Origin of the sequence: Pseudomonas paraversuta (assembly GCF_904067025.1) — a bacterium.
In the GTDB taxonomy this organism is placed as follows: Bacteria; Pseudomonadota; Gammaproteobacteria; order Pseudomonadales; family Pseudomonadaceae; genus Aquipseudomonas; species Aquipseudomonas paraversuta.
In genome coordinates, this window is record NZ_CAJFDA010000001.1 from 3,088,478 (window position 1) to 3,146,148 (window position 57,671).

Annotated in this window: 48 protein-coding genes (2 of these 48 running past the window's edge); 26 read left to right on the top strand and 22 right to left on the bottom strand. The window is 60.3% G+C overall.

Annotated features, from left to right (window positions below):
- The 7 genes from JQ848_RS13860 to JQ848_RS13890 all read left to right on the top strand — a co-directional run.
- Positions 1–685, top strand: partial view of a vWA domain-containing protein gene (locus JQ848_RS13860; protein ID WP_127196397.1) — the 3' portion only. Its footprint begins 308 nt before the window's first position; the window shows 685 of its 993 coding nt (coding positions 309–993); the start codon falls outside the window, past its left edge; the stop codon is at positions 683–685.
- 1 nt (position 686) lies between these two features.
- Entirely contained in the window at positions 687–2,279 is a 1,593-nt protein-coding gene (locus tag JQ848_RS13865) for a VWA domain-containing protein (protein ID WP_202210853.1), read from the top strand.
- On the top strand, positions 2,276–3,325 hold the full coding sequence (locus JQ848_RS13870) for a BatD family protein (protein WP_202210854.1): 1,050 nt from the start codon (positions 2,276–2,278) through the stop codon (positions 3,323–3,325). Before JQ848_RS13865 ends, JQ848_RS13870 begins: the two co-directional genes overlap by 4 nt.
- Positions 3,322–4,410, top strand: coding sequence for an HAD family hydrolase (locus JQ848_RS13875; RefSeq protein WP_235972476.1), 1,089 nt, complete (start codon positions 3,322–3,324; stop codon positions 4,408–4,410). The genes JQ848_RS13870 and JQ848_RS13875 overlap by 4 nt, the downstream gene beginning before the upstream one ends.
- A 65-nt stretch (positions 4,411–4,475) precedes the next feature.
- A complete protein-coding gene (locus JQ848_RS13880) occupies positions 4,476–6,062 on the top strand; it encodes an arylsulfatase (RefSeq protein WP_127196394.1) in 1,587 nt (528 codons plus the stop codon).
- Between the two features lie 99 nt (positions 6,063–6,161).
- Positions 6,162–8,663 (top strand): fused MFS/spermidine synthase, encoded by a 2,502-nt coding sequence (locus JQ848_RS13885; RefSeq protein WP_202210855.1) that lies wholly within the window; start codon positions 6,162–6,164, stop codon positions 8,661–8,663.
- Positions 8,664–8,678: 15 nt separating this feature from the next.
- Positions 8,679–11,018 carry a tetratricopeptide repeat protein gene (locus JQ848_RS13890; protein WP_202210856.1) on the top strand — a complete coding sequence of 780 codons (2,340 nt, stop codon included), beginning with the start codon at positions 8,679–8,681 and terminating at the stop codon, positions 11,016–11,018.
- An 8-nt stretch (positions 11,019–11,026) separates the two neighbouring features.
- Here the strand turns inward: JQ848_RS13890 and JQ848_RS13895 are convergent, their stop codons facing one another.
- On the bottom strand, positions 11,027–11,725 hold the full coding sequence (locus JQ848_RS13895) for a FadR/GntR family transcriptional regulator (protein WP_003444979.1): 699 nt from the start codon (positions 11,723–11,725) through the stop codon (positions 11,027–11,029).
- A 327-nt stretch (positions 11,726–12,052) separates the two neighbouring features.
- Between JQ848_RS13895 and JQ848_RS13900 the strand changes: the two genes are divergently transcribed.
- The 3 genes from JQ848_RS13900 to JQ848_RS13910 are packed head-to-tail and all read left to right on the top strand — an operon-like array spanning position 12,053 to position 16,398.
- Positions 12,053–13,393, top strand: a complete 1,341-nt coding sequence (locus JQ848_RS13900) for an MFS transporter (RefSeq protein WP_029612923.1) — start codon at positions 12,053–12,055, stop codon at positions 13,391–13,393.
- A 28-nt stretch (positions 13,394–13,421) separates the two neighbouring features.
- Complete coding sequence (gene gudD / locus JQ848_RS13905) at positions 13,422–14,771, top strand: glucarate dehydratase (RefSeq protein WP_003444981.1); 1,350 nt, start codon at positions 13,422–13,424, stop codon at positions 14,769–14,771.
- A 43-nt stretch (positions 14,772–14,814) separates the two neighbouring features.
- Positions 14,815–16,398, top strand: a complete 1,584-nt coding sequence (locus tag JQ848_RS13910) for an aldehyde dehydrogenase (NADP(+)) (RefSeq protein ID WP_160627910.1) — start codon at positions 14,815–14,817, stop codon at positions 16,396–16,398.
- 478 nt (positions 16,399–16,876) lie between these two features.
- Here the strand turns inward: JQ848_RS13910 and JQ848_RS13915 are convergent, their stop codons facing one another.
- The 10 genes from JQ848_RS13915 to JQ848_RS13960 form a co-directional block, all read right to left on the bottom strand.
- The gene (locus JQ848_RS13915; protein ID WP_010657207.1) at positions 16,877–17,287 is read right to left on the bottom strand and encodes an SRPBCC family protein; all 411 of its coding nucleotides are present in this window, start codon (positions 17,285–17,287) and stop codon (positions 16,877–16,879) included.
- Positions 17,288–17,410: 123 nt separating this feature from the next.
- Complete coding sequence (locus JQ848_RS13920) at positions 17,411–18,241, bottom strand: amidohydrolase family protein (RefSeq protein WP_202210857.1); 831 nt, start codon at positions 18,239–18,241, stop codon at positions 17,411–17,413.
- A gap of 27 nt (positions 18,242–18,268) precedes the next feature.
- Complete coding sequence (locus tag JQ848_RS13925) at positions 18,269–19,558, bottom strand: MFS transporter (RefSeq protein ID WP_003444993.1); 1,290 nt, start codon at positions 19,556–19,558, stop codon at positions 18,269–18,271.
- Positions 19,559–19,681: 123 nt separating this feature from the next.
- Positions 19,682–20,413, bottom strand: coding sequence for a GntR family transcriptional regulator (locus JQ848_RS13930; protein ID WP_202210858.1), 732 nt, complete (start codon positions 20,411–20,413; stop codon positions 19,682–19,684).
- Between the two features lie 123 nt (positions 20,414–20,536).
- Positions 20,537–20,842 (bottom strand): NIPSNAP family protein, encoded by a 306-nt coding sequence (locus JQ848_RS13935; RefSeq protein WP_010657209.1) that lies wholly within the window; start codon positions 20,840–20,842, stop codon positions 20,537–20,539.
- Positions 20,843–21,008: 166 nt separating this feature from the next.
- A complete protein-coding gene (locus JQ848_RS13940; protein ID WP_160627914.1) occupies positions 21,009–21,968 on the bottom strand; it encodes an isoaspartyl peptidase/L-asparaginase family protein in 960 nt (319 codons plus the stop codon).
- The gene (locus tag JQ848_RS13945; RefSeq protein ID WP_003445001.1) at positions 21,965–22,741 is read right to left on the bottom strand and encodes an amino acid ABC transporter ATP-binding protein; all 777 of its coding nucleotides are present in this window, start codon (positions 22,739–22,741) and stop codon (positions 21,965–21,967) included. The genes JQ848_RS13940 and JQ848_RS13945 overlap by 4 nt, the downstream gene beginning before the upstream one ends.
- A complete protein-coding gene (locus tag JQ848_RS13950) occupies positions 22,738–23,835 on the bottom strand; it encodes an amino acid ABC transporter permease (RefSeq protein WP_003445003.1) in 1,098 nt (365 codons plus the stop codon). Before JQ848_RS13950 ends, JQ848_RS13945 begins: the two co-directional genes overlap by 4 nt.
- A 2-nt stretch (positions 23,836–23,837) precedes the next feature.
- A complete protein-coding gene (locus tag JQ848_RS13955) occupies positions 23,838–24,992 on the bottom strand; it encodes an amino acid ABC transporter permease (protein ID WP_003445004.1) in 1,155 nt (384 codons plus the stop codon).
- A gap of 13 nt (positions 24,993–25,005) precedes the next feature.
- Positions 25,006–26,043 (bottom strand): amino acid ABC transporter substrate-binding protein, encoded by a 1,038-nt coding sequence (locus JQ848_RS13960; RefSeq protein ID WP_003445005.1) that lies wholly within the window; start codon positions 26,041–26,043, stop codon positions 25,006–25,008.
- A gap of 155 nt (positions 26,044–26,198) precedes the next feature.
- Between JQ848_RS13960 and JQ848_RS13965 the strand changes: the two genes are divergently transcribed.
- Entirely contained in the window at positions 26,199–27,068 is an 870-nt protein-coding gene (locus JQ848_RS13965; protein ID WP_003445006.1) for a LysR family transcriptional regulator, read from the top strand.
- 170 nt (positions 27,069–27,238) lie between these two features.
- Positions 27,239–28,942 (top strand): amidase, encoded by a 1,704-nt coding sequence (locus JQ848_RS13970; protein ID WP_202210859.1) that lies wholly within the window; start codon positions 27,239–27,241, stop codon positions 28,940–28,942.
- Between the two features lie 1,126 nt (positions 28,943–30,068).
- Here the strand turns inward: JQ848_RS13970 and JQ848_RS13975 are convergent.
- Positions 30,069–31,343 (bottom strand): Zn-dependent hydrolase, encoded by a 1,275-nt coding sequence (locus JQ848_RS13975; RefSeq protein WP_003442402.1) that lies wholly within the window; start codon positions 31,341–31,343, stop codon positions 30,069–30,071.
- A 48-nt stretch (positions 31,344–31,391) separates the two neighbouring features.
- Positions 31,392–32,879 (bottom strand): NCS1 family nucleobase:cation symporter-1, encoded by a 1,488-nt coding sequence (locus tag JQ848_RS13980; RefSeq protein ID WP_003442400.1) that lies wholly within the window; start codon positions 32,877–32,879, stop codon positions 31,392–31,394.
- A 599-nt stretch (positions 32,880–33,478) separates the two neighbouring features.
- Here JQ848_RS13980 and hydA point away from each other — a divergent pair.
- From hydA to preA, 3 genes are read left to right on the top strand one after another with little or no spacing between them, the layout of a single operon-like run.
- On the top strand, positions 33,479–34,918 hold the full coding sequence (gene hydA / locus JQ848_RS13985) for a dihydropyrimidinase (RefSeq protein WP_003442398.1): 1,440 nt from the start codon (positions 33,479–33,481) through the stop codon (positions 34,916–34,918).
- 58 nt (positions 34,919–34,976) lie between these two features.
- Positions 34,977–36,344 (top strand): NAD(P)-dependent oxidoreductase, encoded by a 1,368-nt coding sequence (locus tag JQ848_RS13990; RefSeq protein WP_003442396.1) that lies wholly within the window; start codon positions 34,977–34,979, stop codon positions 36,342–36,344.
- Positions 36,345–37,619 (top strand): NAD-dependent dihydropyrimidine dehydrogenase subunit PreA, encoded by a 1,275-nt coding sequence (gene preA / locus JQ848_RS13995; RefSeq protein WP_003442393.1) that lies wholly within the window; start codon positions 36,345–36,347, stop codon positions 37,617–37,619.
- A gap of 77 nt (positions 37,620–37,696) precedes the next feature.
- Here preA and JQ848_RS14000 read toward each other — a convergent pair whose 3' ends face one another.
- Positions 37,697–38,317 carry a TetR family transcriptional regulator C-terminal domain-containing protein gene (locus JQ848_RS14000; RefSeq protein WP_003442391.1) on the bottom strand — a complete coding sequence of 207 codons (621 nt, stop codon included), beginning with the start codon at positions 38,315–38,317 and terminating at the stop codon, positions 37,697–37,699.
- Positions 38,318–38,460: 143 nt separating this feature from the next.
- Entirely contained in the window at positions 38,461–38,817 is a 357-nt protein-coding gene (locus JQ848_RS14005; protein WP_003442389.1) for a hypothetical protein, read from the bottom strand.
- Positions 38,818–39,069: 252 nt separating this feature from the next.
- Between JQ848_RS14005 and csrA the strand changes: the two genes are divergently transcribed.
- Together csrA and JQ848_RS14015 are read left to right on the top strand one after the other, a co-directional pair.
- The gene (csrA, locus tag JQ848_RS14010) at positions 39,070–39,264 is read left to right on the top strand and encodes a carbon storage regulator CsrA (protein WP_003442387.1); all 195 of its coding nucleotides are present in this window, start codon (positions 39,070–39,072) and stop codon (positions 39,262–39,264) included.
- A 284-nt stretch (positions 39,265–39,548) separates the two neighbouring features.
- Complete coding sequence (locus tag JQ848_RS14015; RefSeq protein WP_003442386.1) at positions 39,549–40,088, top strand: DUF1269 domain-containing protein; 540 nt, start codon at positions 39,549–39,551, stop codon at positions 40,086–40,088.
- 52 nt (positions 40,089–40,140) lie between these two features.
- Here the strand turns inward: JQ848_RS14015 and JQ848_RS14020 are convergent, their stop codons facing one another.
- On the bottom strand, positions 40,141–40,461 hold the full coding sequence (locus JQ848_RS14020) for a YbjQ family protein (RefSeq protein WP_003442385.1): 321 nt from the start codon (positions 40,459–40,461) through the stop codon (positions 40,141–40,143).
- A gap of 297 nt (positions 40,462–40,758) precedes the next feature.
- On the opposite strand from JQ848_RS14020, the gene ppnN reads away from it, so the two are divergent.
- Positions 40,759–42,132 carry a nucleotide 5'-monophosphate nucleosidase PpnN gene (gene ppnN, locus JQ848_RS14025; protein WP_003442384.1) on the top strand — a complete coding sequence of 458 codons (1,374 nt, stop codon included), beginning with the start codon at positions 40,759–40,761 and terminating at the stop codon, positions 42,130–42,132.
- A gap of 64 nt (positions 42,133–42,196) precedes the next feature.
- Here ppnN and JQ848_RS14030 read toward each other — a convergent pair whose 3' ends face one another.
- Both JQ848_RS14030 and JQ848_RS14035 read right to left on the bottom strand, forming a co-directional pair.
- Complete coding sequence (locus tag JQ848_RS14030; RefSeq protein WP_003442383.1) at positions 42,197–42,730, bottom strand: DUF3087 family protein; 534 nt, start codon at positions 42,728–42,730, stop codon at positions 42,197–42,199.
- A 112-nt stretch (positions 42,731–42,842) separates the two neighbouring features.
- A complete protein-coding gene (locus JQ848_RS14035) occupies positions 42,843–43,313 on the bottom strand; it encodes an Lrp/AsnC family transcriptional regulator (protein WP_127196381.1) in 471 nt (156 codons plus the stop codon).
- A 124-nt stretch (positions 43,314–43,437) separates the two neighbouring features.
- Here JQ848_RS14035 and JQ848_RS14040 point away from each other — a divergent pair, with 124 nt between their 5' ends.
- Positions 43,438–44,631 (top strand): methionine gamma-lyase, encoded by a 1,194-nt coding sequence (locus JQ848_RS14040; RefSeq protein WP_010657419.1) that lies wholly within the window; start codon positions 43,438–43,440, stop codon positions 44,629–44,631.
- Positions 44,632–44,705: 74 nt separating this feature from the next.
- On the opposite strand, the gene JQ848_RS14045 is transcribed toward JQ848_RS14040, so the two are convergent.
- A complete protein-coding gene (locus JQ848_RS14045; RefSeq protein ID WP_156428478.1) occupies positions 44,706–44,846 on the bottom strand; it encodes a hypothetical protein in 141 nt (46 codons plus the stop codon).
- A gap of 108 nt (positions 44,847–44,954) precedes the next feature.
- Positions 44,955–45,875: a LysR family transcriptional regulator gene (locus JQ848_RS14050; RefSeq protein WP_003442380.1), complete on the bottom strand. Its 921-nt coding sequence runs from the start codon at positions 45,873–45,875 to the stop codon at positions 44,955–44,957.
- 310 nt (positions 45,876–46,185) lie between these two features.
- Here JQ848_RS14050 and JQ848_RS14055 point away from each other — a divergent pair, with 310 nt between their 5' ends.
- The 4 genes from JQ848_RS14055 (at position 46,186) to metC (ending at position 50,007) form a co-directional block, all read left to right on the top strand.
- The gene (locus tag JQ848_RS14055) at positions 46,186–46,917 is read left to right on the top strand and encodes a DUF969 domain-containing protein (protein WP_003442379.1); all 732 of its coding nucleotides are present in this window, start codon (positions 46,186–46,188) and stop codon (positions 46,915–46,917) included.
- Positions 46,914–47,864, top strand: coding sequence for a DUF979 domain-containing protein (locus JQ848_RS14060; protein WP_003442378.1), 951 nt, complete (start codon positions 46,914–46,916; stop codon positions 47,862–47,864). The genes JQ848_RS14055 and JQ848_RS14060 overlap by 4 nt, the downstream gene beginning before the upstream one ends.
- A gap of 8 nt (positions 47,865–47,872) precedes the next feature.
- Positions 47,873–48,514 (top strand): pyroglutamyl-peptidase I, encoded by a 642-nt coding sequence (gene pcp, locus JQ848_RS14065; RefSeq protein WP_160627924.1) that lies wholly within the window; start codon positions 47,873–47,875, stop codon positions 48,512–48,514.
- 323 nt (positions 48,515–48,837) lie between these two features.
- Complete coding sequence (gene metC, locus JQ848_RS14070) at positions 48,838–50,007, top strand: cystathionine beta-lyase (protein WP_235972478.1); 1,170 nt, start codon at positions 48,838–48,840, stop codon at positions 50,005–50,007.
- A gap of 54 nt (positions 50,008–50,061) precedes the next feature.
- On the opposite strand, the gene JQ848_RS14075 is transcribed toward metC, so the two are convergent.
- Positions 50,062–50,523, bottom strand: coding sequence for an Lrp/AsnC family transcriptional regulator (locus tag JQ848_RS14075; RefSeq protein WP_003442375.1), 462 nt, complete (start codon positions 50,521–50,523; stop codon positions 50,062–50,064).
- A 34-nt stretch (positions 50,524–50,557) separates the two neighbouring features.
- Positions 50,558–50,938, bottom strand: coding sequence for a RidA family protein (locus JQ848_RS14080; RefSeq protein WP_003442374.1), 381 nt, complete (start codon positions 50,936–50,938; stop codon positions 50,558–50,560).
- A gap of 269 nt (positions 50,939–51,207) precedes the next feature.
- Between JQ848_RS14080 and JQ848_RS14085 the strand changes: the two genes are divergently transcribed.
- The 3 genes from JQ848_RS14085 to JQ848_RS14095 all read left to right on the top strand — a co-directional run.
- Positions 51,208–56,280: an RHS repeat domain-containing protein gene (locus JQ848_RS14085; protein ID WP_202210860.1), complete on the top strand. Its 5,073-nt coding sequence runs from the start codon at positions 51,208–51,210 to the stop codon at positions 56,278–56,280.
- 389 nt (positions 56,281–56,669) lie between these two features.
- Positions 56,670–57,479: a helix-turn-helix transcriptional regulator gene (locus JQ848_RS14090; protein ID WP_010656326.1), complete on the top strand. Its 810-nt coding sequence runs from the start codon at positions 56,670–56,672 to the stop codon at positions 57,477–57,479.
- 104 nt (positions 57,480–57,583) lie between these two features.
- Positions 57,584–57,671: the 5' portion of an ABC transporter ATP-binding protein gene (locus JQ848_RS14095; protein WP_003442368.1), read on the top strand. 1,028 nt of this gene lie beyond the right edge of the window; 88 of the gene's 1,116 nt are visible here — the first part of the coding sequence; the start codon lies at positions 57,584–57,586; its stop codon lies beyond the right edge, outside the window.

Here is a 57,671-nt window from a genome sequence, read left to right on the forward strand (position 1 = left end):
GATGCAAACCACCGATTTTACCGATGCCGGCGGACAGAAAATCAACCGGCTGGCAGCCGTCAAACAGGTGGTTCAAGACTTTATCCAGCGGCGCAAGGACGACCGCATCGGCCTGATCGTGTTCGGCAGCGGCGCCTACCCGCAAGCGCCGCTGACCCTGGATCACGCCAGCCTGTCACTGCTGCTGGAGGACACCGGCATCGGCATGGCGGGGCCCAACACGGCCATCGGTGATGCGATCGGCCTCAGCCTGAAATTGCTCGATCAGGCCCACGAGCAAGAAAAGGTACTGATTCTGCTCACCGACGGCAATGACACTAACAGTGCGATCCCCCCGGCCCGGGCCGCCGCCATGGCTGCCGCCAAGGGCGTGCTGATTCACACCATCGGCATTGGCAATCCGAGTGCCGATGGCGAAGCCAAGGTCGATCTCGGCGCGCTGCAAAAAATCGCCAGGGCCACGGGTGGCCAGTACTTTCGCGCCGAAGACCGCGACAGCCTGAATCAGGTGTACGCCACCCTCGACCGGATCACCCCGCATCAGGTCAAGACCCTCAGCCATCAACCCAGGCGCGATCTGTTCTGGTTGCCGCTGGCCACCGCCATCAGCCTGCTGGCGCTCTATCATCTGCTGGCACTGCTGGCTGCGCGCCTCGGCCAGCGTGCGCAACACGAGGAGGCTTGAAATGGAGATCAACCTCAATGACTTGCACTTTCTGCGCCCGGCCTGGTTGCTGCTGATTGTGTTCGGCGCACTGCTGCCGTGGCTATGGCGCCGCAGCCATGACCAGCAACGCCGGTTGCGGGCGATCATTGCCCCGCACCTGCTGGCGCACTTGCTGATTACCCCGCAGGACAAGCATCGCCTGCGCCCGGTGCATCTGACCGCCGCCCTGCTGATCCTCGGCGCCATCGCGGCGGCGGGCCCGACCTGGGAACAGGACCGCCCGGGGTTTGTGCAAAACCGTGCCCCGCTGATCATCGCCCTCGACCTGTCGCCCTCCATGGATGCCACCGATATCCAGCCCTCGCGCCTCGAAGCCGGCAAGCACAAACTCCACGAGTTGATCGCCCGCCGCAGTGGCGCCCGCAGCGCATTGATCGCCTACGCCGGCAGCGCCCATCTGGTATTGCCCGCCACCGATGACCCGGGGTTGCTGGACAGTTTTATCCAGGCCCTGGCCACCGACCTGATTGCCAGTCCGGGTAAAAACGTGGCCGCGGTCATCGAACAGGCCAAACGCTTGTTGCAGGCAGAAAACACCCCCGGCACCTTGCTGCTGGTCACCGACGGCGCCGATACCACCCGCCTCGACGGCCTCAAACAGCAGTTGCAGGGCAGTAACCTGCAAGTGCTGGTACTCGCTGCAGGCAGTACCAATGGCGGCATTATTCGCAATGCCGACGGCCAGCCGCGCACCGACAGCAATGGCCGCCCCGAACTGGGCAGTTTCGATCAGGCGGCCCTCAAGCAACTGGCCGCTGCCACTGACGCACCGCTGGGCAGCCTGACCATCAATGATGACGATCTGGACTGGATCGAAGGCCACGCCCGGCAACACTTCCAGGCGGCCAGTGATGAACAGCGTGAACTGCACTGGAAAGACGCCGGTTACTGGCTGTGCATCCCGCTGCTGATCCTGGCTTTTTTCTCGGTGCGACGGGGCTGGAGCCTGAACTGGAACGCCGCCCTGATACTCGGGGTTGGCCTGGCCCTGCAGCCCGCCCCGGCTCAGGCCAATGCCTTGAGCGATGCCTTTTTCACCCGTGACCAGCAAGGGCGCCGGGCCTTTGAACAGCAGCATTTCCCGGCAGCGGCCAGCCTGTTCGAAGACCCGTACTGGAAAGGTATCGCCGCCTACAAGGCCGCCGACTTTGATCTGGCCCTGGCCAGCTTCGCCCGACTGGACACCCCCCAGGCGTACTTCTACCTGGGCAATATTTATGTGCGGCGCTTCAAGTTCGATCAAGCCATTGCCGCCTACACCCGGGCCCTGGCCCTGCAACCACAATTCCCCGAAGCCAGTAACAACCTGGCGCTGGCCCGGGCCCTGCTCAAAGACACCGACAGCGCCGAACAGAACACCCCCGAGGTCAAGCCCGACCAGATCAAGTTCGACCTGCAACCGGGCAAGGGCCAGAGCAAAGCGCTGCAAACCCCCCAGGCCGCCAGTGATCAACAGTGGCTGGAAAACCTCACCACTTCGCCGGCCAATTTCCTGCGCCAGAAGTTCAGCCTGCAGGACCAGAGCGCACCAAGTCAGAAGGTGGCGCCATGAGCCGTTACTGTCTGGCACTGATGCTGTGCAGCGGGCTGGTGCATGCCGATGTACCGCTGTTAAACGTACAGACCCGGCTGCTGCCCGGGGATTCGGTGGTGGTGGGCCAGCCCTTGCAGTTGCAGGTCGACGTGCTGACCAACAGCTGGTTCACCAGCGCCGCCACGCTGCCGGAGCTGAGCATCGCCGGCACCGATGTCATGCCCCCCGGTGGCGAGGCGCAGCACCTCAGCCAACAACTTCAGGGCCAGACCTTTACCGGCCTGCGCTACACCTACCGCATCACCCCGAATCTGGCGCAAGGCTTCACCATTGCGCCCCTCACTATTCGCGCCACCCCGGCGCAGGCCAGCGTCGAACTGTCGGCGCAAACCCCGGTAATGCACTTCACTGCCAGCCTGCCCGATGGCTTCGAGCCCGGCGAGCCGGTGCTGGTTGCCAGCAGACTGCGCTTTAGCCAACACATCAGCCCCGAGGGCGGCACGCTAAAAGTTGGCGACAGCCTTACCCGCACCCTGACCTTGCAAGCTGACGATGCCCAGGGCCTGTCACTGCCCGCCCCGCAACCGGGCACTGTAGCGGGGCTTGGCGCTTACCCGAAAACCCCGCGGATCACCAACCTGGATGACGGCCGGGGCAACTTCAGCGGCGGGCAACGCATCGACAGCGTGAGCTACCGCATCGAGCGCAGCGGTGATTTCCAGCTGCCGGCGATCAGCGTCAAGTGGTGGGACAGCGTCAACCGCAAGGCACAACTGAGCCAGGTCCCTGCAGTCAACTTCAAGGCCAGCGCCGACAGCAGCTACAGCCCGGTGTTCTCCATCGTTCAGGACCTCAGGCAACTGGGCCAGCCAACCCGGTTGCGGTTGCCAGAACCGCTGCTCATCCTCGCTTTCATCCTGCTGTTGGCGGCCGCCGCTTTGCTCAGCCGGCGCTGGTGGCTTCAGGGTCTGCGCCGCGCCAGGCACTGGTTGCGTAGTCGTCCTGCGCGCAAAACCTACGGCTTGCGCCCACTTAACCCCGGTCACGACAAGGACTTCCCATGATCAATAAAACCATGCACCAACCTGTACTCGCTGACGCGCAACCAGGCAGCGATCCAGTGCACAGCCATCGCCAACCAGACACCGGCGCCAAGTTTTCAACAGTGCTGGCTCTGCTGCTGGCCCTGCCCTTGTTCGCCCAGGCCGCAGAACCGCTGCCCTCCTGGAACGACGGCCCGTCGAAAAAAAGCATCATCGAGTTCGTGCAGACGGTGACCCGACCCGACAGCAAAGGCTTTGTAAAACCCGAAGAGCGGATCGCCGTGTTCGATAACGACGGCACCCTGTGGAGCGAACAACCGGGGTATTTCGAGGAGCTGTTCGCTTTCGACGAGATCAGGCGCATGGCCCCGCAGCACCCGGAATGGAAAGACCAGCAACCCTTCAAGGCGGTGCTGGAAAACGACCACAAGGCCCTGGCAGAAGGCGGCATGGAAGGCCTGCTGAAGATCTTCATGGCCAGCCATGCCGGGCTCACCACCGATCAGTTTCGCAACAACGTGCAGGCCTGGGTCAGCAAGGCCCGCCACCCGACCACCGGCAAACCCTACACCGAGATGGTCTACCAGCCGATGCTCGAAGTACTCCAGTACCTGCGCGAACAAGGCTTCAAGACTTATATCGTGTCAGGCGGCGATACCGGTTTCATGCGCGTGTTCGCCGAAGAGGTGTACGGCATCCCGCCGGAACAGGTGATCGGCTCGACCTTTGTCACCGAGTACCAGAACCAGGACGGCAAGCCGTCAATCCTGCGCACCGCAAAAATCGCCCATAACGATGACGGCCCGGGCAAGCCGCAAAGCATCGACAGCGTGATCGGACGCCGGCCGATCCTGGCATTCGGCAACTCCGACGGCGACCGGCAAATGCTCGAATGGACCGCCGCCGGCGCAGGCCCGCGCCTGATGGGACTGGTGCATCACACCGACGCCAAACGCGAATGGGCATATGACAAGGACTCAAAAATCGGACGCCTGGACAAGGCGCTTGAAGAAGCAAAACAGCAAGGCTGGACTATCGTCGATATGGCGTCTGAATGGCGCCGGATTTATCCCTTCGAAGCCGCCGCCCCTGTGAATCAGCAGTAAGAAGTATCCGTAAGGACTGCATAAAAGCGGTCGCCACAAGCGACTAAAGCCAACAAGGAGCATGTATGACTCGATTAACCAAGTGGTGGCCCCCTCTGGCACTGGTGGCAGCTTCGGTAATGGCTTTCTCGGCCACTGTCGCAGCTGCCGAAAAACCCAACATTCTGGTGATCTTCGGTGATGACATCGGCCAGACCAACATCAGCGCCTACTCCATGGGTGTAGTGGGCTATAAAACCCCCAACATCGACCGGATTGCCAAAGAAGGCATGATGTTCACCGACTACTACGCCGAGAACAGCTGCACCGCCGGGCGCTCGTCCTTTATTACCGGGCAGACGCCGCTGCGTACCGGCTTGTCCAAAGTCGGGGTGCCGGGCGCACCGGTGGGCCTGCAAAAGCGTGACATCACCATTGCCCAGGCCCTCAAGTCCCAAGGCTACGCCACCGGGCAATTCGGTAAAAACCACCTGGGTGACCGCGACGAATACTTGCCCACCAACCATGGTTTTGACGAGTTCTTCGGCAACCTGTACCACCTCAATGCCGAAGAAGAACCCGAGCGTCCGTACTGGCCCAAAGACGACGCCGATTTCGTCAAGAGCGCTTCGCCCCGTGGCGTGATCCACAGTTTTGCCGACGGCAAGATTGAAGATACCGGCGCCTTGACTGCCAAGCGCATGGAAACCATCGACGACGAAACCACTGCCGCGGCACAGGCGTTTATCGAGAAGCAAGCCCAGGCCGACAAGCCTTTTTTCGTGTGGATGAACACCACGCGCATGCACTTGTTTACCCACGTCCGCGATTCGATGAAGGGCCAGAGTGGTATGCCCGGCAACGAATACGCCGATGGCATGCTTGAGCATGACGGCGACGTCGGCAAACTGCTGAAAACCCTCGACGACCTGAAAATCGCCGATAACACCATCGTGGTCTACACCACCGATAACGGGCCTAACCAGTTCTCCTGGCCCGACGCAGCCACCACGCCCTTCCGTAACGAGAAAAACTCCAACTGGGAAGGCGCCTATCGCGTGCCTGCCATCGTGCGCTGGCCGGGGAAAATCAAGGCCGGGGAAGTCAGCAACGAGATGTTCTCGGGCATGGACTGGTTCCCTACCCTGCTGGCCGTCGCCGGCGATACGGAGGTAAAAGACAAGCTGCTCAAAGGCTGGGCACCCGTGGCCGGCGGCACCAACTTCAAGGTGCACCTGGACGGCTACAACCAACTGCCCTACCTGACCGGGCAAGCCCCCAAAGGCGCACGTAACGAGTTCTACTACTTCAACGATGACGGCATGCTGGTGTCGATGCGTTTTGACAACTGGAAGGCGGTGTTCTGCGAACAGCGGGCACCGGGCGGCTTCAAAGTCTGGAGCGAACCGTTCGTGTGCCTGCGGGTGCCGAAAATCTTCAACCTGCGCATGGACCCCTACGAACGTGCAGACGTGGTTTCCGATCAGTATTACGACTGGGCCACTAAAAACGTTTACTTGTCCGGCGTGGCAACCATGAAAGCGGCGAAGTTCCTCGAAACCTTCGTTGACTACCCGCCTAGCCAGAAACCGGCCAGTTTCAGCGTCGATCAAGTGCGCGCAGAAGTAGACGCCAAGATCGCCGAGAAAATGAAAAACCAACCGGCGCAGTAAAGGTTGCACCTCACTCCCAAGGCCACTGGCTTGCCAGCGGCCACGGATTGAGTTCATCTCTGATTACCCCCGAACTCTTTCTGCACAAGGCCCTGCGCAATGCCGTCTCCCCGAGCTTGTACCGCGACTGTTTGCACCCCTCTGAGTCGCACGGCATTGTTAATGCCTGCCTTGTTGCTGTTTATCTCCGGCGCTGCAGCACTGGTCTACCAGGTGCTGTGGATCAAGCAACTGTCCCTGGTGATCGGCGTCGAGGTATATGCCATCACCACCGGCATCAGCGCTTTTTTCGCTGGCCTGGCCCTGGGCGGCCTGCTGTTCGGCCGCTTCGCCGATCGCCTGGGCAAACCCCTGTTGCTGTATGCCGGGCTTGAGATCGGCGTGGCCGTGCTCGGCATCGGCGCCACCCTGGGCCTGAGCATGGCCGCAGCTCCCTTCGCCTGGCTTGAACAACAGGTCGGCCTGCTGGCCTGGCTGTTGCCTCTGCTGCTGGTGGGCGTGCCGGCGCTACTGATGGGCGGCACGCTGCCGGTGCTGGTACGGGCGCTGGCGGCCGATCCGCAACACCTGGGCCAGGCCGGGGCACGGCTGTATGCCGCCAACACGGCCGGGGCGATTGTCGGCACCCTGCTCAGCGCCTTTGTCTTGATCGCCACCCTTGGCGTGCGCGGCAGCGCCTTTGCCGCGGCCTTGCTGAACCTGGTCGCGGCGGTTGGCGCATTACTGGTGCAGCGCCGTTATTCGACGCCCCTGGCCACGCCTGAAGCCGACGATCCGCCACCGGCGCGCCTGGCCATGGTGCTGTATGCCATTGCCGGCGGCGTGGCGCTGGGCTACGAAGTGGTCTGGTCGCAATCCATCGTGCAATTCATGAGTACCCGCACCTATGCCTTTGCCGTGGTGCTGGCCACCTATCTGGCCGGGCTGTTTATCGGCAGCAGCCTGATGGCCCGCCGGGTTGATCGCCTGCGCGATCCCTGGGGCGTGTTCGGCTTGCTGATCGCCGCTGCCGGGCTGGTTGCACTGCTGGAAATCGCCCTGCTCGGGCGCTGGCTGATCCTGCTGCAGACCCAGGCCGAAAGCCTGGCCCTGGCCATGGGCGGCAGTGTCCTGCTGGGCATGAGTGCACGTTTCGCGATGGCCGCGCTGAGCATCGTGTTTATCCCCACACTGCTGCTGGGCGCCGCCTTTCCGGTAGCGCTGCGCCTGTGTGTCGGCCCGCACCGGGTGGGACGGGATGTCGGCGCGGTCGTGGCCTTCAATACCCTGGGCGGGATTGTCGGGGTGGCCTTGTGCGGTTTCGTATTGATCCCGCTGTTGGGTCTGGTACGCACCCTGGGCCTGCTGGCAATCATTGCCGCAGCGGTGGGCTGGGTCGCCACACGCCAGGGCCAGCGGGTCAGCAAGGGCCATCGTCAGGCGGTGATTGGCGTGGGGCTGGCGGCGCTGGCCGTGGCTGGCCTGACCCCGGTGGACCGCCTTGCCAGCCTGCTCCCTGGGGCGCGTAACGGCGAGCTGGGGTTCTATGAAGAAGGCCGTGGCGGCACCGTGGCCGTGGTCACCCAAGGCAAAGGCGAGCGCCGCTTTCACCGTTTGTACATTCAGGGCGTGTCGAATACCGGCGATGCCATGCCGTCGCTGCGCTATATGCGGATTCAGGCCCTGCTGCCGCTGCTGATCCATACCGGTGAACCACGCTCGGCGCTGGTGATCGGCTTTGGCACCGGGATTACAGCCGGCGCCCTGCTCAGTTATCCGGCCCTGCAACAGCGGGTTGTCGCCGAGCTGCTGCCGGCAGTGGTCAATGCATCATCGTTGTTCAAGGGCAACTTCAATGCGGCGCACGATCCCGGCATCCAGGTACGCTTGCGCGATGGTCGTCAGGAACTGCTGCGCAGCGAGCAGCGCTACGACCTGATCACCCTCGAGCCGCCACCGCCCTCGGCAGCCGGCGTGGTCAACCTGTACTCCCGGGACTTCTACCAGCTGGCTGCGCAACGCCTGCAAGCCAAGGGGCTGGTGGCCCAGTGGCTGCCGTTGCCGACACAAAACATCGACGACTCGCGCTCACTGGTACGCAGCTTTCTCGATGTATTCCCCTATGCCACGTTGTGGACCAGCGAGTTCCACGAAATGCTCCTGGTAGGCTCGATGCAACCCATTGAACTGGACGCTGCGCGCATCAGTGCCCGCTTCGAGCAGCCCGGAGTACGCAATGCCCTGCAGGATGTGGGCGTGGCATCCGGCGCTGCATTGCTGGCCACCTATGTAACCGACCGCGCAGGGCTGGAACGCTTTGCCGGCGATGCGCCAGCGGTGACTGACGATCAGCCGCGCATCGAGTACGCGCCGTGGGTGCGGGCCAAGGAGATCAGCCGCGTGCTCCCGGCGCTGCTGGACCTGCACACTGCCCCTGACTTGCTCAATGCCGAACCGGCTTTTGTCGATCGACTGAACGTACACCGGCAACGCCTCATGCAGTTTTACCGCTCCAGCCTGCACGCCTATGATGGCGACCGCGAAGCATGGGCCCGCGACATCCGCGAAGTGATCAATGGCGATGGCGCCAACCCCTATTACCGCTGGTTTGTCGGCCAATAAACATCGGAAGTTGTAATGCCTAAAACTAAAAATAAAGTTGCCCCTGAGCAACCTGATTCGCGTTCCAGCCTGATGAGCCGTTACCTGCTTGCTGTGATCGCCGCGCTGTTGCTGGTGGTGATCGCAGGGCTATGGTTTTTTCTCGACCGCCCGCAATCCGTCACGCCAGTGGTGTTCGAGCCCAAGGTCGTAGCGCCGGCACCGGTGGCCAGACCGCCGGCACAGATGGTTGACGAGCAACAGTGCCAGGGCTGCCACGACTCACAGGTCAAGGACTGGCAAGGCTCCCATCACCAGCTTGCGATGCAGGTCGCGGACCCGCAGACCGTGCTGGCCGACTTCAACAATGTCAGCTTTGTAAGCCAGGGTGAAAGCAGCCGCTTCTTTCGTCAGAGTGACGGGTTCTGGGTCAATACCCCGGGGGCAGATGGCAAGCCCGCCGACTTCAAGGTCGCCTACACCTTCGGCATTGCACCGCTGCAGCAGTATTTGATCGAGGTCGGTGACGGCAAGCTGCAAGCCCTGGGCGTAGCGTGGGATACCGAGAAAAACCGCTGGTTTCACCTGTATCCGGGCCAGGGGGTGAATTTCAAGAACCCGCTGCACTGGAGCAAGCCCAGCCAGAACGCCAACTTTATGTGCGTCGAATGCCATACCACCGGCTACAAGCGCAACTTCGATGCCGCCAGCAACAGCTTCAACAGCCAGTGGAACAGCCTGGGCGTCGGCTGCCAGGCCTGCCATGGCCCGGCTTCAAACCACCTGTTGTCAGTGGCCAACAAAGGCGATTTCGAGCACGCCGGCTTCGACGTCGATCTCAAGGACAAGGACGCCACCGTCGAGATCGAAACCTGCGCCCGCTGCCATGCCCGGCGCGCCCCGCTGGGCGACGGCTTTACCGTCGGCAAAGCCTTGATGGACGACTACCTGCCCAGCGTTTTGACCCGTGAGCTGTATGCCCTGGACGGCAAGATCAAGGATGAAGTGTTCGAACACGGCTCATTCCTGCAAAGTAAAATGTTCGACAAGGGGGTGCGCTGCAGCAACTGCCACAACCCCCACAGCACCGAATTGAAAGCAGCGGGCAATGCAGTGTGTCTGCAATGCCACAACCCCGCAGGCAAAGCGGCTATCCCCGGCGTCGACGGCAAAGGGCTGCAGGCGAAGAACTACGACTCTGCCGAGCACCATCGCCACACCGAAGGCCAGCCGGGTTCGCAGTGTGTGGATTGCCACATGCCCGGCAAGTTCTATATGGGCAATGATTTTCGCCATGACCACAGCTTCAGCATTCCTGACCCGGTACGGGCGAAAATCCTCGGCACCCCGGATGCCTGTCTGAGCTGTCACCAGGGCAAGGCCGGCGACAAAGTGAGCGAGCAATTCAAGCGGTGGACCGCCCATGATGCGCCACGGGCCGCCCGTTACGACGAAAGCCTGTGGTTGATCCGTGGCGGCCGACCCGGTGCAGCGCAGGCGCTGTACGAGCAATTGCGGCGCAGCAATCTGCCGGCGATTCAGCGCGCGACATTGCTTGGCGAACTGGCGAACTACCCCAGCGAGTCCGCGTTGAAACTGGCCAGCAAAGACCTGAACGACCCCGCCCCCCAAGTGCGTGAGAGCGCAGTGCGGGCCGTCAGTGCCTTCCTGCCGCCGGCGGAACGTATCCCGTTGTTGAGCCCGCTATTGAATGACAAGGTACGCGCCGTACGCATCATCGCCGCGCGCAATCTGCTGGGCGCCGCGCGCAATGGCCTGGGTGCGGCCCAGCAGGCCTGGGAAAACGCCATCGCTGAATACGAAACGGTGCAATTGAGCCTGACCGAACGGGCCGAAGCCAACCTCAACCTGGCCATGCTGTATCAGGCCAGCGGACGCACCGATGAGGTAGAACCCAAACTGCGGGCTGCCCTGCTGCGCGATCCAGACTTCTTTCCGGCGCTGGTGACCCTGGCCCAATGGCTGGAGGCCGGGGGTCGCAGCACCGAGGCCGCAGCGCTGCTGGACACGGCGCTCAAGGAGCACCCGCAAGTGGCCTTGCTGCAACACACCCAGGGCCTGGCGCTGATCCGCGCGGGTCAGCCGAAAGCAGCCATGGCAGCCTTGCAAAAGGCCGTCAACCTGGAGCCGGACAACCCCCAGTACCGCTATGTACTGGCCGTGGCGCTGCACCAGAGTGGCCAGGTCGAAAAAGCCTGTGCCCAACTCGAAGAACTGCTCAAGCGCCAGCCTTCGTTTCGCGATGCGCGGTTATCGTTGATCCAGTTCTATCTCGACAACGGCGAGGAACCCAAGGCCCAGGCCGTGCTGCAGGGGTGGAAGAAAATCAACCCGCAGGATGTGGCGCTGAAGTAGTCGCTGGATCACAGCGTCATCCGTTCCAGGCTGTTGCTCAGGTGCAGCAGCATGGCCGCACGCGCCGCATCAGGGTCCTGGCGGCGGATGGCGCGCAGGATGGCTTCATGCTCAAGCACGGCCATTTGCCCCAACTGCTGTAAATCGGCATCACCGCGCTCGTCAGCATTGATCCGGGTCCGCGGTATGACCGTACGGCCAAGCTGACAGATGATGTCGGTGAAGTAGGTATTGCCTGTGGCCTGGGCAATCAGCTTGTGAAAGCGCAGGTCGTGCTCGACGCTACCATCGTTATTGGCCAGGGCGTTCTGATAGTCATCCAGCGCCTGACGCATCTGCAGCAATTGTTCTTCTGTGCGCCGCCCCGCAGCCAGGGCCGCGGCCTGCGTCTCCAGCCCCATGCGCAACTCAAGAATGCTGCGCACGCTGGCGGCGGTGGCACTGGTCAGGTGTATGCCCTGGGGCTCTTCGCGTTCAAGAACAAAGGTACCAATCCCGTGCCGGGTCTCAACGAAGCCCGATGCCTGCAATCGGGAAATCGCTTCGCGTACTACCGTACGGCTCACCCCCTGCTCGCGGACGATGACCGACTCGGAGGGCAGCTTGTGCCCCGGAGCCAGTTGCCCCAACAGAATCTGCCGGGTCAGTTCGGCCACGATGTCGTGGGCCAGACCCGGCGTGCGCTTGCGTATCGGTTGATCTTGCATGGCTATTCCCTTCACCTGAGGCGGCTTAATACTATCACCTGGTTCGAGCCTGAGAGGCCTCAACTCGTATGACAACCCTGTTAAAACTCAACAAAATTTTAAAAACCCCGGATCCACTCCGCTCTCCCCAACTTCACACCGTCGCTAAAACCCTGCCTAACCCCCTGTAAATACACTTAAAAGTATTACAAACGGGGCATTTATAACTTATTGGTTTGTTTCCGGGCATTGCGAGGCGAAAACTCAACTCGTATGATGTCCGTCAACCGGTCGGCCAAGCCACCGGTCAGCCACACCCGCATAAAAATAATCAGTGGGGTCAGATTTGTGAACATTTCCAGCAACGTGTCTGCTGCGCCCGCCAACGATCCTGTTCTGGCGCGCGCGATCCAGAAAGTGAAGAGGCATGTACTGCCGCTCTTCGTCATCATGTTCATCGTCAATTACATAGACCGCGTCAACATCGGCTTTGTACGCTCACATATGGAGCATGACCTGGGCATTGGTGCCGCCGCCTACGGCTTTGGCGCCGGGCTGTTTTTCATTGGCTATGCACTGTTCGAAGTGCCCTCCAACATGCTGCTGCAAAAAGTCGGGGCCCGCATCTGGCTGACCCGGATCATGTTCACCTGGGGCATCACCGCCACCCTGATGGCCTTTATCCAGAACGAAACCCACTTCTATATCCTGCGTTTTTTGCTGGGCGTCGCCGAAGCCGGCTTCTTCCCGGGGGTTATCTACTATTTCACCCGCTGGTTGCCTGGCGCCGAGCGCGGCAAGGCGATTGCGATCTTCCTCAGCGGTTCCGCGCTGGCATCCCTGATTTCCGGTCCGCTCAGCGGCCTGCTCCTGCAAATTACCGGCATGGGCCTGCATGGCTGGCAGTGGATGTACATCATTGAAGGCATGGCCTCGGTGCTGCTGTGCTTCTTTGTCTGGTTCTGGCTGGACTCCAAACCCCATGACGCCAAATGGCTCAGCCGCCAGGAACAGGATGCGCTGGTCAACGAAATTGACCGCGAACAACGCGAGCGGGATGCCGTCAACACCGTCAAGCCAACCCTGGGCAAACTGCTCAAGGACCGCCAGATCATGTTGTTCTGTGCCATCTACTTCTGCATCCAGCTGACCATTTACGCGGCCACGTTCTGGCTGCCGAGCATCATCAAAAAAATGGGCGACCTGAGCGATATCCAGGTGGGCTTTTTCAACTCCATCCCGTGGCTGATCTCGATCATTGCCATGTATGCATTCGCGGCCCTGGCCAGCCGGTTCAAGTACCAGCAGGCCTGGATTGCAGCTGCCTTGCTGATTGCCGCGCTGGGCATGTTCCTTTCGACCACCGGCGGTCCGATCTTCGCGTTCATTGCCATCTGCTTTGCGGCCATCGGCTTCAAATCGGCGTCGTCGCTGTTCTGGCCGATCCCCCAGGGTTATCTGGATGCGCGCATCGCGGCAGCGGTGATTGCACTGATCAACTCCATCGGCAACCTCGGCGGCTTCGTTGCGCCCACCACCTTCGGCTTCCTGGAACAAACCACAGGTTCGATTCAGGGCGGGCTTTACGGCCTGGCCGGTACCTCGATCATTGCGGCCATCATCGTGTTCTTTGCCAAGACCAAACCCAAGCCCGCGGCTGTGATGCCTGCAGCTCTGCAACCCGCCTAGGCCCCTGACTCTTTTTAAGGAACACGACATGAATAACGAACACCAGCACCACGCGGCAAAAGCCCCGATTGTCACCAGCCTGCAGGTGATTCCGGTGGCCGGGCATGACAGCATGCTGCTCAACCTCAGCGGTGCCCACGGCCCTTTTTTCACCCGCAACATCGTGATTCTCAAGGACAGCAGCGGCAATACCGGGGTCGGCGAAGTACCGGGCGGCGAACGTATCCGCGAAACCCTGGAAGATGCCCGCAGCCTGGTGGTTGGCCAACCGATCGGTAACTACCAGAGCATTCTCAATGCCATGCGCACCACCTTTGCCGCCCGCGACTCGGCCGGCCGGGGCCTGCAAACCTTTGACCTGCGCATCACCATCCATGCGGTAACGGCAATGGAAGCCGCCCTGCTCGACCTGCTGGGCCAGTTTCTGCAAGTACCGGTCGCAGCCCTGCTCGGTGAAGGCCAGCAGCGCGACGCGGTAAAGATGCTCGGCTACCTGTTCTACATTGGTGACCGCCAGCAGACCGATCTGGCCTATCGCAGTGAAGCCGATGCCGATGACTGGTTCCGCCTGCGTCATGAACAGGCAATGACCCCGCAAACCATCGTCCGCCTGGCCGAAGCGGCCCAGGCCAAATACGGTTTCAACGACTTCAAGCTCAAGGGCGGGGTATTGCGCGGCGCGGAAGAGATCGAAGCCGTCACCGCCCTGGCCGAACGCTTCCCCGATGCACGCATTACCCTTGACCCCAATGGCGCCTGGTCACTCAAGGAAGCCATCGGCCTGTGCCGCGATCAACACCATGTGCTGGCCTACGCCGAAGACCCCTGCGGCGCCGAAAACGGTTACTCGGGGCGCGAGGTGATGGCAGAGTTCAGACGCGCCACCGGCCTGCCTACAGCCACCAACATGATCGCCACCGACTGGCGCGAAATGGGCCATGCGATCCAGTCCCAGGCGGTCGATATCCCTCTGGCCGATCCGCACTTCTGGACCATGCAGGGTTCGGTGCGGGTCGCCCAGATGTGCCACGAGTGGGGCCTGACCTGGGGCTCGCACTCCAACAATCACTTTGATATTTCCCTGGCCATGTTCACCCAGGTGGCGGCCGCCGCACCGGGCGAAATCACTGCCATCGATACCCACTGGATCTGGCAGGACGGTCAGCGCCTGACCCGCGAACCGCTGCAAATTGTCGAGGGTCACATCAAGGTTCCGGCCAGACCCGGTCTGGGCGTGGACATCGACATGGACGCAGTGGCCAAAGCCCACGAACTGTATAAAGGCATGGGCCTTGGTGCACGGGACGACAGCGTCGCCATGCAGTACATTGTTCCGGGCTGGAAATACGACAACAAAAAACCCTGTCTTGTGCGCTGAGTTCCATAGCGCGTCTAAAGCCTATCTAGCGAGGATTGAACCGATGTCTACCGTAACAGGCCAAAACTTTATCGGCGGCAGCCGTAGCGCTGCCGGCACAGTCACCCTTGAAAGCCTCGATGCCAGTACCGGCGTTGCCCTGCCCTTTCGCTTTCATCAGGCCACGCCCGAGGAAGTAGACCGCGCCGCCAATGCCGCCGATCAGGCCTTTATCGAATTCCGCCAGCTCAGCCCTGAACGCCGCGCCGAATTTCTCGATGCCATTGCTGACGAAATCGACCAGTTGGGCGACGACTTTGTGGCGCTGGTCTGCCGTGAAACCGCACTGCCCGCCGGGCGTATCCAGGGCGAACGCGGTCGTACCAGCGGCCAGATGCGCCTGTTCGCCAAAGTGCTGCGTCGCGGCGACTTTTTAGGCGCCCGTATCGACCTGGCCATGCCGGACCGCAAACCGCTGCCACGGGTGGACTTGCGTCAATACCGCATCGGCGTTGGTCCGGTGGCAGTGTTTGGCGCCAGTAACTTCCCGCTGGCCTTTTCCACTGCCGGTGGCGACACTGCCGCTGCTTTTGCTGCTGGCTGCCCGGTGGTGTTCAAGGCCCACAGCGGTCACATGGCAACGGCTGACCAGGTCGGTTGCGCAATCATTCGCGCAGCAGAAAAAACCGGCATGCCCAAGGGCGTGTTCAACATGATCTTCGGCGCCGGCGTCGGCGAGCCGCTGATCAAACACCCGGCCATTCAGGCAGTGGGCTTTACCGGGTCGCTGCACGGTGGCAACGCGCTGAGCAAAATGGCTGCCGAGCGCGAGCAACCGATTCCGGTATTCGCCGAGATGTCGAGCATCAACCCGGTGATCCTGCTGCCCCAGGCCCTGGCCGCACGGGGTGGCAAGGTGGCAGGGGAACTGGCCGCATCCGTGACCATGGGCGGTGGCCAGTTCTGCACCAACCCCGGGCTGGTGATCGGTCTGCGCTCCCCCGAGCTGTCGGCGTTCGTCGAACAACTCACGCAACAGATGGCCGAACAGGCGCCACACACCCTGCTCAATGCGGGCGGTCTGCGCAACTACGCCAAGGGCGTCGAGCACCTGCTCAGCCATAAAGGCATCACTCACCTGGCCGGCCACAGCCAGTCCGGCGCACAGGCCCAGCCACAGCTGTTCAAGGCCGATGTCAGCCTGCTGCTGAACAAGGATCCTTTGCTGCAGGAAGAAGTGTTCGGTCCGGCGACGATCATCATCGAAGTGGAAAATGACGCCCAGCTCAAAGCAGCGCTGCTGGCCCTGCGCGGGCAACTGACCGCCACCCTGATTGGCGAACCGGCCGACCTTGAGCACTACCAGTGGCTGATGCCGATTCTTGAGCAAAAAGTAGGGCGCATCCTGGTCAATGGCTACCCGACCGGGGTCGAAGTCTGTGATGCCATGGTTCACGGCGGCCCTTACCCGGCCACCTCGGATGCACGCGGCACCTCGGTTGGCTCACTGGCCATCGACCGGTTCTTGCGTCCGGTGTGCTACCAGAACTATCCCGACGCCTTGCTGCCGGCAGCGTTGCAAAATCGCAACCCGCTGGGCCTGCAACGTCTGGTTAACGGCGAGTGGAGTTCGAAAGCGATTGCTTAAGGCTTTATGACTGGACGACGGCGCCTGCAACGGGCGCCGTTTTTGTTTCTGCGCTTGTAGAAATTGGATCCGATATCAAATTTCAGGCAAAAAAAAGCCCAAGTAGCTGATGGAAACTTGGGGCTTAAAAATGCATAAACCGTGGTAGGTGAACGCAGGGCGATCTTACCCCAGTGTCACAATAAGTAACAAGTTATTTTGCACAATTTATTTCAAAGCAATACTGACCTAAGTCATTAAATAGTCACATGTTTTCCAACCCGGACTGATTCTGGATGGCCACCATTTGCGGGTTTTTCGTTTTATTTCAAGGGTCTAGCTTGCCAATATCGACTTTATGAGCTTATGAGCAATATGCCACTACTGCTGCCCTGGTGAAAACTGCAGCAGAGTGTCAGAAGCCGATGCATCGACTGCCCCACCGCCATCGCTGGCAAGCCAGCCCCCATTGGATACAGGCTCCTGCAGAATTGGGCTGTCAGCCCGGGAAATTGGCGCGCAGCGCTGTCAGGCCGACCTGGTAGACACCCGTGAACAGTTCCTGTGCCTCGCCTTCAGTGACACCGACCGCCGTGAAATGACCGGACCATCTCACTCGCGCGCCGTCACCCAGGGCTTCAACGCTCAAGGTCGCCAGATAGTCCTGCACCGGAAAAGGGGACTCGGTCAGGGAGTAGCTGTAGGTTTTAGCGGCGTTGTCGAAGGTTTGCAGACGCTCGACAATCACCGTGCCATCCTCGGTGCGCAGGTTGCGCAAGCGCCCGCCTTCACTGAGTTCGCTTCGGGTGACGATCGGCAACCAGTCGGGCAGGCTATTGAAGCCACCGATCAATTGCCAGACCTGGTCGGCCGAAGCCGGGATGTCGATTACCGCTGATGCCGTTGCCATGTGATCTGTGCCTCCGGGTAACTGAAAAGGAAATGAAGCGCCATGCTGTCGACCCTACCACCGCAGCCCCGCAAGACCACGATTACATTGACAAGATCAAACTCGATACTGACCGATCTGCAGTCAAAACCCGAATAAGACTTTAGCCGCCTGCACCTGCAGCGACTGCAGCAATGGCGCCGGGCATTGCAGGGCCTGCAACTGCTCAATCACCCGGGCATAGTCAATAGTGTGTTCATGCTGGGTATGCGGCCAGTCACTGCCCCACACCAATCGGTCCGGGCCAAAGTTCTGCACCAGTAAGGGCAATGCCGCCCGGGCAAACTCGAGGTTTTGCCGCTCGCTGCCACCCAGACGATAGATGCCAGAGACTTTCACCCATACCCGACCGCTGCGCCCCAGTTCGAGCATTTGCGCAAAACCGGGTTGATCCAGACCCAGACGTGCGTCCGGGCGGCCAAAATGATCAATCACCACTTTGACCCCGGACGCCAGTAGCTGGCGTGCAAGATCCGGCAGGTCCTCGATCTGACGGTGCAACTCGACATGCCAGCCCAGCCCGGCAATGCGGCCCAGAAAGTCTTTCCAGACTGGCTCGGCCAGGTCCGGCAAGGCCTTGCCCATCAAGTTCAGGCGTACCCCGACCACGCCCTGGCGGGCCATGTCGTGCAGCACCCCGGGCTTGACCCCGGGTTCCAGCACCACCACCCCGCGCAGTTGCCGGGGCGCCTGTTCCAGCGCTGCCAGCAGGTAGCTGTTATCGGTGCCCAGAAAGCTGGGCTGCACCAGCACGCCGTGACTCAGACCGTGGTCGCCCAGGTATTTCAAGTACTGCACCAGGGTCGCGTCATAGTCCGGGGTGTAACGCCGGGCCGCGCTCAGGCTCAGCTCGCGACTGAATACATGGGCATGGCTATCGATGCCGGTCAGGGTTGTGGAACGGGGATCAGACATGGATTTCATCTACAAAAGTAAGCGGCTTCAGGCACGGGCGCCCTCTTTGCCAAGGGTGTCGTCCGGGATCACGGACGTGGATTTTTCAAGGCTGCGGCCACGGGTTTCCGGCAAGCAAAGGGCGGCGAGAACGGCTACGCCATAGGCGATGCCGGCGTCGATGCCAATCGCCGAGCCCAGGGACATGGACTCGCTCATATGCCCGACCAGGAACGGGAACACCGCCGACAGCACCCGGCCAAAGTTGTAGCAAAAACCCACACCGGCACCGCGCACGTCCGCCGGGTACAGTTCGTTAAACAGGGCCCCAAGGCTTGCGGGAATACCGGCGGCGAAGAAGCCCAGCGGGAAGCCGAGAAACAGCATCTGGGTATTGCTCAGCGGCAGGAACACGTAGCACTGCACCGTGACCACACAGCACAACGCGAACAGCACAATGTTCTTGCGACGCCCGATACGGTCGATCAACAAACCGCTGACCACGCAGCCGCACCAGAAGGCAAAGATAATCACCGCCAGATAACCGCCGGAGTTGAGTACCGACAGGTTGCGCTCGGTTTTAAGGAAGGTCGGCAGCCAGGTCATGACCGCGTGGTAACCACCGTGGGCGCCCAGCCCCAGCAGCCCCCCGAACAGGGTCACGCGGATCAGTTCCGGGCGGAAGATGCCCGCCAGGGATTTGAAGAAGCTTTGGGGGATGACACGTTCCTTTTGCATGCGCTGGAAGCTGTCGGGCTCCTCGACATTGCGCCGCACCCAGATGATCAGGAACGAAGGCAGCAACCCGACCACGAACATCACGCGCCAGGCCATGTCCTGCGGTACCAGCGAATAGATCAGGGCGAACACCCCGACCGCCAGACCCCAACCGACCGCCCAGGCGCTTTGCACGGTGCCCATGACCTTGCCGCGATATTTCGGGTTGATGGTCTCGGCCATCAGTACTGCGCCGGCCGCCCATTCGCCACCGATGCCAAACCCCTGCAGCGCCTTGACGATCAACAGTTGATGGAAGCCGGTGACGAAGGCTGACAGAAAGGTGAAGAACGAGAACCAGAGAATCATCCACTGCAGCGTGCGCACCCGACCATAGCGGTCAGACAGCGTGCCGCCGACCCAGCCACCGATCGCCGACGTCACCAGGGTGACAGCGCTGATCAATCCTGCATCGCCCTTGGTCAAGGCGAAGGCGGCAATCAGCGCCGGAATCGCCAGACCGAACATTTGTACTTCCAGCGCGTCGAGGGACCATCCGCCGAAGCAGGCCCAAAACGTTTTTCGCTCCCGGGGAGTGACCTGCCGATACCAACTGAACATGATTCTTATCCTTATGGGGTGGAACCTGAGGCAGCCGAACGCGAACCGCGCCGCTATCGGGCCAGTCATGACAAACACAACGATGAACCCCCTGCCGGCCAACGGGCCCACAGGGTGGGGGGGTTAACGGATATCCACGCTGTAACGGAAATGCTCGGCATGCCCGCGCGAGCGTCGCCACTCCAGCGGCGTACCGGCGTAATCCCGGGCCAGCCGCTCGATCACCACCACCGGGCTGTTGACCTCGACCTGCAGCAGCCGGGCATGCACTTCATTGACCGATTCGGCGGTCAGGGTTTCTTCGGCATAGGCCACAACCTGGCCGCACATCTCTTCGTAGATGGGATACAGCAACGGCCCCTGCTCACTCAGATCGATCTTGAGCAGCGGTTCGAAACGGCTGCGGGGCAGCCAGATTTCTTCGGCAAGCAGCGGCTGAACTTCCAGCAGGCGAATACGCACAATCCGGATCACTGCTGCATCGACAGCCAGCCCCAGCGCCTGGGCCACTGCCGAGGGCGCAGCCACGGGCTCGACGCTGAGGATGCGACTTTGCGGCACCCGGCGTTCGCCGGAGGCAGTCTGAAAGCGGAAAAACCGGAACAGCGAAGATTGAAACTGGGGACGGCGGACAAAGGTACCGCGACCCTGTTGACGTTCCAGGACGCCATCACTGACCAGCATGTCTATGGCTTTGCGCACGGTGCCGGTGGACAGGTGATATTGCGCAGACAGCGCAGCCTCGGTAGGAATCGCCTCCCCCGGGCGCCAGCGGTTCCTGGCGATCTGCTCAGCCAGATGGTCACGCAGGCGTTGGTAATGCGGCAGGCGGGTATCACTGGAAAGAGCATTCATAGACTTTATGCGCCAAGTTATATAGTCATATATATGAATATTGGCGACGAGTATTTCCTCATCGCCAATGACTGTCAATATGGATCGGAATATTCACCCTGGTAATCCGTAGTCGCTGCCCGGTTACTGGAACACCGGACGCAGGAAGCTGCGCTCGTAACTGACAATGCAGCGGTTGTCCTCTGCCAGCTTGAACGCCGCGATGCACTCAGGGTCGGTTTTAGAGCGCTCGCGGTAGTCTTCATAGGCTGCCAGGGAGGGGAACGAAAACATGGCCAGCGCTATGTTGTTGGCGCCTTCCGATGGCAGGAAGTAGCCGTGGTGGATGCCACCGAATTTCTCTACCAGCGGGATCCACAACCGCCCGTACGCTTCGAATTCGGCCAGTTTGTAAGGGTCAATCACATAGCGCAGATGGCAGGTAATCATGTCTTCAGTCCATGGCGTAAAAGGAGGCCGAGACTAAGCTGCGGCCTCCTCTGAGGTCAATATGCCATCACTGCGCCCCACCCGCCTTCCCCTGCAGGAGCGAGCCTTTGCAACCTGACAACAAAGAGCTTGCGAGCACGCTCGCTCCTACAGGGGGCGGTATGCGTCAAACAGCGTGCAGGCGGTCATCCTCGGCATAAATCGCCGTGTGCATACCACCCTCCGCATCCCGCCAGGCGCGGTACATGCCGGGGGTGTTGAAGCTCAGAACGGTCTCGCCCGAAGGGGATACCGCCACTACGCCGCCGCTGCCTCCCAGTTCCTTGAGCTCGCCCTGCACCACCGCCTCACAGGCCTGGTCCAGGCTCGATCCCACCAGGCGGATACGCGACGCGATGTTATGGGCGACCACGGTGCGGATAAAGAATTCGCCGTGCCCGGTGGCCGAGATGGCGGCACTGCGGTCATCGGCCCAGGTACCGGAGCCGATCAGCGGCGAGTCGCCTACCCGACCGTAGCGCTTGTTGGTAATGCCACCGGTGGAGGTGGCTGCTGCCACATGCCCGTTGCAGTCCAGGGCCACAGCGCCCACGGTGCCGAATTTCTTTTCAATGCCCCCCGGCTCCAGCATCAGGGTCTCGGGTTGCTGTTGCTGGGCGGCCCACTGCCGACGGCGCAAGGGCGTGTCATACCAATCGTTGCTGACATGCTCCAGCCCCGCTTGCTCGGACAGGAACAGATCGGCGCCGGTACCGGCCAGCAACACATGTTCACTGTGCTCAAGCACCGCCCGCGCTCCGCAAATCGGGTTGCGCACATGGTGCACGCCCGCCACTGCACCGGCCTCCAGGTTGGCGCCGTTCATGATCGCGGCGTCCAGTTCATGATCGCCGCAGTGGGTAAAGACAGCGCCTTTTCCGGCATTGAACCAGGGGCACTCCTCCAGCTCGACCACGCTGGCCTGCACCGCATCCAGGCTGCTACCGCCGCGCTCCAGCACTGCAACCCCGGCCTTGAGCGCCTGCAACAACGCCTGGTGGATCGCCTGTTCGTCGTCTTCAGTCAGCATGCCGGGCATCAGTACGCCGGCGCCACCGTGCAAGGCCATGGCAATAGAAGGGGTCATTGTGCATGCACTCCGTGGTTGATGATCTGGCTCAAAAAACGTTGGGTTCGCGGGGATTCAGGGGCCGAGAAAAATCGCTCGGGCGGGGCCTCTTCAACAATTTCGCCCTGATCCATAAATACAATCCGGTCCGCGACCTTGCGCGCGAAACCCATCTCGTGGGTCACACAGATCATGGTCATGCCTTCATGGGCCAGACTGGTCATCACCTCCAGGACCTCGGCAATCATTTCCGGGTCCAGGGCCGAGGTTGGCTCATCAAACAACATGACTTTGGGCTGCATGCACAACGCCCGGGCAATCGCGATACGTTGCTGCTGGCCGCCGGACAACTGGGACGGAAACTTGTTGGCATGGTCGCGCATCTTGACCTTGTCCAACAGGCTCAGGGCGCGCTCGATGGCCTGGTCCTGGGGCACGCCAAGGTTGGAGGTTTGCGCCAGGGTGCAGTTTTTCAGCACGGTGAGATGGGGGAACAGATTGAAGTGCTGAAAGCACATGCCGACCTGACGACGAATGCGCTCCAGCCCCTTGACGCTGCCATTGAGCTCCTCCCCCAGGACCTCGACTGTGCCTTGCTGGTGTTGTTCGAGCTGGTTGATGCAGCGGATCAGGGTCGACTTGCCCGAACCCGAAGGCCCGCAAATCACCACCTTCTCCCCCGCTTCAACGTTCAGGGAAATATTTTTCAGTACGTGGGCATTACCGAACCATTTGTTCAATTGCTCGATGCGCACCATCAGGGCTGGATCGGACTTGGCTTTGCTGATCATGAGCGGCTCTGCTCCATACGTTGTTCAAGGTGTCGGGCGTAGCGCGACAGTGCAAAACAGATGACAAAGAAATAAATCGCCAGGAACACATAGATTTCGTGGCCGTACTCGACCCACTCAGGGGTGACGGCGGTGCTCATGGCAATGCCCACGATGTCCAGTACGCCGACAATCATCACCAGCGTGGTCTCTTTGAACAGGCCGATAAACTGCGTCAGCAACGGCGCAATGGATTGCTTGAGCACCTGCGGCAGGATGATCTGGCCCATGGTTTTCCAGTAGCCGAAGCCCAGTGCCTGGGCTGCTTCGTACTGGCCCCTGGGCAGATTCTGCAAGCCGCCACGCAGGGTCTCGGCCATATAGGCTGCGGTGAACAGGATCAACACCAGCTGCACCCGCAGCAGGATGTCAAAAGCCGAACCCGGCGGCAGGAACAGTTGAATCATCAGCGACGCCATGAACAGCAGCGAGATCACCGGCACCGAACGCACCAGCTCGATGTACAGCACGCACAGCAGGCGGACCACCGGCAGTTTGGAGCGTCTGCCCAGGGCCAGCAGAATTCCCAGCGGCAAGGCGAAAATCATCCCGGCCGTGCCGAGGAACACCGTTACCAGCATCCCGGCGAACCTGGTCGAAGACACCTCCGGCAAACCGGCGCCGCCCTTGAGCAGCCACCACATCACGATGGGCAGCAACGCCAGGTAAGCCAGGAGCAGGCGACGGTCCAGGCGCTTGAAAAACAGCAGCCCGAACGCCGAACCCGCCAGCACAAATGACAGGGTCACCCGCCACTGTTCGGCCTGGGGATAGAAGCCATAGACAAACAGGTTCCAGCGCTGGGTTATCGGCAACCAGCAAGCCCCGGCAGGGTTGCAATCCCTGGCATGTTCGCCAACGAAGGTGGCATCAAAAACCAGCCAGTTGAGGGCCGCGGGCACGCACCAGCACAGCAGTGCAATCACCCCGAGGGTCAGCAAACTGTGGCCCGCGCTGGGGAACAGCTGGCTGCGGGTCCAGGTCAGCGCGCGCCGGGTCCAGGGCAGTCGTGGCGGCGCCAACGGCAGCGTCAGTGCTTGATTCATTGCAGTCATGTTCAGTGCCCCCTCTGGCCGATACGGTGGTTGTAGATGTTCATCCCCAGGGAGATCACCAGGCTGATTGCACAGTAAGTGCCCATCACCAGGGCGATGCACTCAATGGCCTGGCCGGTCTGGTTCAGGGTGGTGCCGCCTGTGGACGACACCAGCTCCATGAAACCGATGACTACCCCCAGCGAGGAGTTCTTGACGATGTTGAGGTAGGTGTTGGTGATCTGCGGAATCATCGGGTAGATCGCTTGCGGCACGATCAGCTGGCGCATGGTTGAGCCGGACTTGAAGCCCAGTGCCCTGGCTGCTTCGTACTGGCCGCGATGAACCGACTCGATGGCGCCGCGCACGATTTCGGCGATGTAACTGGCGCTGTAGAACGACAGGGCCAGACACAGGGCGAGCATTTCCGGTACCAGGGTGATCCCGCCCTTGAAGCCGAAGCCACGCTGCACCGGCACCTCCCACTGCACCTGGGCCCCGCTCAAGGCGTATACCAGCAACGGCAGCAACAGAGCCCCGGCCAACAGTGCCGGCCAGCGCCGGGAAGCAAACCCGCGCCACGGCGCACGGGCATCCTTGACTCGACAAAACCCATAGCCCAGCAAGGTACCCAGGGCCATCAAGGTCAGGCCCCAACCCACCAGGCTGCCTTGCTCAAGCCAAGGCAGGGTGAGGCCGTTGTTGTTCAAAAACACCACGCCGGCCAGTGAAGCCGAGTGTTTGACCCCGGGCAAGGCCAGGACCAGCCCGTACCACCACACCAGATGCACCACCAGCGGCACATTGCGCAGAAACTCGACGCAGGTGCCGCTCAGGCGCTTGATCAGCCAGTTGTCCGAGACCCTGGCCAGGCCCAGTGCGCCACCCAGCAGGGTCGCCAGCACAATACTCAGCACCGATACCAGCAAGGTGTTGAGCAGGCCCACCAGATAAGCCCGGGCGTAGGTCGCGTCCGGGGTGTAGTCAATCAGCGAGAAACTGATGTCGTAACCGGCACGCTGAGATAAAAAACCGAATCCCGAGGCGATATTCAGGTGCTTGAGGTTCAACGCGGCGTTACTGGCGAGCAAATAAAAGACTGCCGCAACCAGGGCCAGTACCAGCCCCTGCTGCAACACACTGGACAGACGCAGATTGGGCGAACGATGGGTCGACATAAGCGTAATTCCCTTAACGAATCGGCGGTGCATACATCAAGCCATGGTCTTTCCAGCTGCGGTTCAACCCGCGGGGAATGTTCAGGGCTGTCTGCTGGCCGAGGTTACGGTCGTAGATCTGCGCGTAATTGCCCACTTGCTTGAGGGCGCGGTATGCCCAGTCATTGTCCAGGCCAAAGGATTGACCGATGGTGCCTTCAGTCCCCAGCAAACGGGCGATATCGGTTGATGCCGTTTTACTGGTGCGTAACTGGTCGACGTTGTCCGAGGTCACGCCCAGCTCTTCACCGGTCATCAGCGCGTAGGCGGTCCAGGTCACGATGTTGCGCCAGGTGGTGTCACCCTGGGCGACGAAAGCGCCCAGAGGCTCCTTGGAGATCACTTCGGGCAGCAGCGCGTAGTCCTGGGGGTTGTTCATCAGCGCCAGGCGTGCGGCCAGGCCCGAGGAGTCGTTGGAGATGGCATTGCAGCGCCCGCGCTGGAAGGCCGCGTACAGCTCGGGGCTTTTCTCGATGACCACGGTTTTATAGGTCAGGCCACGGCGGCCGAAATAGTCCTCCAGATTCTGCTCGGAGGTGGTGCCCGGTGACAGGCAAAAGGTTGCGCCGTCCAGATCGGTGAGTTTTTCGATGCCGTCGGCGGCGTGGGTCATAAAGCCCTGGCCGTCATAAAACCAGACGGTGGTGAAATCCACCCCCAGGTTGGCTATCCGCTCGGCCGTCCAGGACGCGGCGCGGGACAGAATGTCGATTTCCCCGGACGCCAGGGCGGTAAAGCGGTTTTTGGCGGTGGTGGTCAGGTACTCGACCTTGTCCGCATCGCCCAGCACCGCGGCAGCCACTGCCCGGCAGAGATCCACGTCCATGCCGGTCCAGCGCCCCTTGTCATCGATCAGGGAAAAGCCCGGTTTGTCGCCGGCTACCCCACAGCGCACAGAGCCATGGGCTTTGACTTTATCCAGCACACCTGCCTGGGCGGTTTGGACACAGGTGGCGAGCAGTGCCAGTACGGGCGCGCCAAGTAAAAGCTTCACCCTATTCAATTTGTGCATATCATTGCCCCTTTAAAAATTCTTCTTGTTATGCCTGACAACCACAGTTCAACGGCAGGTGGCGTGTTATGGGCACAATAAAGACAGAGCCACGGGCCGGATAGCGACTCTTGATCCACAATGCTGGACGCCCTATCGAATATTGGAATAACTCTATGAATATCGACTGGTATGAAGACTTTCTCGCCCTGGCCGATACCGGCAAGTTCACCGCGGCTGCCAGCATGCGTGGCTCGTCGCAATCGGCGTTGAGCCGGCGCATTCAGTTACTTGAAGGCCACCTGGGAGCGACCCTGGTGGACCGCGACCGCAACCCGGTGCGCCTGACGGCTGCCGGCGAAGCCCTGCTGCCGAATGCCGTGGAACTGGTGCGCATGGCCCGGGACTGCGAGCAGAGCGTAAGAGTGCTGAACCGGCCGCTGACATTCGCCTCGTTGCACACCCTGGCCTGCAACTTTTTCCCGGGCTGGATCAGCCGGCTCAACAGCCCTGAGGCGCCCCTGTTTACCCGGATCGATACCGGTTATCGCAGCACCGATGATTACTACATGGCGCTGATGTCGGGACGTTGCGATTTCATCCTGTTCTACCGCGACGCCAAGACTGCGCCCTACTCCCGTCAGAGCGAGTTCGAGGTCAAGTCCCTGGGCCAGGACGAACTGTACTGGGTCGCCACCCCGGCCCTGGCCGCGCACTGTGCGCAGACCGATGCGCCGATCCCGCTGTTGAGTTACTCGCGCAGTGCGCAACTGCATGAACTGTCGCGCACCCAGATCAACCGCCATCCACAACCACAGCGCCTGCTGCAGGTGTTCGAAGCGACCGTATCCGAAGCCCTGAAACCCATGGTCGCCAGCGGCCAGGGCGTGGCGTGCATGCCCCACAGCATGGTCGCGCCCCTGATCGAGCGCCAGGAACTGGTGCGCTTGTATCCGGACATGGAATCGGACCATCTGGAAGTGATTCTGGTGCGCTGGCGGGATAACCGTAATCCCCAGGCCGATGCGTTTTGGCAGAGGTTGTAGCCAGGTCTACCGGCGCCACAGCCTTCAATATGGGCCCGGCAAAAAGCTCGCGAGACAAGCTCGCTCCTACATGGGGCTGGAACGGGCAGGGTTTATCATCACATCGCTGGCTGAGCAGGTACGACTTTAGATAAGCTCTGCGTCCCCCATCAGCAACCAGCGGTAAGCGCATGTTTGAAGTCACCGAGGTCCCCATCGCCCAACTGCGCGCCGCGCTCGAGTCCAGACAGGTAACGGCGGTTGAGCTGGTGCAGGCTTATCTTGCCCGCATCGATGCCTATGACACGCCCGATACAGCCACTGCCCTCAATGCCGTGGTGGTGCGCAACCCTGAGGCGCTGGCCGAAGCGCAGGCCAGCGATGCACGGCGGGCCAAGGGCCAGACCCTGGGACCTCTGGACGGCATCCCCTACACCGCCAAGGACAGCTATCTGGTGAAAGGGCTGACCGCAGCGTCGGGCAGCCCCGCCTTCAAGGACCTGGTGGCCCATCGCGATGCGTTTACCATCGAACGCCTGCGTGGTGCCGGGGCCATTTGCCTGGGCAAGACCAATATGCCGCCCATGGCCAACGGTGGCATGCAGCGCGGGGTATATGGCCGTGCCGAGAGCCCGTATAACGCCGACTACCTCACCGCGCCCTTTGCCTCGGGCTCATCCAACGGTGCAGGCACGGCAACCGCAGCCAGTTTTTCGGCATTTGGTCTGGCGGAAGAAACCTGGTCCAGCGGACGAGGCCCGGCCTCGAACAATGGTTTGTGCGCCTATACCCCATCGCGCGGGGTGATTTCGGTGCGCGGCAACTGGCCGCTGACCCCGACCATGGACGTGGTGGTGCCGTTTGCCAGAACCATGGCCGACCTGCTTGAAGTACTGGACGTGGTCGTGGCCGAAGACCCGGACACCCGCGGTGATCTGTGGCGCCTGCAGCCCTGGGTACCGATACCCGCAGTGGCCTCGGTGCGCCCTGCCTCTTACGCAGAGCTCAATGCCGGCGCTGACGCACTGGCAGGCAAGCGCTTTGGCATACCGCGCATGTACATCAATGCCGACCCCGAAGCGGGCACGGCCGAAGCACCGGGTATTGGCGGCCCGACCGGCCAGCGGATCATTACCCGGGCCTCGGTGATCGAGCTCTGGCAAGCCGCGCGTCAGGCCATTGAAGCCCGGGGTGGTGAAGTGATCGAAGTCGACTTCCCGCTGGTATCCAATTGCGAGGGTGACCGCCCCGGAGCACCCACCGTGTTTACCCGCGGTCTGGTGTCCAAAGAGTTTTTGCATGATGAGTTGTGGGAGCTGTCGGCCTGGGCGTTTGACGACTTCCTGCGGGCCAATGGTGATCCGAAACTTGGCTGTCTGGCAGACGTTGACGGTGCACTGATCTTCCCCCACGACCCGGGAACCTTGCCCAATCGCGAAGATGAACTGGCGGCGGGCATGGATGAATATGTGCGCATGGCCGAGCGCGGCATTACCCCGTGGGACCGGATCAGTACCGTGCCGGATGGCCTGCGCGGTCTGGAGCAGACCCGCAGGATTGACCTGGAGGACTGGATGGATGGTCTGGGTCTGGATGCAGTGCTGTTCCCGACGGTTGCCGATGTAGGGCCGGCGGATGCGGATGTGAATCCGGTATCTGCGGATATTGCGTGGAGCAATGGGGTTTGGGTTGCCAACGGTAACCTGGCGATCCGGCATCTGGGTGTGCCGACGGTGACGGTGCCTATGGGTGTGATGGCGGATATTGGCATGCCGGTGGGGCTGACCTTTGCCGGTAGGGCCTATGATGATTCGGCGTTGTTGCGGTTTGCTGCGGCGTTTGAAGCCACCGGCAGCAAACGCCTGATCCCGCCGAGGACGCCGCCATTGGCATAAGTTCTGGTTTTGGTTTGGGCTTGGGCTTGGGCTTGGGCTTGGGCTTTTAAAGACGATGCTCCTGCCGCCACTCGATAGTCGAAACGACGCGGATGCCCATCACAGGAGGCCGAACGCAGGGGCTGTTGTGGGGGTGGCGAGGCAGGACGCCGAGCCAGCCGTGCCGGGCCATGGATGGCCCGTCACGGCGTGCCCCCACAACAGCGCCGGAGTGAGGGCACCGGGCGAGCCTAGGCGAGCTCGGCCGTATGGTAGGGCACAGACCTTTTGGTTCCTTTTGGGGCGTTTGCCAAAAGGGACTCGCCGTAAGGGCGAAACCCGTAAATCGCCGTTGCGCATTGAACGGATATGTACCTAGTTCAAGCAGCTGGAATACCGCGTACATATCCGTTTGATGTATCACAGCTTTCTACGGGTTCCGCCCTTACGGCGGCTCACTTTTGTCAAACAGCCACAAAAGTAAGCAAAAAGGCCTTGCCCCAGCGTACGGCCTTCGCTGCGCTCAGGTTCCCTCGCTCCGGTCCCGCTCCGTGGCCACGCCGTGACGGGCCATCCATGGCCCAACACGGCTCTCCCGGCATCCATGCCGGGAGGACCACTACGCAGAACCTCCTCTCGGCCTCCCGAAGGGGCCAGTAGATCAAGATCAAAAACAAATCAAAAGCAGATCAAAAGCAGATCAAAAGCAGATCAAAAACGCCCCTGAAGGCGCTGTTTAGCTTTTTGCTTTTTGCTTTTAAAAACGATGCCCCTGCCGCCACTCGATAGCCGAAACGACGCAGACGCCCATCACAGGAGGCCGAACGCAGGTGCTGTTGTGGGGGTGGCGAGGCAGGACGCCGAGCCAGCCGTGCCGGGCCATGGATGGCCCGTCACGGCGTGCCCCCACAACAGTGCCGGAGTGAGGGAACCGGGCGAGCCTAGGCGAGCTCGGCCGTATGGTAGGGCGCAGACCTTTTGGTTCTTTTTGGGATGGTCCGACACTCGGCGTTTGCCAAAAGGGACTCGCCGTAAGGGCGAAACCCGTAAAAAGCCGTGATACATAGAACGGATATGTACGCTCAGTTTTAACTGCGGTACCGCGTACATATCCGTTTATGCACCCCAAAGACGCCAGCAACACCCCTTAGCGGGTTTGCGCAACTATCTGCGATGCCGCAAGCATCGCCTTGAGCAACACCGCACATCCCGCCGCCAGATCCCCGGGATCGGCATTCTCGATCTCGTTGTGACTGATCCCCCCCTCACAGGGCACAAAAATCATCCCCGCCGGACCCAGCTCGGCCAGGAAGATCGCGTCATGCCCTGCCCCGCTGACGATGTCCATGTTGGATAACCCCAACTCATTGGCCGCGTCGCGCACCGCATCCACACAATCCGGGTTGAAGTACAACGGCGGGAAGTCCGCAGTCGGGGTCAGTTCAAAACTCAGGCCATGCTGCTTGCAGGTGGCTTCGATCACTCCACGCACTTGCTCGATCATCGAGTCCAGTCGCTCCGGCAACAGGTGACGGAAATCCAGAGTCATGCGCACTTCGCCCGGGATTACGTTGCGTGACCCCGGATAGGCTTGCAGGCAACCCACGGTGCCACAGGCATGGGGCTGATGGCTCAAGGCGGCCTGGTTGACCGCGGCCACCACGGCCGCAGCGCCGACCAGGGCGTCTTTGCGCAGGTGCATGGGCGTCGGTCCCGCGTGGGCTTCTACGCCGCGCAGGTTGAGGTCGAACCATTTTTGCCCCAGAGCGCCAAGCACCACGCCTATGGTTTTGCGTTCGTCTTCAAGGATCGGCCCTTGCTCGATATGGGCTTCGAAGTAAGCACCCACCGGGTGGCCACTGACTTTGCGGCTGCCGGCATAACCAATGGCATTCAGGGCCTCGGCAACCGTTACGCCCTGGGCGTCGGTCTTGGCCAGGGTCTCTTCAAGGGTGAATTTTTCCGCAAATACCCCGGAGCCCATCATGCACGGCGCAAACCGCGAGCCTTCTTCATTGGTCCACACCACCACTTCCAGCGGGGCTTGTGTCTCGATGTTGAGGTCATTGAGCGTGCGCAGTACTTCGACACCCGCCAGCACTCCGTAGCAACCGTCAAACTTGCCGCCGGTGGGCTGGGTATCGATATGGCTGCCGGTCATTACTGGCGGCAAGTCCGGGTTGAGCCCGGGACGACGGGCGAAAATATTGCCCACCGCGTCGACACTGACCGTGCAGCCCGCTTCTTCACACCAGCGTACGAAGATGTCCCGGGCCTGACGGTCGAGGTCGGTCAGGGCCAGGCGACAGACCCCGCCTTTGACTGTGGCTCCCAGTTGCGCCAGCTCCATCAGCGAGGCCCAGAGGCGCTCTCCATTGATGGACTGCGGGCGTTGCTGCTGAAGGTCTTGTACAGCGTTCATGGCGTTTTCCTCAGGCAGTTCTTATAAGAATTGATGGGGGGGGGGATTTCAAATTGCACCTTTGACCACGGTCACCTGCGGGCGGCTCAGGCGGCACAATCCGTAGTAAATCGCAGCTCCCAGTAACGACCCGGTAAACCAGCCGTAGTCGTAAAACCAGCTGAAGGCGCTGCTGCCCAGTGACAACAGGGTCAGCGCAACCGGCACGCCGAAGGCAATGAAACCGTTCCAGTTCCAGGCCGGGTACACACCATCGAGGTAGAGCCCCTCAAGGTCGAGTTTTTGCTGACGGATGATGAAATAGTCCACCACCATGATCCCGGCAATCGGCCCCAGCAGGCTGGAATAGCCCAGCAGCCAGTTGGAGTACACGGTTTCAAGGCTCACGTCAGAGACCAGCAGGCCGAGTTTTTTCAGCAGTTCATGGGCCATCAAGGCCAGTCCCACCAGACCGGTCAACATCACGGCCTTGGTGCGGTTGATCAGTTTTGGCGCGATGTTCTGGAAGTCGTTGGTGGGCGAGACAATGTTGGCGGCCGTGTTGGTGGACAGCGTGGCGATGATGATCAGGGCCATGGCCAGGGCCACCCAGCCAGGACTCTGGATGTGGCCAATGAGGCTCACCGGATCGGACACCGTGACGCCCACCAGTTTTTCCGAGGCAGCGGTCAGCACTACCCCCAGCGCGGCGAACAGAAACATGGTCAGGGGCAAACCGAATATCTGGCCCAGAATCTGGTCTTTCTGGCTTTTGGCGTAGCGGCTGAAGTCCGGGATATTCAGGGACAGGGTCGCCCAGAAACCGACCATGGCGGTCAGGCCGGCAAAGAAGTATCCGTACACGCTGGCACCCTCGGGGCGCTTGGGCGGCTGGGCCAGCAACTCGGTCATTGACACGTTTGGTAACGCCCAAACCAGCAAGCCGATACCGACCAGTACCAGCAGCGGGGCCGACAGGGTTTCAAGCCATTTGATCGACTCGGCACCGCGTAATACCACCCACAGATTGAGGGCCCAGAACACCATGAAGCCGATCACTTCTCCGGTGCCGCCGAGGCTTTTCCAGCCTTCAAATACCGACCCCAGGAACAGGTGAATGGCCAGGCCGCCGAACAGGGTTTGAATGCCGAACCAGCCGCAGGCCACCAGGGCGCGGATCAGGCACGGAACGTTGGAGCCAAGGATGCCGAACGAGGATCGCAGCAATACCGGAAAGGGAATGCCGTACTTGGTGCCCGCAAATGCATTGAGGGTCAACGGAATCAGGACCACGATATTGGCCAGAAAAATCGCCAGCAGCGCCTCACCCACACTGAGCCCGAAGTAGGCGGTCAATACGCCGCCCAGGGTGTAGGTCGGCACACAGATGGACATGCCGATCCACAGCGCCGTGATGTGCCATTTGTTCCAGGTGCGCTCGTGAACTTTGGTGGGCGCCATGTCGTGGTTATATCGGGGACTGTCGAGAACGTCAGTCCCGGCCTCCAGTTCGAACAACCCGTTACGTTCGGTGACTTGTGATCTGCTTGGCTGCATGCTCGTTCACTCTCTTGTTTTGGTGTTCTGGTAACAGGCGCTGCGCAATAACACAGTGCGAATCACTTGCCTGGTCCGGTGAATCCGGTTCTGGCAGCGACAATCAAGAACTGTGCCGTGTTAGTTGCCTCCCCCTGTCTATCGGCTTTCGGTACTTGCAACTGGCTGGTTTAAAAGGTTTTAACCATCAAGGCAAATGACACTCATTCCCGTTAAAGACCCCTCTTTTAACTCGTTCCTCTTTTTTCATATAACAAAACGAAACAACTCGGTGCACGCTTATTTATTTTCCGCTTTAAGCTCCCGTTCGCTCAGGGCCTCAAGCGCCTGATTTAGCATAAGAAACTTCGCCTATATTTGAATCCTGTCAAGTGCGTCAAAATGGTGATGCCGTGCACTATTTTGGTGATTTAAATTAAAAATCTATATAAATCAGTTGGTTATATAAATATAAGTGCTTTAAAAATAAAGTTTGATCATTTAGCAACAACACTCTAGATTTCATTCCTGACACCAGTGACAGGAACCGATCCTGTACAGCGGTCGTAATAACAACACTTAGAACCGGTTATAGCCGGTCTGCCTGCGAGGAACTCGGTATGTCACTGTTAATCCGTGGCGCTACGCTTGTGACCCATGATGAAAGTTATTGTGCTGATGTTTATTGCGCTGACGGTCTAGTCCGCGCAATTGGAACTGATCTTGATGTTCCGGCCGGCTGCGAAGTGCTCGATGGCAGCGGTCAATATTTACTTCCCGGCGGTATCGATCCGCACACCCATATGCAATTACCCTTTATGGGAACTGTGTCCAGCGAAGACTTTTTCAGTGGTACTGCTGCCGGTCTGGCCGGTGGCACAACTTCAATTATCGACTTTGTGATTCCCAACCCTCAGCAGTCCTTGCTGGAGGCCTTTCATCAATGGCGCGGCTGGGCTGAAAAATCGGCTTCGGATTACGGCTTCCACGTGGCGATTACCTGGTGGAGCGAGCAGGTGCGCGAAGAAATGGCCGAGCTGGTCAGCCACCACGGGATCAACAGCTTCAAACATTTCATGGCTTACAAAAACGCGATCATGGCCACCGACGACACCCTGGTCGCCAGCTTCGAGCGCTGCCTGGAACTGGGTGCGGTGCCCACCGTGCATGCCGAAAATGGCGAGCTGGTGTATCACTTGCAACGCAAGCTCATGGCCCAGGGCATGACCGGGCCCGAGGCCCATCCGCTGTCGCGCCCCTCCCAGGTGGAGGGCGAAGCAGCCAGCCGGGCGATCCGCATCGCGCAGACCATCGGTACGCCGCTGTACATGGTGCATGTCTCGACCCGTGAAGCGCTGGATGAAATCACCTACGCCCGCAGTCAGGGCCAGCCGGTGTATGGCGAAGTATTGGCTGGCCATTTGCTGCTGGATGAAAGCGTGTACCAGAACCCCGACTGGCAGACCGCGGCCGGCTACGTGATGAGCCCGCCCTTCCGTCCTCGCGGGCATCAGGAGGCGCTTTGGCATGGCTTGCAGTCCGGCAATCTGCACACCACGGCCACCGATCACTGTTGCTTCTGCGCCGAGCAAAAAGCCGCCGGACGTGATGATTTCAGCCTGATTCCCAACGGCACGGCCGGCATCGAAGACCGCATGGCGGTGCTCTGGGATGAAGGCGTGAACACCGGGCGCCTTTCCATGCAGGAGTTCGTCGCACTGACCTCCACCAACACCGCGAAGATTTTCAATCTGTACCCGCGCAAAGGCACGATCCGGGTCGGCGCCGACGCCGATCTGGTGCTGTGGGACCCCCAGGGCACGCGCACCATTTCCGCCAAAACCCACCATCAAAAAGTCGACTTCAACATCTTTGAAGGCAAGACCGTGCGCGGTGTCCCCAGCCATACCATCAGCCAGGGCCGCCTGGTATGGGCCAATGGCGATCTGCGGGCGGTGCGCGGCGCCGGTCGCTATATCGAACGTGCGGCCTACCCCGCGGTGTTCGACCTGCTGAAAAAACGCGCGGAGCAGCACATGCCCGTTGCCGTAAAGCGCTGACTATAAAAACCACTGCCCGACAGAGGCAGACGATCCCCACAACCGTGAGGCAACCAACGTGATCAAGTCCCTGAACCATTTGCCGCATTCCCACCAGGATGCGGTGGCGCTGGCCAGTCATTTCACTGATCTGGCACCGCCCCTGAACGCCCGACAGGCCGTGCTGGAAAGCTCGCGCTGCCTGTATTGCTATGACGCCCCGTGTGTCAATGCGTGCCCCAGCGATATCGATATCCCGTCGTTCATTCGCAATATCCAGCAGGAGAATGTCCAGGGCGCCGCGCACAAGATCCTCTCGGCCAACATCCTGGGCGGCAGTTGCGCCCGGGTCTGTCCGACCGAGGTGCTGTGCCAGCAGGCCTGCGTGCGTAATAACGACCAGGAATGCGCCCCGGTCTTGATCGGCTTGCTCCAGCGGTATGCGGTGGACAATGCGCAGTTCAGCGAATACCCGTTCACCCGGGCAGCGCCCACCGGCAAGCGTATCGCCGTAGTCGGGGCGGGCCCCGCCGGCCTGGCCTGTGCCCATCGCCTGGCCCTGCTCGGGCATGAAGTGGTGATCTTCGAAGCCAGCGAGAAAGCCGGCGGCCTCAATGAATACGGAATCGCCAAATACAAGCTGGTGGACGACTTTGCCCAGCGCGAGGTGGATTTCGTGCTGCAAATCGGTGGCATCGAGGTGCGCCATGGCCAGCGACTGGGCAGCAATCTCAGTCTGAGCGAGCTGCATCTGCAGTTCGATTCGGTGTTTCTGGCCATCGGCCTGGCAGCCAGTCGCCAGTTGGGCCTGCCCGACGAAGACGCGCCCGGCCTGCTGGCCGCCACCGACTACATCCGTGAACTGCGCCAGAGCGACGACCTGACGCAACTGCCCCTGGCCGATCGCTGCATCGTGCTGGGCGCGGGCAATACGGCCATCGATATGGCGGTGCAAATGGCCCGTCTTGGTGCTCGCGAGGTCAATCTGGTGTACCGCCGAGGCCTTGAGGACATGGGCGCCACCGGGCACGAGCAAGACATTGCCAAGGCCAATCAGGTGCGGCTGATGACCTGGGCCCAGCCACAGGAATTGCTGCTGGATGAACAAGGCCGCGTGCGCGGCATGCGCTTTGCCCGTACCCGCCTTGAAGGCGGGCGCCCGGTGAGCACCGGTGAAAGCTTTGAGCTGGCGGCAGATGCGGTGTTCAAGGCCATCGGCCAGACGTTCGATGAAAGCGCGCTGAACGATCCGCTGGCCCAGGCGTTGAAGCGTGCGGGTGACCGGATTGAGGTGGATGAGCAACTGCGCACCAGCGTACCCGGGGTCTATGCCGGGGGCGATTGCACCTCCCTGGGCCAGGATCTGACCGTACAGGCGGTACAACACGGCAAGCTGGCCGCAGAAGCCATTCATGCCCATCTCATGCTTAACCAGGAGGCAGCGTAAATGGCCGATCTCTCGATTGTTTTCGCCGGTATCAAGGCACCCAACCCGTTCTGGCTGGCCTCTGCGCCCCCCACCGACAAAGCCTATAACGTGGTCCGCGCCTATGAAGCGGGCTGGGGCGGCGTGGTCTGGAAAACCCTGGGTGAAGACCCGGCGGCGGTCAATGTGTCGTCCCGCTATTCAGCCCACTTCGGGCCTAACCGCGAAGTCATGGGTATCAACAATATCGAGTTGATTACCGATCGCTCTCTGGAGATCAATCTACGGGAAATTACCCAGGTCAAAAAAGACTGGCCGGACCGGGCGTTGATCGTGTCATTGATGGTGCCGTGCGAGGAGCAGGCGTGGAAATACATCCTGCCGCTGGTTGAGGCCACCGGCGCCGATGGTATCGAGCTGAATTTCGGCTGCCCCCACGGCATGCCTGAGCGGGGAATGGGGGCGGCGGTGGGCCAGGTGCCCGAGTACGTGGAGATGGTGACCCGCTGGTGCAAGACCTATTGCTCGCTGCCGGTGATCGTCAAGCTGACGCCCAACATCACCGATGTGCGACTCAGCGCCCGGGCCGCCCACCGCGGCGGTGCGGATGCAGTGTCGTTGATCAATACCATCAACTCCATCACCAGTGTCGACCTGGAGCGCATGGTGGCGCTGCCAATGGTCGGCAGCCAGAGCACCCACGGCGGCTATTGCGGCTCGGCGGTCAAGCCGATAGCCCTGAATATGGTGGCCGAAATTGCCCGTGATCCACAAACCCGGGGCTTGCCGATCTGCGGCATTGGCGGCATCGGCAGCTGGCGTGATGCGGCGGAATTCATCGCCCTGGGCTGTGGCGCGGTGCAGGTGTGTACCGCAGCGATGCTCCACGGGTTCCGGATTGTGGACGAGATGAAGGATGGCTTGTCGCGCTGGATGGACAGCCAGGGCTACACCAGCCTGGAGGATTTCTCCGGGCGCGCTGTGGGCAACACCACCGACTGGAAGTACCTGGATATCAATTACCAGGTGATCGCCAAAATCGACCAGGATGCCTGTATCGGTTGCGGGCGCTGCCACATTGCCTGTGAGGACACGTCGCACCAGGCCATTTCCAGCGTCAAGCTGGCCGACGGTACCCGTCGTTATGAGGTTATCGAGGACGAGTGCGTGGGTTGCAATCTGTGTCAGATCACCTGCCCGGTGGAGTCATGTATCGAGATGGTGCCACACGACAATGGCTTGCCGTTCCTGGACTGGAACCATGATCCACGCAATCCGTATCACGTGGCATCCTGAAGCACGGGGCCAGCGGATAACCCCGTCGCGAGCAAGCTCGCTCCTGCAGGTCTGAGCCTGTGGGAGCCGGCTACCGCTCAGGGCTCCAGGCCGATCCCGCGCAGGATCACGCTGGTGACCGTCTGTACCGCCCGTTCGAACTGGATGTCCGACAGCGGCTGGTGATCGTTGAGGATGTTTACCTGATGGTCGAAGTCGGCGTAATGCTGGGTTGAGGCCCAGATCATGTACAGCACGCTGGCGGGCTCCACCGGCAGAATCCGCTTGTCCACCACCCATTGCCGGATCTTGGCTTCTTTCATCTTGGCCCAGTCATAGAGGCTGGCATCCAGCGCCAGGCCCAGCGAAGGAGCGCCGTGGATGATTTCGTTGGCCCAGACTTTCGAGCCGTAAGGCCGGGTGCGCGAATGGTTCATTTTGGCCCGGATATAACTGCTGAGTACCAGCCGCGGGTCGTCGTAGGTCTCGAAACACAGCGCATCCTGTTTCCACACGTCGAGCAGGCCCAGCAGCACTGCACTATAGAGCTCGGTTTTGGTGCTGAAGTAATAATGCAGGTTGGAGCGTGGCAGCTGAACTTCAGCGGCGATGTCCGCCATTGCCGCGCCCGCAAAGCCTTTTTCTGCAAAAATCTTCTCGGCGCCGAGAAGGATTTTTTCTACGTTCGCCCGGCGAATTTCAATTTTGTGATTGCTCATTGCTTATCGCCCTTGTCCTTGTGCTTCATCGATGAGCACCCTGACAATTCAGGCCCCCCCGCAGACGCAAAATATTCTCGCCCGAGGCGTCGCATAGCGCCTGTTAAGGCTACGCTTACGCTGCTACGCGACACTGCGGCAGTTTAATTCGCGGCGGGTAATTCAATCACGTCCGTTTCAATGCCATCGAGTTTGGGCTTGAGTTTCATTTTTTCCTGCGCCTCATGAGCCTGGGCTTCAGTGGCGAATGGTCCGACCAGGAAGTGCTTCACGCCCTCACGCTCATAAATATAAGGAGTGAAACCATTGTCAAGAAGCCTTCCCGTGGTATCGGTGATAGTTGCGCGCTGGCCCTCGGTGATCTCCAGCGCCCAACGGGCAACCGGGGCCTGGACCGCCGTAGCTTCAGAAGCTGCTTTAGCCCGCTGGATTTTATCGTTAGACTCCTGACCGCAAGCCGTCAAGGCCAATATTGCTGTCATCACGATGACTTTACGCACTGCGTTTCCCCTGTCTGTTTGTGTGAATCGATTTTATCACTGGGGCACCAACCATTGCTCACCTTGAACAAATCCGATTCGCCCCAATTTAAGGCTCATACGCGAGAACTTTTCCCCTGTGGGGAATTAAGTCCCTGGCGCTGACGTCTGTAATGAGCGGCGCATTTATACGCACTAAGCAGTATTCTGTAGTCATGAACGAAGCCGCACCGTCTCAGAGACGTGCCTTACAAAGCCCTCAAGGAGAAAAAAATGCTGATTCTCACCCGTAAAGTTGGTGAAAGCATAAACATTGGTGATGATATTACGATCACTATTTTAGGAGTCAGCGGGCAACAGGTCAGAATCGGCATCAACGCGCCGAAAGATGTCGCTGTTCACCGTGAAGAAATTTATCAACGCATCCAGGCAGGTCTGTCTGCCTCTGACAAAAACGATCAACCGTAAACCTCCGAGGTATCAGCCCTTGGAATGAGTGTCAGGGCTGCCCGGCCAGCCCTCCTCAATCCACGACCTCAGAGGCAACCCGTCACGCCCTCCCCCTCGCTTGTTCAAGCCTGCTTCAGTACTGGATTATTCCTGCCTACTTGACCGTTCCAAGGTTTGCGACCACGCTCAGTCCGCGTAGAAAGCTGATACAGACTGAGTCACTGCACTGATGAAGGTCTGAAAGCGCCTCCTAATGTCAGCCCGGCAAAGGGCTGGACCTGTACCGTCAAGGAATGAAAGACATGTCCGATTTAATCGTAGTGGGATTTTCAGATACCGAAGTAGCAGATCGCGCCCTCACCAAAATGGTTTCGCTCAGCAAAGAGCACCTGGTAGAGCTGGAAGATGCGGTCATTGTGGTTCGTAACGCCGACGGCAAAATCCATATCAAGCAAAGCGTCAACCTTACCGCTCTCGGGGCTACTTCTGGCCTGGTCACCGGCGGCCTTTGGGGGGCACTGGTGGGCCTGCTGTTCCTCAACCCGCTGGCCGGTTTTGCCATTGGCGGCGCTCTGGGCGCAGGCACCGGCGCCCTTTCGGGTTCGTTGAGCGACTACGGGATTGATGACCAGTTCATCAAGTCCCTGAGCGAAACCATCCCCAACGATTCCTCGGCCCTGTTTTTGCTGCTGCGCAAATTCCAGCCGGAAAAAGTGCTGCAAGAGCTTGAAGACTCAAACTTCAAAGGCAAGGTCCTGCGCACCTCGCTGTCCCCTGAACAAGAGCAGAAGCTGCAGGACGCCCTGTCCAAAACCGCGGCAGTGGGTACTACAACCGTCTAAGCCCTTATTCGGGTTGCATCGGCCATTCGGCAGCCTTGATGGCTGCCGGATTCTAGCCCAGGCGCACTGCCGTGCCGGTGGCAAACACCACCAGCATCCCGCCACGCCCTGAAGGCATGCTGATTTCGAAGTTCAGCCCGACAATGGCATCTGCCCGCAAGCCTTGCGCCCTGTCGCGAATTTCATCCGTGACCTCGGCACGCGCTTCTTTCAGTGCCCGCTCCAGGGTCTGAGAGCGCCCGCCAAAGAAATCCCGCACCCCGGTAAAAAAATCCCGCACTACGTTGATGCCGTGTACCGACTCGGCACTGACCACTCCCAGGTACTCGGTGATCTGGCGGCCTTCTATTCGGTTGGTGGTGGTGATGATCATGGCGGTTCCTCAAATATTCGCGAGCGGGATGGTGATCCCTGATTGTGCAAAAGATTAACTCAAACCCCCGCACCTTTGCCGCGCCCACTGCTCTAAACAGGGCTGCGCTGGCCTTATCCGCCTGCAGTGGTACTGTTGTCAAAGCTGTGACAGGCCCCACCCGGGGCTACTATGCTTAAAGCGAATAAATCTAAAGACGTAAGAGTTGGGACCTCTCGCTCGGCAGATGCAGATGGCTGATATGAACTCAATAGCTGCGCCAAGCCACTTTTCGATCCCGCTTACAGGAAGCCCATAATGGTTCAAAGACAAGTCATCAATGCCTCGGTCAGCCCGAAAGGCAGTCTGGAAACACTCTCGCAACGTGAAGTTCAGCAATTGAGCGAAGTCGGCTCAGGCAGCAGTTACACCCTGTTCCGACAGTGCGTGCTGGCGATCCTCAATACCGGCGCCCAGGTCGACAACGCTAAAACCATCCTTGAGGCCTATCAGGATTTCGAGGTGCGGATTCACCAGCAGGACCGTGGCGTTCGCCTTGAACTGCTCAATGCGCCGGCTGATGCATTCGTTGATGGCGAAATGATCGCCAGCACCCGCGAGATGCTGTTCAGCGCCCTGCGCGACATTGTCTACACCCAAAGCGGCCTGGACAGCCCGCGCATCGACCTGAGCACCTCAGCAGGCATCACCGACTATGTGTTCCACCTGCTGCGCAACGCCCGCACCCTGCGCCCGGGCGTAGAACCCAAGATCGTCGTGTGCTGGGGTGGTCACTCGATCAATACCGAAGAGTACAAGTACACCAAGAAGGTCGGCCACGAACTGGGCCTGCGCAGCCTGGACATCTGCACCGGCTGCGGCCCGGGCGTGATGAAGGGGCCAATGAAAGGGGCCACGATTTCCCACGCCAAACAGCGTTTGACCGGTGGCCGTTATCTGGGCCTGACCGAACCGGGCATCATCGCCGCCGAAGCGCCGAACCCCATCGTCAACGAACTGGTGATTCTGCCGGACATCGAAAAACGCCTTGAAGCCTTCGTCCGGGTTGGCCACGGGGTGATCATCTTCCCGGGCGGCGCCGGGACTGCCGAAGAGTTCCTGTATCTGCTCGGTATCCTGATGCACCCGGAAAACAGCGATGTGCCGTTCCCGGTCATCCTGACCGGGCCAAAGGAAGCAGCGCCGTATTTGCAGCAGCTGCATGAATTTGTCGGCGCCACCCTCGGCGAGGCGGCACAGACCCATTACCAGATCATCATCGACAACCCGGCCGAAGTGGCCCGGCAAATGACCTCGGGGCTCAAGGCGGTGAAAATGTTCCGCCGCGAGCGCAATGACGCGTTCCACTTCAACTGGTTATTGAAAATCGATGAGGGCTTCCAGCGTCCGTTCGAGCCCACCCACGCCAATATGGCCAGCCTGCAATTGCGCAGCGACATGCCGGCCCATGAACTGGCGATCAACCTGCGCCAGGCTTTTTCCGGGATTGTGTCGGGCAACGTGAAGGAGAAAGGCATTCACTTGATCGAGCAGCATGGCCCGTACGAGATTCATGGTGACCCGGCAATCATGAAACCGCTGGATAAACTACTCCATGCATTCGTTGCCCAGCACCGCATGAAACTGCCGGGTGGCGCGGAGTACGTACCCTGCTATCGCGTCGTAAGCTGAGCCTGTCCTGAGGGGCATGCCGGGCGGGCAAAAGCGCATTGCGCCCGGCTTGCCCGGCAAAGGATTACTTCAACGGTGCAAATTTTTTGACCGTTTCCAGCCAGGCCGGATCCAGCCGGGTCTGTTCGGTATCGATACCGAGCGCCTCCAGCCGTGCCTTATGCAGATCAATCTCGTGAACCATCTGGCTCAGCGCACTGGAATTGGCGTCCAGCTGGTACATCTGGGTAATCCCCAGGTGATAGAAGCGCAGCAGCTTCATGGCCGTCACATCGCCAGCCATCACCCCCGCCGTCACATGGTGCATGACGTTGGTGACTTTCATCAGACTGCGTTTGAGCTGCCAGCCATACACCGCCGGTGCCATCCAGGGCTGCGACCAGAAGTTGAACCGCACCAGGGCAATGGTGATGAGCAAAGCCACAATCACGCCCGCCAGGTTCAAACGGAAATTATCACCACCCTCGACTCCCAGCAGCATCACTGCCAACCCGGATACCAGTAGCGCCAATGCAGCAAAGGTCAGCGCGATGTACAGGGTGCTGCGCCGGGTCTTCTGGCGATAGATCTCGGGGCTGAGCGGTTTTATTTCAAACATCACTGTCACAAAACTCCTGGCTGATTATGAAAGTCCAAGGCGCATTATGCCCGTCCACAAGCCAAGGGGATTGAATCAATCAGCGTAACGCGTGGGGTGCGCTGATTGGCAGTCAAGGTTGCATCGGAATGAGGCGATTGGGCTTGACCGCCTTGAACGAGAAACTTGAATAAATTTCCTTTACCGCGGGCAAGGTCTGCAGCACCTCCCGGGCAAATTCACCGAAGGACTCCAGGTCTTTGGCCACCACTTCGAGCAAGAAGTCATAACGGCCCGAGATGTTATGGCAGGCAATAATTTCAGGGATGTCCAGCAAGCGCTGCTCAAAATCCCTTGCGGTTTCCCTGGAATGCGAAGCCATCATCAGACTCACAAAAGCTGTCACCCCGTAGCCCAGCTCCCTGGGTGAGAGAATCGCTTGATAGCCACAAATAAGGCCGCTTTCCTCCAGGGCTTTTACCCTTCGCCAACAGGGCGAAGTGGTCAACGAAACTTTCTCGGCCAGCTCGGCAATGGTCAGGCGCGCATTGCCTTGCAGCGCGCTAAGCAGGGCCTTATCGGTTCTATCCAGAGCAATTGGCATAATTTGCCTCCAAGTTTCAGCATGACCGGCTTTTATGCCAATAAACCTGTATTTGGCTGGCCAATATGGAATTTTTATTGTTGGTTTTAAGCATAGCATCGGAGGAAATATCGGAGAGTCCGCCATGACTGACAAGAACAATGACTTCGGTTTTTCTACCCGCGCGATTCATCACGGCTACGATCCACTGCAGAATAACGGCGCGCTGATACCACCGATTTATCTCACCTCAACCTTTGCCTTTCCCACCGTCGAATATGGCGCAGGGTGTTTTGCCGGTGAGCAAAGCGGGCATTTTTACACCCGCATTTCCAACCCGACCCTGGCCCTGCTGGAGTCGCGCATGGCGGCACTGGAAAACGGCGAAGCGGGTGTGGCATTCAGCTCCGGCATGGGTGCGATTGCCGCCACCTTCTGGACCCTGCTCAGACCCGGCGATGAAATCATCGTCAACCGCACGCTATACGGCTGTACCTTTGCCCTCCTGCACCACGGCATCGGCGAATTCGGGGTCAAGGTCAAGCATGTCGACATGTCCGACCTGATCGAACTCGAAGCCGCGATCAGCCCGGCAACGCGCATGATCTACTTCGAATCACCGGCCAACCCCAACATGAAGCTGGTGGATATAGCCGCCGTTTCAGACATTGCCCACAAGCACCAGGACATTGTCGTCGCCATCGACAACACCTACTGCACCCCGTACCTGCAACGCCCGCTGGAACTGGGTGCCGACCTGGTCGTGCATTCGGCCACCAAATACCTCAGCGGTCACAGTGACATTACGGCGGGCATCGTCGTGACCAGTCAGGCCCTGGCAGACCGGATCCGCCTGCAAGGCCTCAAGGACCTCACGGGTGCAGTAATGTCGCCCCAGGATGCCTATCTATTGATGCGCGGCCTCAAGACCCTGGCCTTGCGCATGGACCGCCATTGCAGCAACGCTCAAGTCATCGCCGCTTGTTTGCAGGAGCACCCCGCGGTGGAATGGGTCGCCTACCCCGGCCTGCCCTCTTTTCCCCAGCACGCACTGGCATCCCGGCAAATGAAACTGCCGGGGGGCATGATCGCCTTTGAACTCAAGGGTGGCCTTGCCGCGGGCCAGCGGTTCATGAACGCCCTGCAACTGTTCAGCCGTGCAGTCAGCCTCGGCGGAGCAGAGTCGCTGGCGCAGCATCCCGCGAGCATGACCCACTCCACCTACACCCTGGAAGAACGGGAGCGGCATGATATTTCCGAGGGGCTGGTGAGACTGGCGGTAGGTCTGGAAGACATTGCCGATTTGTTGGCGGATATCGAGCAGGCACTGCAAGCCTGAACCGCATCTGGGCAGCGACTACAGAAAATGCGGTTGTTTGGTAAGCATGTGCACAGGTGTGAACCGATGCCGGCTCAACCCGGCGGGATCGTCGCCAAAATGCCGATGCCGATGGTCAACGCCAAAAAACCACCTAAAAACCATGCCATCTTGCCCATAACAATTGCCCTCAAACGTTCGTAATAAAACAGGCGCAGAACACCTGCCAGCACCATGGGAGTGATGCCCGGGGCTCACGCCCTTGCCTGTCTCGAAAGGTTGGGGGCAATTCTGCGCCGCGAACTGCACACATAACAGTCGCAGATAATGCGAATAAAAGCGGATCAGTTGTGCGGCAACACAAAGTGGGCCGGTGACACGCTGCGCTGATACTCGGCCACAACGGCCTGGCTCAGGTTAACCACCGCCTCGTTCAACTCCAGGCCGGCACCGGCGCGCCAACTGGCATACACCGAAAAACCCGGAGCGGCCTCGATCGGCAAGGCGATCATCGCCCCGCTCTGCAATTCACGGCTGACCAATACCGGAGGCAAGGCGCCGATGCCGAAACCGTCGGCTACCAGTTTGATAATGGCCGCCACCGAGTTGATACAGCTGACCCTCGGCGCCGCAATGGCGTGCTGATGCAGAAAGTTGAGCATGTCCTGATGGGGCCGGGAATGCCGGGAGAACGTCAGCAACCGTTCCTGACACAGATCCGCCAGGCTAGCGTAACTGCGATCCTGCGCGCCAGCACGGGCCACGACCCAGCTCAGCGGGTAACTGGCCAGTTGCACGTTGCGTACCCCGTCTGCCCGGAGCAGATCGGTCTGGAACACCAGATCCAGCTGCCCCTTGAGCAATTGCTCACTCAGGTTCAGCGCGGTATCGGCCGTCAGTTCGACTTCGACCTGCGGATAATCGCGGCTCAAGGCACTGATCAACTCGCTCAGCCAACTGTGAATCACGGTGTCCATCACCCCGATCCGCAAGCGCCCGGCAAAGCTGTCGGCCAGGCCCAGGGACTGCTGCAGGCGTTGCTGGGTGGCCAGCATTTCTTCGGCGTAACCCAGCACCTTGTGCCCCTCGCGCGTCAGGCTCACCCCACGCGAGTCACGCAGGAACAACTGCACACCCAGCTCGGTTTCGAGGACCGATATGCGACTGGATATCGCCGCCTGGGTGGTTGAAAGTTTCTCTGCGGTCAGGCGGAAACTGCCAAGACGCGCCACCCAGACGAACGTAAGAAGAAAACGCATGTTCATTAAGGGGGTTTTCTCCGGACCGGAACAAGTGCGTCACTCTAAACCTTTGCCGTGAACTCAATCCAGTCGGCTTAAGTCGGTGATTGGCAAAACTTTTTTGTTCGGGGGTGACAACTTTTTTTGACTGGACGCGTAGCTCAAAGCCACCAACCATATCGGCCAATGATGCTCCCTCATCGGGCGTCAAAAATAAAAAAACACGCTGAGTCCGGCAGCGTACCGATTTTGCGAAAGTGTGCCTGACCGCTTTCGCCTTGCCCGCACCAGCCTGCCCTGGTGTTGCGGCATTCAGCTAAGGGATTTCCCCCTCATGCAAACCGTCGTAAACCTGTGGCCCCTGATTGGCGTGTTCGTCATCATTGCGGGCTTTATACTGCGCTTCAATCCACTGCTGGTGGTGAGCGCGGCGGCTATCGTCACCGGCCTTGCAGCCCACTTCCCCCTGGAAAAAATCATTACCCTGATGGGCGAAGGCTTTCTCCAGACCCGCGCCCTGCAACTCATTCTGTTATTACCCCTGGCGGTGATCGGCCTGCTGGAGCGCCACGGTTTGCGCCTGCATGCACAAAACTGGATCGCCAGCTTTCAGCGGGCAACCGTCGGCCGGCTGCTGATCATGTACCTGTTCCTGCGTGAAGCCACCGCCGCGGTGGGCCTGACCAGCCTGGGCGGTCATCCGCAAATGGTGCGCCCGTTGCTGGCCCCCATGGCCGAGGGTGCGGCCGAGAACAAATACGGAAAGCTGCCGGACAAGGTGCGACACAAGGTGCTGGCCATGTGCGCCGCCACCGATAACATCGGCCTGTTCTTTGGCGAAGATATTTTTGTCGCCTTTGGTGCCATCGCCCTGATGCATACCTTCCTGCTGGGCTCGGGGCTGGATGTCGAGCCGCTGCACATTGCCTTCTGGGGCATCCCCACCGCCATCTGCGCCTTTATCATCCATGCATTACGCCTGTATCGCTTCGATCTGATGCTGTCGCGCAGCATGGCCGAAGTCGCTCAAGACGATGCTGACGCGGCGAAGGAGCTGGCACGATGATTATCTCTATCGAGTATTTCTACTGGCTGGCCGGCGCGCTGCTGCTGATCACCGCGGGCATGATCGCAACTGACCGCACCCACCCCAAGCGCTGGACCAGCAGCCTGTTCTGGGCACTGTTCGCGATGGTATTTCTGATTGGTGACCGGCTTTCGCCGTTCGTGGTCGGGGTTGGCGTGCTGGTGATGGCCGTTATTGCCGGCATCGGTGGCGTCGGTCGCGGCGCCCATGCCGAGTTGCACGTCAAAGCTGCACGGGCCAGCGCCGGCCGCCTGGGCCACAAGCTGTTTATCCCGGCGCTGTCGATTCCACTGGTAACGGTGATTGGCTCGGTGCTGCTCAAAAACGTCCAGATCGGCGGCGTACCGCTGCTCGACCCGAAGAACACTACCTTCGTATCGCTGGGCATCGGCTGCATGGTGGCACTGGTACTGGCTTGCATTCTGACCCGCGACACACCGCTGCAGGGCTTGCGCGAGTCCCGGCGTCTGACCGAAGCCCTGGGCTGGACCATGGTATTGCCGCAAATGCTGGCCATGCTCGGCCTGCTGTTCAATGACGCCGGAGTCGGCGCGGCAGTCGCCCACGTCACCACCGCCTACATCAACATGGACTACCGTCTGGTAGCAGTGATGGTCTACGTGCTGGGCATGGCCCTGTTTACCGTGATCATGGGTAACGGCTTTGCTGCATTCCCGGTGATGACCGGCGGTGTCGGGGTGCCAATACTGGTGGGGGTCTACGATGCCAACCCGGCAGTGATGGCGGCGATCGGCATGTTTTCCGGCTATTGCGGCACCCTGATGACGCCAATGGCAGCCAACTTCAACATCGTGCCCGTCGCCCTGCTGGAGCTGCCGGACAAATACGCCGTGATCAAGGCCCAGATGCCAACGGCGCTGCTGATGCTGGTGGTCAATATCGTCCTGCTTTATCTGTTGATGTGAGGCCCGCCATGCGCACTGTGCTGCTGACCGGTTTTGAACCGTTCGACCAAGATACGATCAACCCGTCCTGGGAGGCCGTGCGCCTTCTGGACGGCGTTTTGCTCAGCGATGATGTGCGCATCGTCGCCCGCCTGTTGCCCTGCGCCTTCGCCGAGGCGCCAGCCCGGCTTGCCGAGTTTCTGGCGCAACTGGCACCCGAGATGGTGATTGCCGTAGGCCTGGCAAGCGGCCGTGCAGACTTGTCGGTCGAACGGGTGGCAATCAACCTCAATGACGCGCGGATCCCCGACAACCAGGGCCTGCAACCGATCGACACGCCGGTGGTGGCGCAAGGGCCTGCAGCGTATTTCAGCACCTTGCCGATCAAGGCCATGGTGCGGGCAATCAAGGCTGCCGGCATTGACGCCTCGGTATCCCATACAGCCGGCACCTTTGTCTGCAATCAGGTGTTCTATAGCTTGCAGCATGCTCTCGCCGGCTCGGGAGTACGCAGTGGCTTTATCCATATCCCCACGCTGCCGCAACTGGCCCTGGAGTCCGGGGTGCCGTCCATGGCACTGGAGACTGTGGTTCAAGGGCTGCGGATTGCCCTGATCAGCGCGCTGAACACCGAACAGGATGTGCTTGAAACCGGCGGTCAGGTGAGCTGATCGCTGAATCCCGGCCCTTGGCGTCATGGGTGGCAGCCAGCCAGGGGCCTTGATGACAGCCCCCTGCGAGGGCAATTTCACCCGCCCTTGATTGAGCCCCCACGCTCGGCGCCCTCTTGCAGCAGGGCCATACCGCACCTCGCGCTCTAGAATCCTACGCAACCATTCATTATGAGATTTGTTTTCTATTTATAGGCATATTTATAGAATAACTTTTACCAAAAATCTGATAACAGGCAAAAACATTCAATATTTTTCGCTCCATTAGTCGGTACCATTTTCCTCACACTTTGCAGGAAGGTACCGCTGTAATGCATGACGCCATGACTCGCTACATACACGCCGGAAGAACCCCGCAGGCCTTCGGCGGGCTGGTCAACACCCCGGTCTTTCGCGGTTCGACCGTCCTGGCGGACAGCTTCGCCAGCTGGGAGGCGAGCAAAAAAAACGGCAATCCCTACTCCAACTATGGACGCTTCGGCACACCCACCACCCGCTCGTTCGAGCAGGCCATGGCCGAGCTTGAAGGCGGCCATGGCTGCCTGGTTTTCCCTTCGGGCCTGGCAGCCTGCACCCACGCCCTGCTGGCTTTTGTCAGTGCCGGCGATCATGTGCTGATGACTGACAACATCTACGGGCCCACACGTACGTTTGCCAGCAATGTACTGAGCCGCCTGGGGGTTGAAGTCGAGTATTTTTCACCGCTGATTGGCGCCGGTATTGCTGCCCTCATGCGCCCCAACACCCGGGTAGTCTTCGCCGAATCACCGGGCTCGCTCACGTTCGAGGTGGCCGACCTGCCTGCAATCTGCGCTGCCGCCCACGAGGCAGGCGCCTTTGTGCTGCTGGACAATACCTGGGCATCCCCCCTGTACTTCAAGCCGTTTGAACATGGGGTTGATGTGTCCATCCAGGCGGCCACCAAATACATCGTCGGCCACTCGGACGCCCTGCTGGGCACGGCCACGGCCAACCAGAAGGCCTGGGAGATCCTTAAAGCCGGGGCCCATGATTTCGGGCAGACCGCCAGCCCGGACGACTTGTTTCTGGCACTGCGTGGCTTGCGCACCCTGCCGATCCGCCTGCAACAACACTGGCGTAGCGGCGTGGCACTGGCGCAAAGCCTGAGCGAGCACCCGGCCATCAGCCAAGTGCTGCACCCGGCCCTGGCCAATGACCCCGGGCATGACCTCTGGAAGCGGGATTTTCTGGGCGCCAGCGGCCTGTTCTCGATACGGGTCAAAACCCGGGACACAGCCGTGCTGGGGCGGCTGTTCGATAATTTGCAACTGTTCGGGATCGGGCTGTCCTGGGGCGGCTTCGAAAGCCTGGTGGTCCCGGTCGGCCAGCCTGTGCGCAGCTGCACCCGCCAGCCCGACGAAGGTTATCTGATTCGGGTACATGCCGGGCTGGAACACATCGACGACCTGGTCGAAGACTTCCATCGGGCTCTGGATATAGCGTTTAAACAATGCAGGGTTGCGGTGGCCTGAACCCATCGCGAGCAAGCTCGCTTCTACAAGTCTGCGCTGTGGCGACTACACACCTTATGGCGCATAGCGCAGAGGCAGCCGCGTGGAATACTTGATTTGCTCCATGGAAAAACTCGAGCTGATGTCGGCCAGACCCGGGATGCAAATCAACTGTTTGTAAACCCCGTCATAGGCCGCGACATCCGGCACTGCCACCCGCAACAGGTAATCCGTGTCACCCGCCATCCGATAGACCTCAACCACCTCATCCACTGCCGAGACCGCGGCGTGAAACTGCGCCAGCCAGTGCGCATTGTGTTGCGTGGTTTTGATCGACACGAACACCACCACCCCTACATTGAGTTTGTGGCCGTCCAGCAAGGCGACCCGGGCACGGATGATTCCGGACTCTTCCAGCTTCTGAATCCGCCGCCAGCACGCCGTGCTGCCCAAGCCAATCTGGTCGGCAATTTCGGCCACCGGCCGCGTGCAATCGGTTTGCAGAATTTGCAGGATGGCCCGGTCAAGCTTGTCCATGGAGGTCTTTACCTTGCTGGAAAAATGGAACGGCTCAGCCCTTGGCTGCCATTGCGGTCACTTCCACACGCATGCCTTCGACTGCCAATGCGGCTACACCCACGGCGGCGCGAACCGGCCATGGTCTGGCAAAGAAACGCTTGTACACCTCGTTGAATGCCGCGCGGTCAGCCATGTCCGTGAGGTAAATGGTCAGATGCAAGACCCGGTCCATGGAGCTGCCTGCGCGTTCCAGCGCGACCTTGAGCGCTTGCAGCGTGCATTCGCTCTGCTCGGTGATACCCCCCAGTTCCAGGCTGCCATCGGCACGGGTGGGAATCTGGGTGGAAACCAGCAGGCCGGCAAAACCGGCCACGTCGGACGAGATCGATTGGGTGTCTGGATCAGGGGTGAAGGTGATGTCTTGGTTGGCCATGTAAATCTCTTTTTGTTGGGGAACTGTCACGCTTGAAGCGCCACAGTTTACAGCCTCAGCGTCGGAACGTTGTTGATCGAGTCTTAAATAACCGCAACCCGGACCGCCACTGTGGCGACTTGTGCGGCAATCGCGCCAGTCAAACAAGCGCTCATCCGCACTTGCCGGGGTGACTTTTTGTCATGACATCCTCTACAGCTGCTGCTCATTGTCAGCCTCAAGCCAGCGCTCCTATTTTGCTATTTCGTTCCAGCCAAGGAGTAGCAAACATGCATCACTCATCTGAGCACACCCCCGACATCCAGTCCGCCGCCAGCCTGCTCAACAGCGGCGATGTGTATTCCGGCGCCTACAACTTTATGAGCAGCATCAGTGCCGGGGTCGATCCGCGCACCGGTGCGTTCTCGGCCTCGATCAGCCTGCCCACCGGCGCCGCCAATGATTTACGCGGGCCCATCGGCCAGTTGCATCTGAGCCATAGCCCGCTGATGACAGCCGACCAGGGCTTTGGTCTGGGCTGGATGCTCGGCACCACCTCCTGGGACGGTGTCAGCCAACAACTGCAGCTCAATTCCGGCGAGCGCTTTCGCGGTGAGATTGTCGGCCAGAGCATGCGTTTCCCCGATGTGCGCTTGCCGGTGGTAACGGTCACGGTGCAGCGCCAGGAAATGTGGATCCGGCATAACGACGGCAGCTGTGAACGCCTTATCCCCTTACCCGGACATCCAAGCCTGTGGGTGGTCAGCACCCTGGTGGGTGCCGATGGCAGCGCTCTGAGGTTTGACTGGCGTTCGGTTGGCAACGCGGCCTACCTGCAAAAAATCAGCGATGCCCAGGGCCGCACGGTGCTGGCACTGACCTACGAGGGCGTGCTGACCCATCTGACGTTGCAACCGGATACCCCCTCACAGGTGGTGATGTCTTTTCACCGGGTCTCCGGGCAGTTGCGCCGAGTGACGGTAGACGGCCTGCCCGATAATGGCTGGCAGTTTGAATACACCCGCAGTGATTCAGGCCTGTTGCTGCTGAGCAAATGTACCCAGCCCACCGGCAGCACCGAGGAAGTGACCTATAGCGAGGCAAACGGTCTGGCGTTGCCGCCGGGGGCGCCGTTCCCACGGATGCCGGTGGTCAGTCAGACCCGCAAGGACCCGGGGGACGGCCAGCCGGTGCAGCTGGTTCGCTATGACTACGGCCTGTACGGCAGCAACAACTATTTTGGCTGGCCGGCAGTGCGCCAGTGGCGCAACCGCGAAGACAATCTCTATCACCTGACCGGGGGCGGCGATTTTCTCTACGGCTCCACCGAAACCCTGATGGATGCCCGGGGCACCCCCCTGCAAACCATCAGCCGCACCTTTAACCGTTTCCACCTGCTGACCCGCGAACGCACCTTGCAGGGCCAGACCCTGCAGGAAACCGAGACCACCTATTACGACGAGCCCTGGCTGCCCATTGCCCGGCAACTGCCGTATTTCCAGTTCCCGCATAAAGTCATTACCCGCAAGGCGCAGCTGGATGGCCAACGGGTGCTGCGAGAACTTGTTACCGAGGAAGAAACCCGCTACGACGAGCTGGGTAACCCGGTGTGGCACCGCAATGCATTGGGGGCCGTTGAAGAGTCCGAGTACTATCCGGTAACCGGTGAGAGCGACGACTGCCCGGCCGACCCACTGGGCCGCATCGCCCGTCTGAAAAGTCGTACGGTCAGTCCGCCACCCGGTACCGAAGGCCCGGTCAAGCAGACCCGCTACCGTTATCAGGCGCTACCGGTGCGTGGGGATGCCCCGGGGTTTGCATTGCCGACTTTTATCCAGAGCAGCGAAGAGCGGTTGCTGCTGGTTGAAGGCGATAAACCCACTGAATTGGGCCGTTCCAGCCAGACCTTTATCAATGCTCCGGCCTCACCCCATCACGGCCGTATGCTCAGCGAAACCCAAAGGGTACAGGGCAAAAGCACCACCCGGACCTACAGCTACACCCTGACCCAAGCGCCAGACGCCCGCTCTCTTCAACGTGCCGTGTTGCAGGAAAATGTGACAGTCACCGGGCACGATGGGCACTCAACTGTTGCCCAATCCTCACAAGATCTGTACTCGGGGCTAATGGTCACCGAGCAGACCGACGAGCAGTTGCGCATGGCCTTTGCCCACGATGCCCTGGGGCGTGTGACTCAGGAAGTCGCAGCCCCGGATTCGGCGTTCGAGGCTGAGGTCAACTGGGCCTATTCGTTGTCGGCCAGCGAGCGCTGCCAGACCCGAATCGGCGCTTCCGGGCGTAAGGAAACTGTCTGGCTCGATGGTATGGCCCGGGAAATCCGCCGTGAAAAACAAACCGACAGCGGTGAGACCTATACCGCCTGGACCGCCGAATATGACGTGCTGGGCCGGGTGTTCCGTGAAACGACTTACGATCCCGGTAACGAAGACGTTCCGGCCTTGAGCCTGACCACCGAACGCACCTTTGATGACTGGGGCAATGTGTTGACTGAAACCAGCGCAGACGGTATCACCCAGCACACTCTGGCCGACCCGGTGGCCCTGACCGGCAGCAGCTGGCAGACCGATGCCAAGGGCGTGCCCGGGGCCAGAACCGTGACCACCCATACCCTGGATGGCAAGCCGCTGACCGAGCAATTATTTTGCGCCAAAGGGGAGTTGCAACACACCTTGCGCTGGAGCTATGACGGCCTTGGCCGTTGCGTCAGCCAGTTCGATGCCATGGGCCGGGAGACCCGCCAAGAATGGGATGCGCGGGACCGGCTGGTATCCACCACCCTGCCCGACGGCAGTGTCATCAAGCGCACCTATGCCGAAGGCCATGACAGTGAATTGCCGGCTACGGTATCGATTAGCCACCCTTCATTGGGCAGTAATGAAGTCCTGCTGGGCGAGCGCAAATATGACGGCCTGGGCCGACTGGTGTGGGAAAAGGTCGGGCAGAGTGTCTCCAAATGGGAATATGCAGAAGGAGAAATCCACGCCCATACCCAAATCCTGCCCGACGGTACCCGGGTGCAGAGTGAGCGCCAACCGGAACTGGGCGACGCATTGCTGTCGCTGCAAGCGCCCGGGATCAGTGTGTTCAATAAATACGATCCGCTAAGCGGCCGTTTGCTGGAATCCCGGGGCAATCTGGGGCTGCAAAAAGATCACTGGTCTCCGTCCGGCCAACTGAGCAAAGCCGACTACGCCTGGCACGGCGACCAGCCGCGCTCGCAACAGCAAAGCACTACACCGGCGGGCACAGTGACGCGCCTGACCGATGCCGACGGTGCCGAACAGCGCTGCCAGTACGACGAATTGGGTCGCTTGATTCAACAGCAAGGCCCTGACGTCACGGTCACCCTCTCCTACGATGCGGCCTCGCGGATTCACCAGCAGCGCACCCAATCAAACGATGGCTCGCGGGATATGACCGTAACCCTGGGCTACGACAGCCTGGGCCGCCCGGCCCGCCGAGAAACGGCTACCCGTACGCCCACCCGACAGTCCCTTGAAATCCAGACCCAGCAATGGCGTAAAGACGGCAAGCTTGCGCAGCGTGAACTGACCCGTGACGGTGTTCTGGTGCGTAGTGAAAGCTTCGACTACGACCTGCGCGGAAGGGTGATTGCGCACCGTCTGCACGGTGAGGATTTACCGCAGGATGCCCACGGCCACCCTTACCGCGAGCAACACTTCCAGTACGACGCCCTCGACAATATTCATCGACTGGAAACGGTCTTTGCCGACGCCAGCGCCAACAATGTCAGCGTATTCGGCTACAACCCTGCCGACCTTACCCAACTGCTTAGCGTCAGTCACAGCCGCGCCGATTACCCGGCACCGGTAACCCTGGAGTACGACGCTCTCGGCAATTTACTGAAAGATGAACGGGGCAATCCGCTGCACTACGATGCCCTGGGCCGACTCATTGGCGTCACCCTGCCTACAGGCGAACGCCGCTGGCACTACGGCCCGGCGGGCAACATCATCAAGACCGAGGACACTAATGGCCCGCGCTGGCGTTACCACACCGGCGGCCAGCTCAGTTGCGAGGTGGGTGAAAACACCCAGACCCGCTGGGTGCGGGCCGGTGACGTTCCGGTGGCTGAAAGCCGTCTTGCATCGGCAGTGCGCGAAGTGATGCTGCTGGGCACCGACGCCCAGGGTTCGATAACCACTGAGGCCAACGACAGCCTGAACACCCCGGTCTACGGCGCCTACGGCCAGAGCCAGCCCGGCACCAGCCGACTGGGCTACGCCGGCGCCTTGCGCGAACAGGACAGCGGCTGGTACTTCCTGGGCGATTACCGCATCTATAACCCGGTGCTGATGCGCTTCCACAGCCGCGACAGCCTCAGCCCCTTCGGCGAAGGCGGGCTCAATGGCTATGCCTATTGCGCCGGCGACCCGGTCAACCGCATCGACCCGTCGGGCCATTCATGGCTGGACTGGCTGTTGCCGGCGGCCGGTCTCGCGCTGGCACTGGTCGGCACCGTGGCTTCCCTGGGTGCGTTGGCGGCGCCCACGGCGGCACTGACCGCCAGCTATGTAACGGCAGTCACCACCGCGACCTTGAGCGTGGTGTCGCTGGCAGCGGATGTGGCCTCGATAGCCTTGCTGGCCACCGGCAATGAAAACGCCGGGCGGATTCTGGGCTGGGTGGGCATGGCAACCGGGCTGGCCTCGGCGGCCCCGTCTATGGCCGGGGCTGCGGCCAAGGGAGTGAAGAGTGCAGGCAAGTTCGTAGGCAGCTGGCAGCACAAACTGCAACATGCAGGGGGGGCTACGAGAGGCCGCCGTGCATTACCCGGGGGAACCCAGCGAGTGACACCCATGCGCGACATGGATCTGTCCTATTTGCTGGAACAAACACCGATCCGGAATAGCTTTTTGCCGCACTTGTCCCGTAGTGATTTGCAAAGTTTAGGGCAAACCAATTCGGCTAACAGGCGCGCCGTTTATAGCAGGCCCCTGGAACTTCCGTCTGCAGCTCCCGTGAGCGTAATCTCTGACGGGAACCTCTATCTGGCTAACGGAGGGTTTCTAGATCACAACCCGGCCTACATCAGAGAAGTCAGACAAATCGTATCCGGCACTCATCCCCACTATTACCCCTGGCAGCTGGGGGAAGCCGGAATCAGCAACCCAAGTGCCTTGAGGATCGTCAGCAGAAGGGAATTAGACCGCTATACGGACCATATAGCCCGACATGGTCGACCAAGGCTGATGAGCCCACTGCAGGAATTGGCCGAAGCTGATTATCAATGGCTTCATTCTCGCACGGCGCAGCGGCCTGCCTCGCCTCCCCAGGAGGCCACGATAAGGCAGAGAACCCAGAGGTGCCGGATTCTGTAGTGCTGTACCTGAGTTAACTCCAGCAGAGTGACTCAGGTCTGTTTCGGCTCTATCTCGACTGCCATTGCGAAACGTTTATGGCACCGCTGATGGGCTGCTAATTAAACCGCCGGGGCCAGGATCAAACCTGGTTCCGGCGTTTAGCCACTCACCTGAAGTCTTGTTCGAAGCAGCACTTCAATAACCCCTGCCAGTAACCGGTCGGCCTCCTCCTGGCGCTGATCATCCGACAGCGCCTGCGGGCTATTGTGTAGCGCTCAGTAACACCCCTGCCCTTTTACTGTGCGCCCATGCCTGGCCCATTCCTCCCGCCCCCCTGCCCGGCAAGGTCCGGCTCCCCGTGGCGTAATTCGTGCATTCAAATTCGACCCTTCTTGCCTGAATCCGCCATGCGCCCCAAGGAACTGAAACTCTGGACCACCGGTGTCGCCCATCTGCTGGCCTTGCCTGCCGGGCACGGGCGACTGGCGGGCTTGAGCCACTGGCTAAGGCAGGTCTGCCCGATCGATCACTTTGTTTTGTTCGTCTACGAAGGCAATCACCGGCCGCTGGCCCTGTTCGATACCTTCTCGGCGGACAAGCGTGCGGTGTATGTCGATGACTATCAGTGCGGGCCTTACTTGCTGGACCCTTTCTACCTGGCCTGCACCCGCGCGCAACCACCGGGGCTATGGCGCCTGCGCCAGTTTGCACCCGACCATTTCTATCTCGGCGAGTACTACCTGACCTACTACCAGCAAACCGGACTGGCCGAGGAAGTGGCCTTTTTCGTCGACCTGGGCGCAGGCGCCATGGCCGTGCTGTCACTGATGCGCAGCACCGCCAGTTGCGCCTTCAGTCGCGATGAAATGCAGTTGATCGAGTGCGCACAAGCGGTGGTCGAGCAGGTGATCAATGAAGCCTGGCGCTTGCGCCAGACCGAGCAGCCGCGCCCGGCCCAGGATCTGGACTTCAAGATCCGCGAGGTCTTCGATCACTTTGGCGCCCACATCCTCACCGTGCGCGAGCAGGAAATCGTGCAACTGCTGCTGCGCGGCCATTCCAGCGCCTCGGTGGCCGAGCAACTGGGCATCAGCCCCGGCACGGTGAAGATTCACCGCAAGAACATCTACGCCAAACTGGGCATAGGCAGCCAGTCGGAATTGCTCGGGCTGTTTATCCGCGACCTCACCGGCCAGGAGCTGGTTGTCGAGCCCTGACACCTGATAACGACTCTATCCCCCAAGGGATATATACAGCGCAAAACCCCGATTGCTAGTTTGGCCCCCGACGCGCTGATTCATCACTGCAAGGGAGCCGGACCGTGAACGACAACCCGCCAAGCGACATCGAATTCTGCAATGTGGTCAAACGCTACGGCGAGGTATCAGCCGTTAACGGGCTGAACTTCG

Coding starts and splice junctions, on each gene's coding strand:
- JQ848_RS14020 (WP_003442385.1), bottom strand. CDS start 40,461: ATGATCATCACCACCACCAACCGAATAGAAGGCCGCCAGATCACCGAG.
- JQ848_RS13925 (WP_003444993.1), bottom strand. CDS start 19,558: ATGTTCAGTTGGTATCGGCAGGTCACTCCCCGGGAGCGAAAAACGTTT.
- JQ848_RS14075 (WP_003442375.1), bottom strand. CDS start 50,523: ATGGACAAGCTTGACCGGGCCATCCTGCAAATTCTGCAAACCGATTGC.
- JQ848_RS13920 (WP_202210857.1), bottom strand. CDS start 18,241: ATGTCTGATCCCCGTTCCACAACCCTGACCGGCATCGATAGCCATGCC.
- JQ848_RS13930 (WP_202210858.1), bottom strand. CDS start 20,413: ATGAATGCTCTTTCCAGTGATACCCGCCTGCCGCATTACCAACGCCTG.
- JQ848_RS13885 (WP_202210855.1), top strand. CDS start 6,162: ATGCCGTCTCCCCGAGCTTGTACCGCGACTGTTTGCACCCCTCTGAGT.
- JQ848_RS13940 (WP_160627914.1), bottom strand. CDS start 21,968: ATGACCCCTTCTATTGCCATGGCCTTGCACGGTGGCGCCGGCGTACTG.
- JQ848_RS14050 (WP_003442380.1), bottom strand. CDS start 45,875: ATGAACATGCGTTTTCTTCTTACGTTCGTCTGGGTGGCGCGTCTTGGC.
- JQ848_RS14090 (WP_010656326.1), top strand. CDS start 56,670: ATGCGCCCCAAGGAACTGAAACTCTGGACCACCGGTGTCGCCCATCTG.
- JQ848_RS13915 (WP_010657207.1), bottom strand. CDS start 17,287: ATGGCAACGGCATCAGCGGTAATCGACATCCCGGCTTCGGCCGACCAG.
- JQ848_RS14060 (WP_003442378.1), top strand. CDS start 46,914: ATGATTATCTCTATCGAGTATTTCTACTGGCTGGCCGGCGCGCTGCTG.
- JQ848_RS14045 (WP_156428478.1), bottom strand. CDS start 44,846: ATGGTGCTGGCAGGTGTTCTGCGCCTGTTTTATTACGAACGTTTGAGG.
- JQ848_RS13950 (WP_003445003.1), bottom strand. CDS start 23,835: ATGACTGCAATGAATCAAGCACTGACGCTGCCGTTGGCGCCGCCACGA.
- JQ848_RS13865 (WP_202210853.1), top strand. CDS start 687: ATGGAGATCAACCTCAATGACTTGCACTTTCTGCGCCCGGCCTGGTTG.
- JQ848_RS13880 (WP_127196394.1), top strand. CDS start 4,476: ATGACTCGATTAACCAAGTGGTGGCCCCCTCTGGCACTGGTGGCAGCT.
- JQ848_RS14085 (WP_202210860.1), top strand. CDS start 51,208: ATGCATCACTCATCTGAGCACACCCCCGACATCCAGTCCGCCGCCAGC.
- JQ848_RS13965 (WP_003445006.1), top strand. CDS start 26,199: ATGAATATCGACTGGTATGAAGACTTTCTCGCCCTGGCCGATACCGGC.
- JQ848_RS13890 (WP_202210856.1), top strand. CDS start 8,679: ATGCCTAAAACTAAAAATAAAGTTGCCCCTGAGCAACCTGATTCGCGT.
- ppnN (WP_003442384.1), top strand. CDS start 40,759: ATGGTTCAAAGACAAGTCATCAATGCCTCGGTCAGCCCGAAAGGCAGT.
- JQ848_RS13955 (WP_003445004.1), bottom strand. CDS start 24,992: ATGTCGACCCATCGTTCGCCCAATCTGCGTCTGTCCAGTGTGTTGCAG.
- JQ848_RS14055 (WP_003442379.1), top strand. CDS start 46,186: ATGCAAACCGTCGTAAACCTGTGGCCCCTGATTGGCGTGTTCGTCATC.
- JQ848_RS13895 (WP_003444979.1), bottom strand. CDS start 11,725: ATGCAAGATCAACCGATACGCAAGCGCACGCCGGGTCTGGCCCACGAC.
- JQ848_RS13870 (WP_202210854.1), top strand. CDS start 2,276: ATGAGCCGTTACTGTCTGGCACTGATGCTGTGCAGCGGGCTGGTGCAT.
- JQ848_RS14040 (WP_010657419.1), top strand. CDS start 43,438: ATGACTGACAAGAACAATGACTTCGGTTTTTCTACCCGCGCGATTCAT.
- JQ848_RS13910 (WP_160627910.1), top strand. CDS start 14,815: ATGTCTACCGTAACAGGCCAAAACTTTATCGGCGGCAGCCGTAGCGCT.
- JQ848_RS13875 (WP_235972476.1), top strand. CDS start 3,322: ATGATCAATAAAACCATGCACCAACCTGTACTCGCTGACGCGCAACCA.
- JQ848_RS14035 (WP_127196381.1), bottom strand. CDS start 43,313: ATGCCAATTGCTCTGGATAGAACCGATAAGGCCCTGCTTAGCGCGCTG.
- JQ848_RS13975 (WP_003442402.1), bottom strand. CDS start 31,343: ATGAACGCTGTACAAGACCTTCAGCAGCAACGCCCGCAGTCCATCAAT.
- JQ848_RS13945 (WP_003445001.1), bottom strand. CDS start 22,741: ATGATCAGCAAAGCCAAGTCCGATCCAGCCCTGATGGTGCGCATCGAG.
- JQ848_RS13935 (WP_010657209.1), bottom strand. CDS start 20,842: ATGATTACCTGCCATCTGCGCTATGTGATTGACCCTTACAAACTGGCC.
- JQ848_RS14015 (WP_003442386.1), top strand. CDS start 39,549: ATGTCCGATTTAATCGTAGTGGGATTTTCAGATACCGAAGTAGCAGAT.
- gudD (WP_003444981.1), top strand. CDS start 13,422: ATGAATAACGAACACCAGCACCACGCGGCAAAAGCCCCGATTGTCACC.
- JQ848_RS14080 (WP_003442374.1), bottom strand. CDS start 50,938: ATGGCCAACCAAGACATCACCTTCACCCCTGATCCAGACACCCAATCG.
- JQ848_RS14000 (WP_003442391.1), bottom strand. CDS start 38,317: ATGAGCAATCACAAAATTGAAATTCGCCGGGCGAACGTAGAAAAAATC.
- JQ848_RS13970 (WP_202210859.1), top strand. CDS start 27,239: ATGTTTGAAGTCACCGAGGTCCCCATCGCCCAACTGCGCGCCGCGCTC.
- hydA (WP_003442398.1), top strand. CDS start 33,479: ATGTCACTGTTAATCCGTGGCGCTACGCTTGTGACCCATGATGAAAGT.
- metC (WP_235972478.1), top strand. CDS start 48,838: ATGACTCGCTACATACACGCCGGAAGAACCCCGCAGGCCTTCGGCGGG.
- csrA (WP_003442387.1), top strand. CDS start 39,070: ATGCTGATTCTCACCCGTAAAGTTGGTGAAAGCATAAACATTGGTGAT.
- JQ848_RS14030 (WP_003442383.1), bottom strand. CDS start 42,730: ATGTTTGAAATAAAACCGCTCAGCCCCGAGATCTATCGCCAGAAGACC.
- JQ848_RS13960 (WP_003445005.1), bottom strand. CDS start 26,043: ATGCACAAATTGAATAGGGTGAAGCTTTTACTTGGCGCGCCCGTACTG.
- JQ848_RS13980 (WP_003442400.1), bottom strand. CDS start 32,879: ATGCAGCCAAGCAGATCACAAGTCACCGAACGTAACGGGTTGTTCGAA.
- pcp (WP_160627924.1), top strand. CDS start 47,873: ATGCGCACTGTGCTGCTGACCGGTTTTGAACCGTTCGACCAAGATACG.
- preA (WP_003442393.1), top strand. CDS start 36,345: ATGGCCGATCTCTCGATTGTTTTCGCCGGTATCAAGGCACCCAACCCG.